General features: G+C 63.8%; 43 protein-coding genes and 1 tRNA gene (2 of these 44 cut by a window edge). 14 read left to right on the forward strand and 30 right to left on the reverse strand.

The window, feature by feature from the left end; translation table 11 throughout:
• The 6 genes from F4036_03850 to F4036_03875 all read right to left on the reverse strand — a co-directional run.
• Positions 1 to 187, reverse strand: partial view of a flavin reductase gene (locus F4036_03850; protein MYK36876.1) — the 5' end (the start) only. 821 nt of this gene lie to the left of the window's left edge; the window shows 187 of its 1,008 coding nt (coding positions 1–187); it begins with the start codon at positions 185 to 187; its stop codon lies off the left edge, out of view.
• Positions 188 to 190: 3 nt separating this feature from the next.
• Complete coding sequence (locus F4036_03855) at positions 191 to 1,222, reverse strand: hypothetical protein (protein MYK36877.1); 1,032 nt, start codon at positions 1,220 to 1,222, stop codon at positions 191 to 193.
• A 7-nt stretch (positions 1,223 to 1,229) separates the two neighbouring features.
• Positions 1,230 to 2,009 carry an SDR family oxidoreductase gene (locus F4036_03860; protein ID MYK36878.1) on the reverse strand — a complete coding sequence of 260 codons (780 nt, stop codon included), beginning with the start codon at positions 2,007 to 2,009 and terminating at the stop codon, positions 1,230 to 1,232.
• A 33-nt stretch (positions 2,010 to 2,042) separates the two neighbouring features.
• Positions 2,043 to 2,822: an SDR family oxidoreductase gene (locus tag F4036_03865; protein ID MYK36879.1), complete on the reverse strand. Its 780-nt coding sequence runs from the start codon at positions 2,820 to 2,822 to the stop codon at positions 2,043 to 2,045.
• Between the two features lie 133 nt (positions 2,823 to 2,955).
• On the reverse strand, positions 2,956 to 3,840 hold the full coding sequence (locus F4036_03870; GenBank protein MYK36880.1) for a carbohydrate ABC transporter permease: 885 nt from the start codon (positions 3,838 to 3,840) through the stop codon (positions 2,956 to 2,958).
• On the reverse strand, positions 3,833 to 4,732 hold the full coding sequence (locus F4036_03875) for a sugar ABC transporter permease (GenBank protein MYK36881.1): 900 nt from the start codon (positions 4,730 to 4,732) through the stop codon (positions 3,833 to 3,835). Before F4036_03875 ends, F4036_03870 begins: the two co-directional genes overlap by 8 nt.
• Positions 4,733 to 5,049: 317 nt before the next feature.
• On the opposite strand from F4036_03875, the gene F4036_03880 reads away from it, so the two are divergent.
• Entirely contained in the window at positions 5,050 to 7,731 is a 2,682-nt protein-coding gene (locus F4036_03880) for a TonB-dependent receptor (GenBank protein MYK36882.1), read from the forward strand.
• Between the two features lie 66 nt (positions 7,732 to 7,797).
• Here the strand turns inward: F4036_03880 and F4036_03885 are convergent, their stop codons facing one another.
• Entirely contained in the window at positions 7,798 to 9,126 is a 1,329-nt protein-coding gene (locus tag F4036_03885; GenBank protein MYK36883.1) for an alpha-L-fucosidase, read from the reverse strand.
• A 262-nt stretch (positions 9,127 to 9,388) separates the two neighbouring features.
• Between F4036_03885 and F4036_03890 the strand changes: the two genes are divergently transcribed.
• Genes F4036_03890 through F4036_03915 form a run of 6 tightly spaced genes read left to right on the forward strand, consistent with a single transcriptional unit; the run spans position 9,389 to position 18,398 of the window.
• Positions 9,389 to 12,172, forward strand: coding sequence for a hypothetical protein (locus F4036_03890; GenBank protein MYK36884.1), 2,784 nt, complete (start codon positions 9,389 to 9,391; stop codon positions 12,170 to 12,172).
• A gap of 55 nt (positions 12,173 to 12,227) precedes the next feature.
• Positions 12,228 to 13,658, forward strand: a complete 1,431-nt coding sequence (locus F4036_03895) for a sulfatase (protein MYK36885.1) — start codon at positions 12,228 to 12,230, stop codon at positions 13,656 to 13,658.
• Between the two features lie 12 nt (positions 13,659 to 13,670).
• Positions 13,671 to 15,380: a carboxylesterase/lipase family protein gene (locus tag F4036_03900; protein ID MYK36886.1), complete on the forward strand. Its 1,710-nt coding sequence runs from the start codon at positions 13,671 to 13,673 to the stop codon at positions 15,378 to 15,380.
• 23 nt (positions 15,381 to 15,403) lie between these two features.
• Positions 15,404 to 16,237 (forward strand): phosphoenolpyruvate hydrolase family protein, encoded by an 834-nt coding sequence (locus F4036_03905; GenBank protein ID MYK36887.1) that lies wholly within the window; start codon positions 15,404 to 15,406, stop codon positions 16,235 to 16,237.
• Between the two features lie 32 nt (positions 16,238 to 16,269).
• Positions 16,270 to 17,511, forward strand: coding sequence for a cupin domain-containing protein (locus F4036_03910; protein ID MYK36888.1), 1,242 nt, complete (start codon positions 16,270 to 16,272; stop codon positions 17,509 to 17,511).
• On the forward strand, positions 17,487 to 18,398 hold the full coding sequence (locus F4036_03915; GenBank protein ID MYK36889.1) for a DUF1080 domain-containing protein: 912 nt from the start codon (positions 17,487 to 17,489) through the stop codon (positions 18,396 to 18,398). Before F4036_03910 ends, F4036_03915 begins: the two co-directional genes overlap by 25 nt.
• Before the next feature lie 41 nt (positions 18,399 to 18,439).
• On the opposite strand, the gene F4036_03920 is transcribed toward F4036_03915, so the two are convergent.
• Both F4036_03920 and F4036_03925 read right to left on the reverse strand, forming a co-directional pair.
• A complete protein-coding gene (locus tag F4036_03920) occupies positions 18,440 to 19,306 on the reverse strand; it encodes a hypothetical protein (GenBank protein MYK36890.1) in 867 nt (288 codons plus the stop codon).
• 41 nt (positions 19,307 to 19,347) lie between these two features.
• Positions 19,348 to 20,541, reverse strand: a complete 1,194-nt coding sequence (locus tag F4036_03925) for a UPF0261 family protein (GenBank protein MYK36891.1) — start codon at positions 20,539 to 20,541, stop codon at positions 19,348 to 19,350.
• Positions 20,542 to 20,737: 196 nt separating this feature from the next.
• On the opposite strand from F4036_03925, the gene F4036_03930 reads away from it, so the two are divergent.
• Entirely contained in the window at positions 20,738 to 21,025 is a 288-nt protein-coding gene (locus tag F4036_03930; protein ID MYK36892.1) for a HigA family addiction module antidote protein, read from the forward strand.
• A 40-nt stretch (positions 21,026 to 21,065) separates the two neighbouring features.
• On the opposite strand, the gene F4036_03935 is transcribed toward F4036_03930, so the two are convergent.
• The 5 genes from F4036_03935 to F4036_03955 all read right to left on the reverse strand — a co-directional run bounded on the left by F4036_03935 (position 21,066) and on the right by F4036_03955 (position 26,842).
• Positions 21,066 to 21,878 (reverse strand): alpha/beta hydrolase, encoded by an 813-nt coding sequence (locus F4036_03935; protein ID MYK36893.1) that lies wholly within the window; start codon positions 21,876 to 21,878, stop codon positions 21,066 to 21,068.
• A gap of 2 nt (positions 21,879 to 21,880) precedes the next feature.
• Positions 21,881 to 22,483, reverse strand: coding sequence for an OsmC family protein (locus tag F4036_03940; protein MYK36894.1), 603 nt, complete (start codon positions 22,481 to 22,483; stop codon positions 21,881 to 21,883).
• 12 nt (positions 22,484 to 22,495) lie between these two features.
• Positions 22,496 to 23,308 (reverse strand): alpha/beta hydrolase, encoded by an 813-nt coding sequence (locus F4036_03945; GenBank protein ID MYK36895.1) that lies wholly within the window; start codon positions 23,306 to 23,308, stop codon positions 22,496 to 22,498.
• A 58-nt stretch (positions 23,309 to 23,366) separates the two neighbouring features.
• Complete coding sequence (locus F4036_03950; protein MYK36896.1) at positions 23,367 to 25,625, reverse strand: TonB-dependent receptor; 2,259 nt, start codon at positions 25,623 to 25,625, stop codon at positions 23,367 to 23,369.
• Between the two features lie 119 nt (positions 25,626 to 25,744).
• A complete protein-coding gene (locus F4036_03955) occupies positions 25,745 to 26,842 on the reverse strand; it encodes a helix-turn-helix transcriptional regulator (GenBank protein ID MYK36897.1) in 1,098 nt (365 codons plus the stop codon).
• Positions 26,843 to 26,901: 59 nt separating this feature from the next.
• On the opposite strand from F4036_03955, the gene F4036_03960 reads away from it, so the two are divergent.
• Entirely contained in the window at positions 26,902 to 28,932 is a 2,031-nt protein-coding gene (locus tag F4036_03960) for a DUF3604 domain-containing protein (GenBank protein MYK36898.1), read from the forward strand.
• On the opposite strand, the gene F4036_03965 is transcribed toward F4036_03960, so the two are convergent.
• The 12 genes from F4036_03965 to katG all read right to left on the reverse strand — a co-directional run bounded on the left by F4036_03965 (position 28,929) and on the right by katG (position 47,100).
• The gene (locus tag F4036_03965; protein ID MYK36899.1) at positions 28,929 to 30,833 is read right to left on the reverse strand and encodes a serine hydrolase; all 1,905 of its coding nucleotides are present in this window, start codon (positions 30,831 to 30,833) and stop codon (positions 28,929 to 28,931) included. The genes F4036_03960 and F4036_03965 overlap by 4 nt on opposite strands.
• A gap of 20 nt (positions 30,834 to 30,853) precedes the next feature.
• Complete coding sequence (locus F4036_03970) at positions 30,854 to 32,248, reverse strand: hypothetical protein (GenBank protein MYK36900.1); 1,395 nt, start codon at positions 32,246 to 32,248, stop codon at positions 30,854 to 30,856.
• A 194-nt stretch (positions 32,249 to 32,442) separates the two neighbouring features.
• On the reverse strand, positions 32,443 to 34,863 hold the full coding sequence (locus tag F4036_03975) for a TonB-dependent receptor (GenBank protein ID MYK36901.1): 2,421 nt from the start codon (positions 34,861 to 34,863) through the stop codon (positions 32,443 to 32,445).
• Positions 34,864 to 34,894: 31 nt separating this feature from the next.
• On the reverse strand, positions 34,895 to 36,070 hold the full coding sequence (locus F4036_03980) for a class I SAM-dependent methyltransferase (GenBank protein MYK36902.1): 1,176 nt from the start codon (positions 36,068 to 36,070) through the stop codon (positions 34,895 to 34,897).
• Positions 36,067 to 36,453 carry a hypothetical protein gene (locus F4036_03985; protein MYK36903.1) on the reverse strand — a complete coding sequence of 129 codons (387 nt, stop codon included), beginning with the start codon at positions 36,451 to 36,453 and terminating at the stop codon, positions 36,067 to 36,069. The genes F4036_03980 and F4036_03985 overlap by 4 nt, the downstream gene beginning before the upstream one ends.
• A 174-nt stretch (positions 36,454 to 36,627) precedes the next feature.
• Positions 36,628 to 36,924 carry a hypothetical protein gene (locus F4036_03990; protein ID MYK36904.1) on the reverse strand — a complete coding sequence of 99 codons (297 nt, stop codon included), beginning with the start codon at positions 36,922 to 36,924 and terminating at the stop codon, positions 36,628 to 36,630.
• A gap of 89 nt (positions 36,925 to 37,013) precedes the next feature.
• Positions 37,014 to 37,091 (reverse strand) — tRNA-Arg (locus F4036_03995).
• A gap of 62 nt (positions 37,092 to 37,153) precedes the next feature.
• A complete protein-coding gene (locus tag F4036_04000; protein ID MYK36905.1) occupies positions 37,154 to 39,166 on the reverse strand; it encodes a hypothetical protein in 2,013 nt (670 codons plus the stop codon).
• 27 nt (positions 39,167 to 39,193) lie between these two features.
• Positions 39,194 to 40,672, reverse strand: coding sequence for a 5-carboxymethyl-2-hydroxymuconate semialdehyde dehydrogenase (hpaE, locus tag F4036_04005; GenBank protein MYK36906.1), 1,479 nt, complete (start codon positions 40,670 to 40,672; stop codon positions 39,194 to 39,196).
• Between the two features lie 79 nt (positions 40,673 to 40,751).
• Positions 40,752 to 43,007, reverse strand: a complete 2,256-nt coding sequence (gene parC, locus F4036_04010) for a DNA topoisomerase IV subunit A (protein MYK36907.1) — start codon at positions 43,005 to 43,007, stop codon at positions 40,752 to 40,754.
• On the reverse strand, positions 43,007 to 44,890 hold the full coding sequence (parE, locus tag F4036_04015; protein ID MYK36908.1) for a DNA topoisomerase IV subunit B: 1,884 nt from the start codon (positions 44,888 to 44,890) through the stop codon (positions 43,007 to 43,009). The genes parC and parE overlap by 1 nt, the downstream gene beginning before the upstream one ends.
• Before the next feature lie 77 nt (positions 44,891 to 44,967).
• On the reverse strand, positions 44,968 to 47,100 hold the full coding sequence (katG, locus tag F4036_04020; protein ID MYK36909.1) for a catalase/peroxidase HPI: 2,133 nt from the start codon (positions 47,098 to 47,100) through the stop codon (positions 44,968 to 44,970).
• A gap of 197 nt (positions 47,101 to 47,297) precedes the next feature.
• Between katG and F4036_04025 the strand changes: the two genes are divergently transcribed.
• Both F4036_04025 and F4036_04030 read left to right on the forward strand, forming a co-directional pair.
• Entirely contained in the window at positions 47,298 to 47,732 is a 435-nt protein-coding gene (locus F4036_04025) for a VOC family protein (GenBank protein MYK36910.1), read from the forward strand.
• Between the two features lie 172 nt (positions 47,733 to 47,904).
• A complete protein-coding gene (locus F4036_04030) occupies positions 47,905 to 48,186 on the forward strand; it encodes an exodeoxyribonuclease VII small subunit (protein MYK36911.1) in 282 nt (93 codons plus the stop codon).
• Positions 48,187 to 48,192: 6 nt separating this feature from the next.
• Here the strand turns inward: F4036_04030 and F4036_04035 are convergent, their stop codons facing one another.
• Positions 48,193 to 49,443: a membrane dipeptidase gene (locus F4036_04035; GenBank protein ID MYK36912.1), complete on the reverse strand. Its 1,251-nt coding sequence runs from the start codon at positions 49,441 to 49,443 to the stop codon at positions 48,193 to 48,195.
• A 120-nt stretch (positions 49,444 to 49,563) separates the two neighbouring features.
• Between F4036_04035 and F4036_04040 the strand changes: the two genes are divergently transcribed.
• Positions 49,564 to 52,179, forward strand: coding sequence for a TonB-dependent receptor (locus tag F4036_04040; GenBank protein MYK36913.1), 2,616 nt, complete (start codon positions 49,564 to 49,566; stop codon positions 52,177 to 52,179).
• Between the two features lie 61 nt (positions 52,180 to 52,240).
• On the opposite strand, the gene F4036_04045 is transcribed toward F4036_04040, so the two are convergent.
• Positions 52,241 to 53,686 (reverse strand): M24 family metallopeptidase, encoded by a 1,446-nt coding sequence (locus F4036_04045; protein ID MYK36914.1) that lies wholly within the window; start codon positions 53,684 to 53,686, stop codon positions 52,241 to 52,243.
• A 147-nt stretch (positions 53,687 to 53,833) separates the two neighbouring features.
• On the opposite strand from F4036_04045, the gene F4036_04050 reads away from it, so the two are divergent.
• Together F4036_04050 and yaaA are read left to right on the forward strand one after the other, a co-directional pair.
• Positions 53,834 to 55,144 (forward strand): DUF21 domain-containing protein, encoded by a 1,311-nt coding sequence (locus F4036_04050; protein ID MYK36915.1) that lies wholly within the window; start codon positions 53,834 to 53,836, stop codon positions 55,142 to 55,144.
• Between the two features lie 2 nt (positions 55,145 to 55,146).
• Positions 55,147 to 55,920, forward strand: coding sequence for a peroxide stress protein YaaA (yaaA, locus tag F4036_04055; GenBank protein MYK36916.1), 774 nt, complete (start codon positions 55,147 to 55,149; stop codon positions 55,918 to 55,920).
• Here the strand turns inward: yaaA and F4036_04060 are convergent.
• Positions 55,901 to 56,791, reverse strand: a complete 891-nt coding sequence (locus F4036_04060) for a hypothetical protein (protein MYK36917.1) — start codon at positions 56,789 to 56,791, stop codon at positions 55,901 to 55,903. The genes yaaA and F4036_04060 overlap by 20 nt on opposite strands.
• A 42-nt stretch (positions 56,792 to 56,833) precedes the next feature.
• Positions 56,834 to 57,671, reverse strand: the 3' portion of a protein-coding gene (locus F4036_04065; GenBank protein MYK36918.1) for a DUF222 domain-containing protein. 659 nt of this gene lie beyond the right edge of the window; the window shows 838 of its 1,497 coding nt (coding positions 660–1,497); the start codon falls outside the window, past its right edge; it ends in the stop codon at positions 56,834 to 56,836.

Genomic DNA, 57,671 nt, shown 5'->3' on the forward strand with positions numbered 1-57,671 from the left:
CCAGCACCAGCGGCGGCGCCAGCGATACCGAGGTGAAGCTGTTGGCCGTCAGGCCGTGCAGACACCCTTGCGAATCCAGGGTCGTGACAATCGTGACGCCCGTGGCGAAACTGCCGACGACTCTGCGGAAGAACGCGGGATCGACCGATGCGTGACCGGCGGCCCCCGTCAACGCCCGGTCCCCCATATTTCAGGCGCCCGGCCCGATGGCATTGCGCAGGTCCACCGTGCGCGCGGGCGTCTTTCCGGCAAGAAATTCGCGCACGTTTTCAATGGCGAATTCAATCATGCGCTCGCGCATTCCCAGCACGTTCGAGGCCATGTCGGGGGTGCCCACCACGCGCGGCAGCCGGTGCACCGCCAGCCGCGAAGGAACGTTGTAGTGATAGCCCGCGGGAGACGCGTCGGCATAGTCCCACCACACGTCGGCGGCAAAACCGCCCAGGTCGCCCCGGGTCAGGGCCTGGTGGACCGCCGACTCGTTGACCACCATGCCGCGGCCCACGTTCACCAGCAGGGCGCCGGGCTTCAGGACCGCAAACTGCTCATGCCCCATCAACCCGCGGGTCCGGGGAGTGAGGGGCAGAGCCAGGATTACGGCATCGGCCGCTTCCAGTACGGAATTGAGCCTGTCGGCGCCCACGAGTTCGTCCACGGCGTCCACCTGCCGGGAAACATCGCGCCTGACGCCGACGGTCTTCATCCCGAAGGCGCGGCACCTTGCGGCAATAAGTGTCCCGATACGCCCCAAACCGACGATCGCGGCGACCTTCCCGGCAAGCTGAACGCTGGCCGTATCCGGCGTCAGATCGATCCAGTCGACGCGCCGCACCGACCGGTCGTGCTCCGCGATTCGTTTGGCGAGCGCCAGCAGCAGCGCCATGGCATGCTCGGCAACCGCCACGGAATTGACGCCGCCGGCGTTGGCGAGCGTCACTCCGCGCTTGAGAAAAAGCGCGAGGTCGTAGCGGTCGTAACCGGTATGGGCGGACGAGACCAGCTTCAGCTTGCGGGCCTCGACGAAGACCTGGCGGGGAAAGTTCCAGCCGACGATGATTTCAGCCTCGCGCCCCAGGCGGACCAGTTCCGCCGGGTCCGCGTCGTAGTCGCCCTGGTCCGGCGAATGTTCGGGCACCAGGAATTCACAGCCGGACGGAGCCAGCGTGCGGATCCACTCCAGCTGCTCCGCGGCCTTCTGCCAACCCAGCAGGATCGCTGTCATCCTGTTCCTACCACGCAAGCGCTCCGCCGTCCACTGGAATCACCGCTCCAGTCACGTAGCTTCCCGCATCCGAAGCGAGAAACAGCGCCGCGCCCACGATCTCGTGCAATTCGCCCGCGCGTCCCCGGGGCAGCATCTTCATGAAGTCCGCGTTCACGTCCGGCTCCTTCTCGGTCTCGGCCCGAATGGTCTCCGTCATGAACAGCCCGGGCGCGATGGAATTGACCCGCACGCCGTGCGGCCCCCACTCCACGCCCAGGCTCTTGGCGATCTGAATTTCCATGGCCTTGCTCACCTGGTAGCCGACGCTGCCCGGCTTGCCCACCATACCCCCGATCGACGAAAGATTGACGATGGCGCCGCCGTTGTCCTGCTCCAGCATCACCCGCCCCACCGCCTGGGTGCAGAGAAAGGTTCCGCCGGCGTTCACGCTGATCACCTCGTCCCAAAGCTCCATCGGATAGCTCACGGCGGGCGACCGTCCGCCTATCCCCGCGCAGTGAATCAGCGCGTCGATGCGCCCCGACACGCTTAGCGCGGCGCTTACCAGGGCATCCACCTGCCCGGGAACGGACACGTCCGTGGGACAGGGCAGAACGCTGGCGGCCGCTGGACTGAGCTCCTCGGCAACCTTGCGCAGGCCGGGGGCGTTCTTGTCCGCGATGACCACATTGGCGCCGAAGTCCGCCAGGGCCAGGGAAATTTCCCTGCCTAGCCCGCTCGCCGCGCCAGTCACGACGACCGTCTTGCCGCCAAAGTCGAAAAGCGTCCTGTACCTGCCGTTCATGCCTCTTTCCCCTGCACCCTCGCCACGACTCCCTCAACTGGCGATGTAGCCGCCATCCGTCGCGATCAGGTTGCCCGTCACCATGCTGCTGGCGTCCGAGGCAAGAAAGAGTATCGCGCCCACGACCTCCTCCGGCTGCGCCCTGCGGCCCATCGGCACTCGCCGCAGGCGTTCCGCGAAATACTCCGGCTCCCGAGCTTCTTCCTGCTGGTTTTGCGGCGTATCCACGGATCCGGGTGCAATCGAATTGACCCGCACGTTGTACGGCGCCCACTCGACCCCCAGGCTGCGGGACATCTGACCCAGTCCCGCCTTGCTGACCTGGTAACCCACGCTGCCCGGCCATCCGACGGCAGCGGCGCAGGAAGCGATATTGATGATCGAACCCTTTCTCCGCGCAATCATCCCGGGCGCCACCGCCCTGGCGCACAGAAAGCTGCCGCGCGTATTGATGTGTATGACCTTCCGCCACAGTTCCAGCGGATAGTCCCTGGCCACGCCGCGTGCGCCTATACCGGCGCAATTGACGAGCACATCCACGTGGCCGGACACGCTTTCGGCTGTTTCCGCCATCTGAGCAACCTGCTCCTGGTCCGAAATGTCGGCCACTGCGCCGGTCACGCGGTAACCCTCGGCCCGCATTGCGGCCACGGCCTCGTCCAGGCCGCCGGAATTCACGTCCGCGGCCACGACCTGGGCGCCGGCGTCGGCAAGCCCGTAGGCGGCGCGCAGGCCCATGCCGCTGGCTGCGCCGGTCACCAGCGCCACCCGGTCATCGAGCCTGAAAAGATCAGTGGAGTATTGGCCCGCCATGCGTCAGAAACTGCTCCTTACAGCGCCAACTTTTACAGTATATCTGTTCACTTGCAGCAACTTAAGAGTATGGCCGACTCCTGTCAAGCAGGACGGCCGCCCACGGTTGAGACGATCAGTTGCACCGAACGCCTCACGATTTCACGGCGCCTGAGGTGAGGCCCGAGATGACGTGCCGCTGCGCGGCCAGGAACACAACGATCATCGGCAGCATGGTGAGCGTCACGAAGGCGCAGATCATCTGCCAGTCCGATCCCCGCTCATCGGTATAGTCCATCAGGCCCAGCGGCCATGTAAAGAGTTCGGGAGTGCTCAGAAGGACCATCGGCAAAAAGTAGGTGTTCCAGCTTGCCACGAAGTTTATGATCGCAACGGTTGCGATGATCGGCCCCGACAGCGGCAATACGATCTCCCAGTAGAACCGGAAGTAGCCGCAACCGTCCACGAAGGCCGCGTCGAACAGCTCCCCGGGCAGGTTTCTGAAGTAATTGGCGAACAGGACCACGGCCACCGAAATGCCGCCGGCAACCTTGGGCAGCACCAGACCGATATGGCTGTCCATGAGCCCCAGGTCGCGAACGAGGATGAAGAGCGGAAGAATGGCCGTTGCGGTGGGAAACATCAGGCCCATGACCACGTACCCGAGCAGGAACTTCGAGCCGAAGAAGCGCAGTTGCGAAAACGCGAACGCGGCCATGGACGCGACCAGGATCGTGAACACGACCGCAAGGAAGGCCACCACCAGCGAATTCCTGAGCATGACCCAGTAATCCGCGCTCAGCAGGATGTCTCCGTAATTGCTCCAGACCCAGGTGCTGGGCAGGCCCAGCGGATTGACCCTTAAGTCCCCCAGCGTCTTGAAGCCTCCGAGCACGGTCGCCACCAGCGGCACCAGCACGACCAGCGCGAACACGGAGAGCACCGCATAGACCAGCACGCGGCCCACATCGACGCGGCGGTCCGGTGCGCGCCCTGCCGCTGCGGGATCCCGGACGGTAATCGGATTCCCTTCAGGCATATCGGCCGCTCAACTTCCGGTAGGTCGCAGAGAACGCCAGGGTGATGAAGAAGATGACCACGCCGATGGCGGAGCCGAATCCGATCCGCATGCTCGCGATGCCGTCGGCGTACAGGTAGTGCACCATGGTTGAGGTGGACCGGGAGGGTCCGCCTGTGGTCATGGCCATGATCATGTCGAAGGCCTGGATGGAACTGATCACCACGAAGAACCCGGAAAGCGCGATGGTGGGGGCCAGCAACGGGATGGTGATTCTCGTCAGCTTCTGGAACGGGCCCGCGCCGTCGATCTCGGCGGCCTCATAGAGCGAATGGTCGATCTGCTGCAGTCCGGCCACGAACAGGATGAGGTGGAAGCCGAAGCTCTTCCACACCATCACCACCGCCACCGCCGTAAGCGCCAGTTGCGGATTGGCCAGCACATAGGCTTCGTCCAGTCCGAACAGGCTGATTTCCGAAAGCACTCCGTAGTCTCCGTCGAGCAGGTAGCGCCAGATCAGACCGGCGGTCAGGTCGGCGAGCACGTACGGCAGGAAGAAAATCAGCCGGAACGTGATCGCGAACGGGATCCTGCGGGCGATCACCACCGACAGCCCGAGCGCGACGGGCACCACCGTGGCCATCATGAAGACAATCAGGTAGAGATTGTTGCCGAAGGCCTTCCAGAACAGGGGATCGTTCAGAACGCTGACGAAATTGCGAAATCCGGTGAAATCGGTGGGCCAGCCGAATCCGTTCCAGTCAAAGAAACTGAACATCGCGGCCTGCGCCACGGGCCAGACCATGAAAACGGTGTAGATGAGCAGGCCGGGGCAAAGAAACAGCGTGACCAGCGCGGCGGTCGACCGCTGCGGAATCCCCGGCGCGAACGGGCCTGTAACTGCTGTTTTCATTTGAATTGCATCAAGACGGTAGTGTCTCCTGCGCTTGAAGACAAGATTCCCAGACTTCAGAACCGCTTTCGCGCCGGGAAAGGGAAAATCCCGCCCGTGTTTGAATACTACTGCAATCGAACATCTTTCTTGGAACAGAGCGGCTCGTCGCGGACCGTGATAATTCTAGTAAATCGATACTATTGCAAAAAGTTTGCATTCCTGATATAAGAGGGTATCGCGGATACGGGGACGATCAGGATGAATCTGCCGCGGACTCCGCTCGGGGCCGGTTGACAGCGAGCCGGCGAGGCGATTTTCAGGGAGTTCAGACAACCATGAGCACACCATATGTAGCGAACAAATTGCAATCTGTTTGGATGATTGCCATTGCAGCGGGACTTGCATTCGGCGCGGGAACCGCAGCGGCCCAGTCCGATTCCGACGACGAGGCCATCGAAGAGATCGTGGTGACCGGCATCCGCGGATCACTGCAGCGGTCGCTCGAGGCAAAGCGAAACGCAGACCAGGTCATCGACAGCATTTCCGCGGAAGACATCGGCAAGTTCCCGGACGAAAACGTGGCCGAATCACTGCAGCGGGTGACCGGCGTGCAGATCGATCGAAGCGGCCGCGCTTTCGGTGAAGGCAGTTTCATCAGTATCCGCGGTCTGGGACCGGACACCAGCCGGACGTTTGTCAACGGTCGGGCAGTCCTTGCTACCGGCTTCGGCGAGCGCGGCGTGGACTTTCGCAATCTGCCCTCCGAATTCGTCTCCTCCCTGAGTGTCGTCAAGTCTTCGGCCGCCAGCGATATCGACGGCTCGCTGAGCGGTCATGTCGACGTGACAACCGCCATGCCCTTCGACAACGGCGGTGGATTTCGCGCCGCGGCGAGCGCTCAACTGGTCTATGCCGACCTGCTTGACGAGAACCTGCCCAGGATTACGGGATCGATCAGCAATACCTCAGCGGACGGAACCATGGGCATCATGCTGACCGCACACTACGAGGAACGCGACAACCGGCAGGACGGCTTCACCACGGACGGGTTCGACTGCGTGGACGCCACCTACAACGCACGCTGTTCCGGAGGCCAGCAATTCTGGCGCCCGCGGGCATCCCGATATGAACTCTGGGTGGTGCCCTCGGAAAGGACGGGCGCCACCGCAGCAGTTCAGTGGCGGCCTAACGACAACTTTGAATTGAAGGGCGACCTGCTCTACAACAGTCGCAAGGAAGTTTCAACGCAGGTGTCCATGGTCGGACTGACCCGCCTCGGCGGTGGCCGGACACTGGACGCCTCGACGGTCCAGACCACCTCCAGCGGAACCATTATCGGGGCGAGTATTGTTCCGGGCACCAGCTTCATGAACATATTCAACCTCTTCCTCTCCACCGACGCGCACGTGATGATGGGCGGCCTGAACGGCACATGGACCTCGGGTCCCTGGACTTTCGAAGGCGACCTGGGGTATTCCGAATCCGAATCGGGCGGAGATTTCGACCATACCGGAATCCGCCACCGCGGTCTGGTGATCGGCACCGACCTTGCGTCCGGGGTGCCGTCTTCCATGCCGCTGGGCGATTTCGTAGCCAATCCCACTTCAACCGACGGCTGGCAGGCGTGGCGCGTGCGCCGATCGAAGACCTCCAACGAGCAGGACGACACGCAATACCGGTTCAGCGCCTCCTTCGAATTCGACGACAACGACTTTATCGATGACGTGGAAGCGGGCATTCGTTACGCGGACGCCGAGTACTTTGCCGGAGTTTTCGGCGCCAGGGCGCGCAGCAATTTCATCAATTTCTCGCTCACCCCGCTGGACCAGCATTTCACCGATCCGAACAGCGCGGTTCACACGACCGCCGCCCACCTCGGCGTCAGCGACTACGGTGACCAGATGCCGGGACAGCAGGTCGGTAACCTCATTTTCCCGAACAAGGACGTTCTCAATCGCGAGTTCCTGCCGCCCCAGCACGATTTCCTGCCCAACGCGCCGGACACCGCGCTGATCGGAGAATCAACGACGGCGTTGTATGTGCAGATGAATTTCTCCAACGGACCCTTGTCCGGCAACGTCGGTGTTCGCTGGGTGGAGACCGAAATTATCGCCGACGCGGAAGGCGTGACGCCCGATCCCGCGGCTACGGTGCGGGATGCCTTTACCGGGCAGGGCTATCTGCTGCCCCAGATCCACCTGGAGAATTCCTATAGCGACGTCCTGCCCAGCCTGAACGTGCGCTGGGAGGTCCGGGACGACCTGATTGTCCGATTCGGCGCGTCGAAGACCCTGTTCCGCGCGGAGGCGGATGAACTTGCGCCTCGCGGAACGGTCAATCCAAGCCAGCTTACGGTCAGGGGAGGCAACGCATTCCTTGATCCGTTCCGCTCCACCAATATCAACCTGGCGCTGGAATACTACTTCGGCGACAACAGCGGGGTCTCCGCCACGGTGTTCCATATGGACATCGAATCGTTCTTCAGTTCCGGCCTGACAGGTGAAAAAGCCATGGTGCCGGGATTTCCCGAGGAATTCGATATCGTCGGGCCGATAAACGGTTCGGGCGGAAAGCTCCGGGGGCTTGAACTGGGCTTCCAGCAGGCCTGGGACAATGGATTCGGCGTTGTCGCCAACCTTACCCTGATCGATGACGACACGGAAAATACCAACTCGTTCACGGGGGATCGCGTCGGTCTGGAGCGTATTTCCGAGAGTTCCTACAACCTGATCGGGTTCTACGAAGCCAATCGCATCAGCGCCCGGCTCGCCTACAACTACCGCGACGACTTCCTGCAGCGCACCAACGGGAACGGAGGGCTGCCGCGGTATGTCGAAGGCTACGGACAACTGGACGGACGTATCGCCTACGACCTCTTTGACAACTGGCAGGTGTCGTTCGAGGCAAAGAACATCACCGGCGAGGATGTGCAGAGTTACCTTGGAATACCGGAAAGAATCCGCGACTATTTCAATTTCGGGCGCCGCTACTTCTTCGGTGTCCGCACCACTTTCTAGCCCATATCCCGTCCCCTTGGGCTGACGGCCTCGCAGCAACGCGAGGCCGTCCTTTATTTCGGTCGCCTACTTGAGAACGAGTTCGATGACCGGCACTTCAACCGGCGGTTTTGCGGGCGGGAGCTGCAGGACAAGAATGTCGTGCGGCAAGTCGTCCTGGTCCAGGCCCTGCAGCCCTTCGCCTTCTCCGAGCACGCGCCTGCCGGGCGGCAGCCAGGTGATTTCGCTGGCGTCGTTCAGCAGTTGCGCATAGGCGACCTTGCCTCCCAGGCCCTCAATGTAAAGGTGCTTGTAGGGCCAGCTGAACAGATGCACATAAACCCGATTGCCGTTCTGCGTAAGCCGGCAGTCCTTCGGCGCCTGGAAGGGGGACCTCCCGCATCCGTATATGGAACGCGCGTGCAGTTCCATCCAGTCGGCATACGTGTCAAGCGCCGCCATGGTCCGTTGGTCCAGGATGCCCCGTCCCGTCGGGCCGACGTTCATCATCAAATTGCCGCCCATGGAGACCATGTCGACCAGAACCCGAATCAGTTGATGCGGACTCTTCCAGTTTTGCTCGTCGCGGTTGTAGCTCCACCGCTCGGACATGGTGAAAGCCGACTCGAAATCGACCGGCCGGCCCTTTCGCAGGGGCGCTTCATGAGGCACGAAACACTCGGGCGTGTAGAAGTCGGCTTCAATATCCAGCAGATCCAGCCGGTTGTTCACAATCGCGTTCGGCTGCAGCTCCCGCACGAGCGCGAGCAGCCCTTCGCTGTCCCAGTAATCGCGCCCCTTGCCGGACACGCCCCGATGCGTCGCCCGCGGATAGCTGAAATCCGGGAAGAAATGGCTGATTTCGCCGTACTGAGTCAGCAGTTCCGTGACCTGGGCCTTCATGAACGCCTGGTAGCGCGCAACGTCGCACTTCGCGTTGTAGCCTTCAAGGTCTTCGATGTTGCGCAGGGGATGAAAGGGGTCGATCGCGAAATCCCTGTGGCTCCAGTCGATCAGGGAGTAGTAGAGGCCCACCTTCAGGCCCTCCGTGCGGCAGGCTTCGACAAATGGACCGATGAGGTCCCTGCCGTAGGGTGTGTTGCTTACGTTGAAATCGGTTTCCCCGGTCGGCCAGAGGCAAAAGCCATCGTGGTGCTTGGAGGTCAGTGTCATGTGGGTCATGCCGGCGCGCCGGGCGCGCCGGGCCCAGTCCCCAGGGGCATAGAGGTCGGGGTTGAACTGATTGAAGTACTTCAGAATGTGCTCGTGGGGCAATTCCTGCCGGCTCCGGTGCCAGGCGCCTTGCGTGTGGAGCGAGTAGAGACCGAAATGAATGATCATTCCGAAACGGTCATGAATGAACCAGTTCTTCCTCTCGGAATCCGGCTTCAGTAAGGATAGATTTGTGGCGGACATGAGTGATCTCCGGAATATCCTGCGTAGCGATGGTGCCGTCGGGCGCTCGGCAAAGAAACGGCAGGCCCGGTTCCCCGGTCGATGCCGGTGCGGGCCATTCTATAGAAATGCCCGTGAAGAGCCGCCGCCTTCCATTTTTCGACCGGAGACGCGCTGGCATTACGCGTCCGGACGGTCGCGCTTGCCCGCGCCTTCCAAACTTATTAGAGTAAAGTAAGTTTAGCGCAATTTTGCTGATTGGTTCGAGGACCCGCGGTTGCCCATGATTACCCGGCGCACCATGCTGAAGGCAGGAATCGGCGCTGCGCTGCCGGCCCTTTCACTGACGCGGCCCGCCGCGGTACTCGCAGGTCCCTTCCCCGCGGAGCTGCGAAGTGTGCCGCTGGACAAGAAACTCAGCCGGGAATGGCTTGACCGCCTTTCCGAACGGGGAACGGCGCGAGTCTATCGGACCTGGGACGAACAGCGGTACGTCGGCATGCCGATCGGCGGAATCGGCGCCGGCACGGTGTACCTGGGAGGCGACGGGAAGCTATGGTGCTGGGATATTTTCAATCAGGCCCATGAAGGCGTGGTGCCCTCCACCCTGAAGCCGGGCAAGCATACGAATCTGCGCGGCGGCCGGCTAAGGGAGAGAGACGGGGCCAATTTCCTCGAACCTCCCACACAGGCGGACAGCCCCTGGCGTTTTGAACAGGGATTCGCGCTGGTTATCCGCCGGAACGGCTCGGAGGCAAGATTTCCGCTGGACCATACCGGTTTCAGCGATATCGCCTTCACCGCTACCGCCCCCACGGCGCATGTTCGCTACCGATCCGGCCCGGACAGCATCCAGGTCGATCTTGAGGCCATGACGCCCTTTGTTCCGCTGGAGGCCGATCACTCCTCGTGGCCAGCGGTCCTGCTTCGCTATCGCATCCGCAATACCGGCTCCGAAAGTCTCGAGGGCCGGATCGAAGGATGGTTCGAGAACCCGGCGCTTCGCTACAACGCCCATCGAAATGACGCTCCGCTGGAAAACCGTGTCTTCCGCCTGGAAAACGGTATCGGCGTGCTGGGCCGCGTTCTCACCGGAAGCCAGCTAACGGAGCGAGATCAGCCCCCGATCGAGGACCTCACGGACTTCGGGTCCTTTGCGCTTGCCTGCAGCGATCCTCAGGCCCGCGCCGCCACGTATGCGTTCCTGCAACGCGACGGCGGCGAAGGATCCAAAGCCGAGCCCTATCAGTCGCACCCCTGGTCCCCGGCGATAGCGGGCCTGTCCAGCCGGTTCAACCTGACCGTGGGAGATTCTCACGACTGCGATTTCGTCGTCGCCTGGCATTTCCCCAACCTCCGTCTTCAGGCCAGGACCTGGGACAGCAATCAGCGCGCCTTCCCGCAGGCCAGGGCCAGGCGCTGGTATGTGAACCGTTTCGGCAATGCGGCGGACGCCGCCCGGAGCCTGGCCGAGGACAGACTCCAACTCCGCCAGGCTACCGTGCGCTGGCGGGATACCTGGTACGACAGCACCCTGCCCCACTGGCTTCTGGAACGTTGCTTCAACTCGGTCAACGCGTTGCAGACAAACACCTCGATCCGATTCGAGGACGGCCGGTTCTGGGGCTGGGAGGGCGTGGGATGCTGCCCCGGCACCTGCACGCATGTCTGGCACTATGCGCAGGCGGTCGCCCGGCTGTTCCCTTCACTAGAGCGCGATTTGAGGGAACGCACCGATTACGGCATCGCTTTCCGCGCCGACGGCGGGGTCCGTTCGCGCGCCGAATTCGAAGATTCGATCGCCATTGACGGACAAGCCGGTGTGGTCCTGCGCACCTTGCGCGAGCACCAGATGAGCGCGGACGACGGTTTCCTGAACCGCGTCTGGCCGAATACCCGAAAGGCGATCGAATTCCTGATCGCCGCGGATGCCCGCGACGGACGGGTGGACGGAATCCCGGGCGGTGAACAGTCCAACACGTTGGATGCGAGCTGGTACGGAAAGGTGCCGGCCTTCGCGTCGCTGTACGTTGCGGCGCTGGCGGCCGGCGAGCGCATGGCCGAAACCGTGGGCGACGATGATTTCGCCCGCAGCTGCCGCGCCATCGCCGATCAGGGACGCAGAGGCATCGCCGCTCTTTTTCGCACCGAATTCGGCTATTTCGTCCAGGAGGAAGATCCTTCACTACCCGGCGAGATCGGGATCGGCGATGGCTGCCATATCGACCAGGTGATCGGCCAGTGGTGGGCGTTTCAGTTGCGACTGGGCCGCCTTTTCGACGGCGGCATAATTCGCCGGGCCCTGGCCCGCATCTGGGACCATAACTTCTGCCCGGACGTGGGCCGCTACCAGGCCTCGATCAAAGACCCGCGTCACCGCGGCAACCCCTATGCGCTGGTGGGCGATGCGGGCGTGCTCACATGCACCTGGCCCAATGGCGGCCCGCCCGAGACGTGGAAGGACAACTGGCAGTTCGCTTATTTCAATACCTGCTTTCAGGGCCTCGAATACCAGCTCGCAGGGCACATGATCTGGGAGAGCGACGCGCAGCCGGACCTTCTGGAGAAGGGTCTGGCGATAACGCGGGCCGTGCATGATCGCTATCGGCCAAAGGCAAGAAATCCCTACAACGAGATCGAGTGCTCGGACCACTACTCCCGCGCCATGTCGGCGTACGGGATATTCCTGGCCTTGTGCGGATACGAGATTGACGGCCCCCGGCAGCATATCGGCTTCAAGCCCCGCCTTGCGCAGGACGGCAATTTCAAGGCGGCGTTCACGGCGCCCGAGGGTTGGGGCAGCTTCGAACAACGGCGCGCCGGAGCCGCGCTGGCCGTGCGGCTGACTGTCAACCACGGCACGCTCAAGCTGCGAACCATGGCGCTGCGCACACGTTCCAATGAGACTGTCGCTAGCGTAGTCACATCAATGGGCCATGCAACGGTAAGCAGCAATGGCCAGGATTGCCTGGTGCGCTTCGACATGCCCATTCGATTGTCGGCCGGCGATACCCTGGAATTGCGCATCCAGTCGTCCGCGCTTGTCGGCGCCTCCCAAACTTATTAGAGTAGTGCAGGTTTAGCGCAATTGTGCTGATCGGTTCGAGGACCCGCGGTTGCCCATGATTACCCGGCGCACAATGCTGAAAGCAGGAATCGGCGCTGCGCTGCCGGCCCTGGCGGCGCCTCGCGCGTGGTCCGGACCGCCGCCGAACATCGTTCTGATACTCGCCGACGACCTGGGTTACGGCGATGTCGGCACGTTCGGCTCGCCGAACATCCGAACGCCCCGCATAGACGCACTCGCCGCCGAGGGGCTGAAGCTGACCTGCATGTATGCGGAGCCGTTCTGCGGCCCCGCGCGCGCGGCGATGATGACCGGCTGCTACCCGATACGCGTGGCCGAACCCGGCAATACGAAGAGCCGCCACACGGTGCTTCACGACCGTGAGATCACGCTTGCCGAGGTCCTGCGGCCGGCCGGGTATACCAGCGCAATGATCGGCAAATGGGGGCTGGGCGGCCACTCGAACAACCGCTGGAAAGCCGAACTTCTGCCGCCGTCGCAGGGATTCGACGTTCACTTCGGCACGCCCGCGAGCAACGACTGGCCCGAGGATATCGTCCTGCTGCGCGACGGGCGGATGATCGAAAAGGCGCCCGATCAGGCGGCGCTGCCGAAGCGTTATGCCGACGAAACCATCGAATTCATCAGGAGCAGCGCGGACAAGCCGTTCTTCGTGTACTTCTGCCCGAACATGCCCCATGTCGCGCTGGATGCATCCGCAGAATTCCGCGGAGGATCGCCCCGCGGACTCTACGGCGACACCATCGAGGAACTGGATTTCCATGTCGGCCGGATCGTCGACGAGGTCGCGCGGCTGGGCCTGGCGGACAACACCTACGTCGTGTTTACCAGCGACAATGGCCCCTGGATCGTCAAGCGCGAAGACGGCGGTTCGGCGGGCCCATTCCGCAGCGGCAAGGCGTCCGCCTGGGAAGGAGGGTTCCGCGTACCCTGCGTAATCTGGGCCCCCGGCAGGATCGCACCCGGTCGAACCAGTTCCGAGATCATGGGGTTGCAGGATTTCTTCCCCACTTTCGCCGCCTTGGCGAACGCGGCGATTCCCTCGGACCGGGTCATTGACGGGCTGGACAGCAGCGGTTTCATCAACGGCGATTCCGAGCGCAGCCTGCGCAATGACTTTGCCTACTTCCTGTGGACCCATCTCCAGGCCGTGCGGCAGGGCAGGTGGAAGCTCCATCTTCCGCGCCCCCGGGACCCCGATTGGGTGGCGCCGCTGACGCCGTCGGATCATATAGACCCCGAAGACGCGGCGGCGATCGAAAGTCCCATGCTTTTTGATCTCAGGAGCGACTTCGGCGAACGCTACGACCTGTCCCGGGAGCATCCGGACATCGTGGCCAATCTGCTCGGTTTCGCCGAGTCCGTTCGCGCGGACATGGGCGATTACGATCGCCTGGGACGCAATGTCCGCCTCTTCGATCCTCTCGATAAGCGCCCGGACGCACCGATGCGCGTTCCCTACTGATCCCCCATTGCGATGCCCCCCAGGCAGGCTCATCAGCAAAGCAAAGGCGCAGGTTTCAGCCGCCGGGAAGTCGTTGCGGCCGCCGTCGCGGCGCCGCTGGCCGCGACGGCCGCACCAGGTGGCGCCGATGCCGCCTTCGATCCACCGAATCGCGCCGCCGGGCAGCTCCGCACCAATCCCGCCGCGGTCGAGACGACCGCCGGAAAGCTCCGGGGATACGAGAGCGGCGGCGTGGCCATCTACAAGGGCGTGCCCTACGCGGACCCGCCGGTGGGCAATTTCCGCTTTGCCCGGGCCCCGGCCCTGACACCCTGGACCGGGATCCGCCGGGCATTGAACTACGGCCCGGTATGCCCCGTGATCCCGGAGGACAGCCGCGACCGCGCCCACGACGTGTTCCGGTTTCTCGCACCGAACGGACAGCCCAGCGATGCGATGGAAGACTGTTTGCGCCTGAACATCTGGACCCCGGTCGCCCGCGAAACCAGGAGGCCCGTGATGGTGTGGCTGCACCCCGGGGGCTTTCGCAGGGGCAGCAGCCAGGAATTCCTGAGTTGCGACGGGGAAAACCTCGCCCGGCGCCGGAACGTGGTGGTGGTGAGCCTCAATCACCGCATCGACGCGCTGGGATACACGGATTTCTATACCGATATGGGTGAATCGTTCTCCGAGTCGCCGGCCGCCGGAATCCTGGACCTGGTCGACGCGCTGAAATGGCTGCGCGCCAACATCGAGAGATTTGGCGGTGACGCCGACAACATCACCCTCTTCGGCCAGTCCGGAGGCGGTTACAAGATCAGCGTCCTGCTGGCCATGCCCGAGGCGTCCGGATTGTTTCACCGGGCGGTCATTCAAAGCGGTGCACGTCTTGAGGTGCACGACCAGGAAACCGCATCCAGGCTCACCCGGGAAATCCTGCGCGTCCTCGATCTGCCGCCCGGCGCGGGATCGGTGCGCAGGCTCAGGGAACTGTCGGTCGGAGAGTTCCTGCGGGCCGCGAAGGCGGCAAGCGACGCGGTCCGGGTGCAAGGGATCGAGACGTCCCGCTGGGCGGGGCGCTCCTGGCGCTACCAGCCCACCGCGGGGACGCCGTTTCTTCCTCACCAGCCCGGCTCGACCGCGGCCATGTCCGAAGCCGCGAACATTCCGCTCATCTGCGGCAGCACGCGCAACGAAATCTCGCCCAGCGGAAACAATCCGCATCTTGAGGGATTGTCCTGGTCGGGACTGAAGGAAGAGCTGGAACCGGAACTGCACGGCCGGACGGATGCCGCCATCGAGGCGGCGCGAAAGACCGATGCCGAATGGCGGCCGGTCGATGTGCTGTCGGTGCTTTTGACCCGCAGGTTCCGGCTGTCCGCCGTCGAGTATTGCAACCGCGCCAGCGCCGTACAGGACCGCAGGGTATTCAACTACCTGTTCGACTGGCGCACCGACCTGTTCGACGGGCGCCCGCGCGCCTACCACACCAGCGATATCGCCTTCGTGTTCGCCAACACGGAGAGGGTTGCCGAACAGACCGGCGGCGGGGAGCGGCCACGCGCACTGTCCGAGTTGATGACCCGTTACTGGTCGCAGTTCGCTGCGGGGGGCGACCCGAATGCTCCGGGATTGCCAGATTGGCCACAGTACGGCGCCGCTACCAGACCCACCATGATTTTCGACGATGTCAGCGGGGTCCGTAACAATCCGGATGCGGAAATCGTCGACCTGTTTCTGTAGGCGGCAGCGAAGGAGGATTGCATATGTCGATTGCGCGAAAAGAAATTGTCGCAAGGCTGCAAGGGCAGATCAGCGCCGGCAGGCCGATTGTCGGCTGCGGCGCCGGAACGGGGATCTCGGCAAAGTTTGCGGAGGCCGGCGGCGCCGATCTGATCATCATCTACAACTCCGGGCGCTACCGCATGGCCGGCCGGGGTTCGCTGGCGGGCCTGATGCCGTATGGGGATGCCAACGCGATCGTGGTCGAAATGGCGGCCGAAGTGCTTACCGTGGTGCGGGACACGCCCGTGCTGGCCGGCGTCTGCGGCACGGACCCGTTCAGGAACATGCCGCTGTTCCTGCGCCAGCTCAAGGACATGGGGTTTGCCGGCGTTCAGAACTTCCCCACGGTGGGGCTGATAGACGGCAACTTCCGGGCCAACCTGGAAGGCACCGGAATGGGGTATGACAAGGAAGTGGAAATGATCTCGCAGGCCCATGACCTGGACCTGTTCACTTCGCCGTACGTTTTCAATGCCGATGAAGCCCGGGCGATGACCGAAGCGGGCGCCGACCAGCTGGTGGCGCATCTCGGCCTCACCACGGCGGGAAGCATCGGCGCCACTGTGGCGAGCACGCTGGAAGATTCCGTACGCAAAGTCATGGAAATCGCGGTAGCCGGCCGAAGCGTGCGAGAAGACGTCATTGTGATCGCGCACGGAGGACCGCTGGACGAGCCTGACGCCGTCGGCGCCGCCCTGCGCATGCTTCCCGGAATCAATGGGTTTTTCGGCGCTTCCAGCATCGAAAGGCTGCCTACCGAGCGGGCCATCTCCGGCCAGGTCGAGGCCTTCAAGAATCTCCCTCTGGCCGATTGACCCCCCAACCCTACAAAACAAAGGAAACAACTATGTCATTCATCAAGCACTTCAGGATCGCGCTATCCCTCGTGTTGCTGGTCCCGTTCGCGCCCGGGTTTGCCGAAGACAATCAAACCAGGATCGTAATCCTTGGCGCAAGAACCAGTCAGGGGCATGGCGTACATGAGTTCTTCTCGGGCGTACGCGCGCTGGAAACCATGATCACGGAATCCGGCTCGTTTGAAAAAGGGACGGAACTCCACGTCGAGGCCTTTCCGTTCGGATGGACCGAAGAAACGTCTCTGGACGGGGCGACAACGCTGGTGATGTACTTCGACGGCCGGCGGGAAAACCCTCTTCAGGACGCTGCCGTACGCTCCGCGGTCAGCCGCTTCGTGTCCGATGGGGGGTCGCTGGTGTCGGTCCATCATGCGGCCTTCACCGATGACGAGGCGCTGCGCCCCTCGCTCAAGAGCTGGTTCGGCGGCACCCTCCCCGCCGACGGCGGGCTGGCGCATGCGTTTTTCTCGGTAAGCGCCACGGAAAACGATCATCCCGCAGGCCGGGGCGTCGGGAAAATCGCTTACGTTGACGAAGCCTATCCGCCGCTGGACTTCGACAATGAATCCGGCCGGGTACGGCCAGTTGTAACCGGAAAGATCGTGCCCCTCTCAGGCGCGGCGAATGCAAAAGCGCCGGAGCCGCGCCAGGGAGTGGCCGCCTGGGCCTACGAACGGGCCGATGGCGGACGCTCGTTTACCTTTACGGGCGGCAACGAACTGTCCGCTTTCGACGTGCCGAGGGTACGCACCCTGCTGCTGAATGGAATCGCCTGGGCAAGCCGCGTCGAGATTCCGGAAACAGGCGTACCAACGCGCGCCGACCCGGCGCTCGCGGCGAAATTGCTCAATCCACGGCATGGAAAAGACCCGTTCACGGTGTCCGCAATGATGACGGCCGAGGAATACTCCGTGATGCAACTCGATTGGGGGCGAATCGACTGGCACGTCACGGGGCCCATGGGCAATACGGATGTTCTTACTACCGGAATCGCTATCGTCGACGTCGGCAAATCCAACCCCAGGCACTACCATCCCAATTGCGATGAAGTGCTGCATGTGGTCGAGGGCCATATCCTGCACACGATGGACGACGTCACGGTGGAGATGAAGGCCGGAGATACGGTCAGCATTCCCAAGGGCGTCTATCACAACGCAACGAACATCGGCGATACCAAGGCTGTGCTCGCCATCAGCTTCGACTCGGCGTGGCGGGAAGTCATCGGCGAATAGCCGTGCACGACGACCGCCGGCGTGTCCGCTCCCGTTCCGGCCGCCTGCCGGGGCCATCCGGTTTCTTCCTTTTTCCGGGCGCGCTATTGCTGGCCTTCCTCCTGGCCTGGCCGGCGGCGGGCCGGCCGGAGCCGAAATCTGCTACGAAGGAACCCGCGGACCCCGGAGAAATCTCTCTGTTCGACGGCAAGTCCCTCGATGGCTGGTCGGGCGACAGCCGGTACTGGTCCGTGATCGACGGCGCGATCACGGGCCGCACGGACATCCCGCTCGAGGAAAACACCTACCTGATTCGGGAAGGGACGTTTTCCGATTTCGAAGCCCGGCTCAAGTACCGCTTTCTTACCGAAATCGGCAATTCCGGCCTGCAATACCGGGGCCGCGGGATAGAAGGAAAACCGTTTGTCGTTCGCGGCTACCAGGCAAACATCGTGACCACGCACGCAGACCGGACCTTTGCCATGCTGTGGGAGGACGAGGCGCGTGAACTGCTTGCGCTGTACGGGGAAACGGTCGAAATCTTCGCCGCCGCGAACCCGTCAGGGGAAACCTTCGAGCGACGGGTCACCGGCACAGTGAACTCAAAGGCCGAAATCATGGCCGCTGCAAGACACTATCCCGAGTGGAACGAACACATCGTGATCGCCTACGGCAACCGCCTCATTCACGCGCTCAATGGCATGGTGACGCTGGAGGCAATCGACAACGACGAGGCCAGCCGCTCGCTGGCGGGCGCTTTTGCGCTGCAGATACACCGGGACATGGCCATGGCAGTGCAATTCAAGGACATCACGGTCCGGGAACTCAAGACGGAGCCGGACATTGCGCAGCGGTTCGTCCGCCGGCACACGACACGGCACGCGAATTCATCCGACGCATCTCCCTGAAGGCGTGGGCATCCTGCCGCTGAGCATTCAGGAGGTCCCGGTCAGTCCCCGACACCGTACGTGGACTTGAGATGCCGAATGACGGATGCCAGCTCCGCATCGGACAAGGGTCTTTCCCAGAACAGCATGCGCGCGATTTCGCCGTTGAACGCTTCCTTGCCTGGATGATCCAGAGCCTCCCGTTCCTGTCCGATCGCCAGTTTTGACGGGTCGGCTTCCGGGACGACCACAAACGTGTCCCTGTCCACCGCCGTGGGCTGATCGACGAACAGTTCCGCCATCACGGCGCCCCTGCCCGCCCCCAGGCGGCCCGCCACGACGTGGAAACGGCCTTCCTCGAGCCTCGGCCCCGTGAGCTTGGGGTTGTCCCGGTTCCACGTTCCGAACGACCTGGAATTGCGGGGGTTCATGCTCACCGCATTGTCGTCGTCGAATCCCGCCCATACGCCCTCGAACTCGGGGCCGTTCTTGAGATTTCCGAAGAAAGCGTTGACGTCCTTGTAGGGGGCGCGCGTGGGAACCTGCCGGTGGCCGGCGATCACCGCCGCCCAGGTAAACCCGCTGCCCGTGGTCAGATGATCCAGCGCATCCTCGGCGCTGTTGACCAGTTCGTCCTCGTCGAAGACGATGGCGTGATGCCCGTTGAGTTCCGCCACGGGCCCGCGAAGAGCGGGCCTGCCGCCGGGACGGAAGTTGCGGAAATAAATGATCTTCCCGCCCTTCACCTGGTTGCCCCATGCGGACACTTCGCCCATCCTGTGGCCCTCGCCGGCCAGGTCGGGGCGGGTTTCCAGCGTCACGTCCCGGTCCGCGTCCAGGTCCACCAGCAGTCCCGCTGCCGGGATGGCGCCGTTACCGGCTTCCCGCAGCGACGGCTCCTGGCCGCCCGTAACGGTGCAGGCCGTCAACAGCAGGGCCAGCAGGCAGGCGCAGGCGCGGGCGAGGGTTCTTATCCCAGGGACCGAAATTGGCGCAGCGCCTCCCGGGTAAACACGTCGTCGTTGATGTGTGCGTCCACCTCGACCAGTTTGCGGTTCGGCGCGTTTGTCCAGCCGGTGCGTATCGAGTCGAACAAAGCCTCGTCGGCCTCCGGGTCATGGAACGGCTGATCCTCCTTGTCTATCGCGGAAACCCCCTTGAGCGGGAGCAGAAAACGCACGGGCCCTGTCATCCGATTGACTCTTCCCACGATCCATGCGCCGATGGCCTCGTTCTCCTCGGCAGTCGTGCGCATCAGGGTGATCTGCGGGTTGTGAACATGAAGCCGCCTCGATTGAAATTTCTCCGGTACCGTCTCGCGGGCGCCGAAATTGACCATATCGACAGCGCCCACCGACCCCACGTACGGGACCCCGGTGCGGATCACCGCGCCGAAGCGGTCCGGCGTGCAGGGAAGAACGCCGCCCACCAGGTAATCGCACACCTCGGTCGTTGTGATGTCGAAGACGCCCCCCAGCAAGCCCGAATCGACGAGTTTTTCCATCGACTGGCCGCCGGTCCCCGTAGCATGGAAGACGAAGCACTCGAAATCCGCCTCCAGCGCCGAGCGTATGGCCGTGATGCACGGCGTCGTCACCCCGAACATCGTAAAACCGAGTGCGGGTCGCGCGGATTCGCCAGATTCCACACTGTTGAGCGCCATCCCGGCCGCTGCGTACGCCGCGTTGGCGATGACCTGCCGGGATATGGCGTTCAGGCCTGCAATATCCACGACCGAGTACATCATCGCGATATCGTTGGGACCCACGTAAGCCGATACATCGCCGGAAGCCATGGTCGAGACCATGATCTTCGGCACCCCCACGGGAAGCGCGCGCATGGCCGCCGTTACGATGGCGGTGTTGCCCGACCCGCCGAGCCCGAGCACGGCGCCGATGTCGTCGCGGGACACCAGGTAGTTGGACAATGCCTCGCCCATCGCCGCGACGGCTGTGCCCCGATCTGACTGGCCCAGCACCGCGGATTCGCCGCCCGGGTGACATCGGGCGACGTCCCCGGCGGGAACGTCCGCGGCATCCGATGGGGACCCTGTCGAAACGTCCACCAGAAGTGCGGCTGCTCCGGCTGACTGCAGGCATTCGCCCGCGTACGTAAGTTCCGCTTCCTTAGTGTCAAAGGTGCCAATTACATAGACTTTGGCCATGGTTCACTGCGTTCCGGCTGAAGGATTCCGGCACCCGAAATTCCAAACGCTCCCCGCCCACAAATTATATCGTTCCGGCCACAGGCTGCTACTGCCAGACATTGCGGCCATTAACCCAATGCGTTAATTTCCGGGCGCGCGGCGATTCGGGGCGCAATGGAAATTGAAGTGACGGACTATTAGTGAGGGACGGATCATGAACGGCGTAGACGCGATTCATCCAGGTGAACACCTGGCCGAGATTCTTGGCGAACTCGGAATCAGCCAGTATCGCCTGGCAAAAGCCATTGCTGCGCCCCCGCGGCGGATCAATGAAATTGTGCACGGGCGACGGTCCATTACGGCGGACACTGCCCTGCGTATCGGACGGGCGCTGAACATGACGCCGGAATACTGGCTCAACCTGCAGAAGATCTACGATCTCGACCGGGCCCGCGCAGGCAGCAATCTGGACCAGATCGAACCACTGGCGGCGGCCGGCTGAAGGGCGAACCTCGCTGCCTTGCAGCGAAGCGCTTTGCGGTTCAGGCGGGCAGGCGTGAGTCGAGGAAGCGGGTGACGGCGGCGTTGAACTGCGCCGGGAACTCCAGGAACATCATGTGGGCGCCGAGCACACACAATTCGATCTGCGGCGCGTTGGTTTCGATCCAGCGCCGGGCGGCTTGCCCATGCTCTTCCTTGACGACGTGCAGCACCGGCAGGCGGGCCGCTGCCTCCCTGGCAACCTCCGAGTAGTCGCTGCGATTCACTTCCCGCAGCAACAGCGAGGCGGCGGGTTGCGGGGTGCTCATGGAGCTGGCGACGAATTCCTCGACAAACGCCGCGTCGGCGGGCGGGTTGAGAAACATGGTCGGCGCGGCCATTCTTGCGAACTCCTCCCTTTGCGGCGAGGCCATGAACTGCTCGAATTGCGCCAGTTGCTCGCGGGAGTTGATACCCCACTCGGAGGGCGTTTCCCAGGCCGCTTTGGGTGGTTGGTCGATATTGACAAACGCGCTGACGTTCCCGTATCCGAACTGCTCGAAATAGGAGTAGGCGGTGCAGGCGCCGGCCGACCAGCCGAGCAGCACGACATCCTTGAGTTCCAGCTCGTCCAGGAACGCCGCCAAGTCCGCCCCGTGCTGCCGGTAATCGTGTCCGGTTTCAGTCCGGGTCGACTTTCCGTGGCTGCGCGGGTCGTACGCAATCGCCCGAAAATCCACCGACAGCGGCCCGAGGTTCTCCCTGAAAGCTCCCGTATCCATGGTCCAGCCCGGAATGAACACCAGGGGCCGGCCCTGCCCCTGGGACACATAGTGAATCGTCAGTTCGTCGGAAATCCTGGCAAAGCCATGCATGTCTACTCGGCGCTGTCCCGGGCATCGATCTCGACGCCGTTATACACGAGTCGCGTTGACCAGGGGATGGGATTGCGCAGCGCATGGTGGGCCATGCACGAGCTCTCGGCTTCCTCCAGCAGGGCCTGGATCCTTTCCGGCGGCTCGGGGCTGTCGATGATCACGTGCGTCTCAACCTTTTCGGTCTCGCCCGTGGTGCGGTGGCCGAGTTCGCGCATGGTCCCCAGCGTGGTCATGAACCGCACCCGCTGCTCCAGGCGCATCGACGTGACCTCGATCTTGCGCGTGTTGAGGATGTCGGTCATGTGCGTCATCAGGCAGAAGCCGATGCCGGCGGTGAAGAACGCCAGCGGCGGCGGAGCCTGGTCGTCGCCGACCGGGGGCTGCTCGTCGCAATACAGCGTGACCGGGCTGAAGCCGGGAATGTTCACCTGCACGGTGCCGGTCTTCTGCTGCTTGCCGTGCGCTTCGGCCACCATGTTGACCTCGAACCGCAGCGGCTCCGGAGGGCGGGACTTTCTGAAGGGCCCGGCCTCGAACTGTTCGGGAACCGGGGTCTGATCGGCCTGTTCGCCGACGAAATAGTGCTGGGAGTGAAATTTCATAACGCGGCAAGTCTAAGCGGGCAAGTGGGTATTCAGAAAACCGGAGACCACGGCATTGAACTCCTCCGGGTACTCCCAGAACATCATGTGCGCACCCAGTGCGTGAAGTTCGGCTGTCGGCGTGTTGGATTCGATCCAGTTCGCCGCGGATGCGGACGCGCGCTCGCTGACAATCTGCAGCACGGGCACTTGTTCGGCCACGTCCCGGGCGACCTGGGAATAATCGCAAAGATTGCCGTCGGCGAGCAGCAGCGCGGCGATGTGCGGCGCCGTGGCGAGCGAGCGGGATACGACCTCCGCGACGAACTCCTCGGCCGCGGGCTCGATGAGGAAGCCATGCGATGCCATCATTCGCACCATGGCCGAATGGTCCGGCGCGGTGACGCCGGCCTGCATTCGCCGCACATTCTCGCGCAGGTCGATGCCCCAGTCGGATTCGCTGTCCTTTACCGGCCGGGGCGACATGTCGATGCCGACAAAGGCGCTCACGTTGTCGCATCCGAACTGCTCGAAATAGGCATAGGCGGCCAGGGCGCCGGTTGACCAGCCGAGCAGCACCACCTCCTCAAGGCCGAGTTCGCGGATGAAGTCGGCCAAATCCTGCCCATGCTGGGTGTAGTGGTTGCCGCATTCAAGCCGGGATGACCGGCCCTGGCTGCGTGGGTCGTAGGCAATGGCCCGGAACCGTTGCGACAGGGGCGACAGGTTCCTGCTGAACGCTTCCAGCGTCATGGTCCAGCCGGGGATGAAGATGAGCGGTCGGCCCCGGCCCAGCGCTGCGTAATGAATTCTCAACTCGTCGGAGAGCTGCGCGTATCCGTGCATACGTGACCCCCTCGGCTTGAGACAGACGTCGCGAGAAGATGTTCGCCGCCGCCGGCCCTCAGAACCTCAGTCCCACGCGCACGCCCCAGGTTCTGGGCGGCGCATACGCGCGTTCGCACTGCTGGACCGGCACGCCCATCTGGCGAAAATCGAAGCACTCCATGTAGGTGGCCACGTCTTCGTCCTCGACATTGCGCACATAGGCCTCGGCGTACCAGTTCCGGCCCGCGGATTCGTAATAGAGGCTGAGGTCCGTCTTTGTGAACGACTCGCGCTTCTCGAAGTCCCGGTTCAGCACCGCCAGATAGGCTTCGGATTCGGCGTGGAACTGCAAGCGAGGGGTCAGGGTTCCGCCGTTGAACTGCCAGACCACCGGTTCCAGCATGATGGAGGCCGTGAATTCCGGCGCGCGGGTCAGTTGGTTGCCGCTGGCGTTCAGCGACTGGGAGCCCACGATCAGCGGGTCGTCGACGCCGGTGAAGTCGTCGAATTCGGTGCTGAGATAGCCGAAGGAGAACACGCCGCGCCCCGATTCTCCGAACAGCGCTTCGGCCTCCACCTCCAGGCCCCATACGGACGCATCCGATGCATTGACGGTCTGGTTGGTGATCGTTCCGGCTTCATTCGTGAATGTCTGGCCGAGCTGCAGGTCCTTGTAGTCGTAGGCGAAAGCGGCGATGTTGAACCGCGCCCGGCCGTTTTCGGTCGTCATCTTCCAGCCGCCCTCGATGGCCGTTACCGTCTCCGGGTTATAGACAACCAGCGGCGCGCCGGGCCGCGCCTGACTGCCGCGGTTGTAACCGCCCGCCTTGAAGCCCGTGCTTGCATAGGCATAAAGCATGGAATTCTCGGTCACGTCATAGTCGAACCCGAGTTTCCAGGTCGTTTCTTTCCACTCGGGGTTGGCGATCTGCGGGGCGAGGAAGAACGTGGGCCCGTTGGCGATCCCCACGGTCTGGAAGCTGCCGGTCGCCGTATCGGCAGTCATCCCCAGATCGCCCGCATGCCCGCCCTTGTCCTTCTCGTCACTGGTGTAGCGCAGTCCAGCGGTCCAGCGCAGCCGGTCGTTGACCTGGTAGGTGGTGTGGAGAAAGGCCGCGGCGCTCTCATTGGTGAGGCCCTGGTCGACAAAGCGCACCCGGAAGGTCGGCCCGAAAATGAAGTGCGTCAATCCCACCACGAAATCGCCGTCAATCTCCTCGTCCAGCAGATAGACCCCGGCGATGTACTGAAAGGCTCCGTCGCCGGTCGATGTCACCCGCGCTTCGTGGGTCCAGGTGGTCGATTCCGTCGTTTCCTGGACAAAGGACTGGATCGATGGCTCCGCCGTGAAATCGGCATCGGCCAGAAAGTCCCGCTCGTGATTGCGGTAGGCGGCCAGGTAGGTGAAATCCATGGCCGCTAAGCTGTGATTGAGTTCGAGACGGAAATTGCTGTCGCTGCTGTCGCGGTAGCCCTGCGTATCGATGGGGTTCACTCCTGCCGGATCGGATGACAAAAGGCCGGTGCTGTCGTTCGGAAACGTGGCGAACGAAGCCACGCCTCCCACTCCGCCGCGCTCGTAGGACTCGCCCGTGAGCAGAACCGACGTGTTCTCCCCGGCCTGGAAGGCTAGATGCACGCGCACGCCCAGCTCATCGGCGTCATCGCCGTCTTCCGAAGGCGCGTTCTCCCGGTAACCGTCGCGGTCGTTCGACATCACGGCGATGCGCGCCGCCGCCCGATCGGACAACGGCACATTGAGCACGCCGTTGAACCGGACCAGGCCGTAATCGCCGGCCGTGACCTCGGCCAGCCCGGCGAAAGCGTCGTAATCCGGCTTGCGCGTAACGACGTTCACGACCCCGGCGGTGCTGTTGCGCCCGTACAGCGTTCCCTGCGGTCCGCGCAGGACCTCGATCCGCTCAACGTCGTAGAAATACGCCTGCGGCCCGGAAAGCCGGGGCACGTAGCTGCCGTCCACGTGAAACGCGGTGGTCGGATCCGCCGCGTTGCGCACATCGGTACCGGAAACGCCGCGGATGGTAATGGACAGGCCGTCCCGATTGGTTTCCTCGCCAACATGCAGGTTGGGAACCACGTAGCCCAGCACGTTGGCGTCCTCACCGCCGGCCCGGGCAATCTCCTCGCCGGAAAATGCCGATACCGCCAGTGGCTCGCTTTGCAGCGTGGTTTCCCGCTTTTGCGCGGTAACCACGATTTCTTCGAGAACCTCCTGCGAAAGCGCGGTGGCCGACAGCAGCAATCCGCAGGCCAGCAGAATTGAGGTTGAGCGCACTGTCGGCGCTATCGTCACTATCGCACCCATTGCTTGCATACCTTCAGGAAAACGACTTCGTGATTCACTCCGGTGGAGGGATCCCACGAATACGCTATGACCTGGGCGGAGAGGTTCCTAGAGGGGAATCCCCCTAGTGGGCGTAAATCCGGTGTGGATCAGTTCGAGAGCACCGCAACCAGCTCGGTGCGGTTGGAAGTGCCGGTCTTCTGGTAGATCGCGGTCAGATAGTTCTCGACGGTCTTTGTTTTAATGCCCAGCGATGCGGAAATCTCGGCATTGGTCATTCCCAGCGCCACGAGTTTCACGACCTGCGCCTGCCGCGGCGACAATGACCTTTCCCGGACGCGGCGCTCGGAAATCAGCGAGTGACTCCGGTCCAGCGCAACCAGAACGAAGTGTCGGGAACCGTCCGAGTGCTGCACCACCTCGACCCGATACGGGTCCCGCCGGTGTGTAATTTCTACGGCGGGCGCAGCAGCGGTCGTGCGCCTGCGCAGCAGACTTTCCTTCACCGACGGCGAGAGCCACTGGAACACGGAACACCCGCGCATGCGCTGCAAATCGGCTCCCTTCACAACTAGGTCCGGGCTCTCAAACTCCCCTACGACGTCCCGTAGGACGAAGTTCTGATCCAGCATCAGATACCCGCGTATGCCCCGAACACGCAAGAGGTTGGTGACGACATCGTCCCGCCTTTGCTGCTGACGTTGGCTGTATCGGAAGCGAAGCGCCATGCTCAGGTATGGAATCAGAAGCTGAGTCAGCTTGTGATCGACTTCGCTGAAGTGTCCCATGGGCTTGGTACGGTGCAACCCCACCAGGCCAAATTGCCGACCGTCGATATTGACGCCGAAAATCATCGCCGCATGCACGCGGGTCGGCCGCAGGAAGTCCTGGTAGAACTCGCATTCCTCATAGCTCGAGTTCGACTCTATGACCTGGTCCGTGGAAACGCTTGCAGACTCGTGCGAGCGCGACATGAGCCTGAAGCGCGGCAACGTGGGATCAAGGAACTGGTAGTAGTCCAGGTACTTCTTCATATTGCTGTGATCGACCTGGTATGAAGTGCCACACAAGAGCTCGTTGGTCGGAGATCCCGGGTCGTACTCGATAAACACCCCGGAGCAGGCGTGCAGAAGACCCATCAACTCGCGGGCCATGATGCGCGCGAAGTCCTTTTCCGCCACGCACTCCTGCGCCAGATGGCCAATGTGAACCACCTGGTTCAACTGGAAATCGCTAACGCGCGCCATGTCCCGATATTACATGCCCCGATGACCTCATACAGTGGCCGGGGCCGCCGCCTTGTGAAATGTGCGAAACTTCCGCAGCAACGACCTGCCTGATCCAAATGTCGGGAGGAGGATGTATGTCGCTCAAGCCGCTCGGCCTTTCGATTCTCGCGTTTCTGGTTTGCGGGTGCGCTCAACAAGCGAAGCAGGAGTCGTCGAGTGCAAACCTGGTGACATACACCGAGGACAGGGAGGCGTGCATCGACCGAAACGCCAGTCGCAATGCGTACTTCGGCGACCTGCACATCCATACGGCCTACTCCTACGATGCCCGCCCGCTCGGCACCCAAACCACACCGGCCGACGCGTATCGTTTCGCCAAAGGCGAAGCCATCCCGATTCCGCCCTACGCCGAGGACGGCAGCGTGCTGATGACCCAGCAGCTCGAGCGGCCGCTGGACTTCGCGGCGGTCACCGACCACTCCGAGTTCTTCGGCGAAATGAAGCTCTGCTTCGATGAGGAGAGCGAGGCGTACGACGCCAACTCCTGCAGGTTCCTGCGCGGCGAAACCGGCGAGGGGCTGTCGCCCTTCATTCAAATAGTCATCAGCGAGGACCCCGAACGCGTGGCGGACGTTTGCGGTGAAGACGGGTCCGATTGCCTTGAGGCCTCTATTTCCCTGTGGCAGAGCACCCGGGACATGGCCGAAGAGGCCTACGACCGGACCTCGGCCTGCCGCTTCACCACGTTCGTGGGTTACGAATACACGGGCACGCCCAGGAGCAACAACTACCACCGCAACGTCATCTTCCGCAATGACCGGGTGCCCGAGTACGCGATTTCCTATATCGAATCGCCCACGGACGTCGATTTGTGGGAGCAGTTGACCGAGCAGTGCCTGGAAGGCGTCGAAGGATGCGACGTGCTGTCGATCCCGCATAACTCGAACCTGAGTTCGGGGGCCATGTTTCCGTCCTACATTTCCCGTTTCGAATCCGGCGAAACGGCCCGCGGGATCGCCGAACTGCGCAACGCCATGGAGCCGATCATGGAGATCTTCCAGCACAAGGGCAATTCCGAGTGCTTCAACGGGCTGCCGAACATTCTCGGCGCCGAGGACGAACTGTGCGAGCAGGAGCAGGTGCGCAGCGTCGGCCGGGACGCGGTGTCGTTCTTCGGCGAGCCGACTGTTGTGCGGTTTTGCGAAGAAGGGGAAGTCGGCATACGCGGTTTTGCGCGCTTCGGCTGCATTTCGAAGAACGACTTTTTCCGCAGCGTTCTGCTGACCGGCTTGCAGGACCAGGCCGTGATCGGCGTCAATTCCTACAAGATGGGTGTGATCGCCTCCACCGACGGACACATAACTACGGCCGGCGACACGCACGAGCACGGCTGGCCGGGGCACCTCGCGCCGGAGACCGACTTCGAGACCCGGCTGTCCGACCGCGGAAGCTCGCCTTTCGGGCTGACTTCCAATCCGGGCGGTCTGGCCGGCGTGTGGGCCGTGGAGAATTCACGCGATGCGATCTTCGAGTCCCTGCGCCGCAAGGAGGTATTCGGCACCACCGGAACGCGGATCAGGCCCAGGCTGTTCGCCGGCTGGGACTTCGCGAACAACGCCTGCGAAATGGACGACAGGGCGGCCCATGGCTTTGCGCGGGGCATCCCGATGGGCGGCGATCTGAGCGTTGGGCCTGCCGGCGCCGCGCCGCAACTCTTCGTGAGCGCCCTGCAGGATACGCACGCTGCGCAATTGCAGAAGCTCCAGGTGATCAAGGGATGGATCGACGACGACGGCCAGGCGCACTACAAGGTCTTCGACGTGGCCGGCCGGGAGAACCAGGAAGGCGAGGTGGACCTGCAAACGGGCGCATGGAGCGGCACGGGGTCGGCGGACCTGTGCGCCGTGTTCGAGGACCCGGAATTCGACCCCGCCGAGGCTTCGTACTACTACCTGCGCGCGGTGGAAGTGCCCACGTTGCGCTGGAGCTGGGCGCAATGCGTCGCCCTGCCGGCCGAAGAGCGCCCGGACGCCTGCGATAACGACGCGCCGAAGACCATCCAGGAAATGGCCTGGACCTCGCCCATCTGGTACCTGCCGGCGGACTAGCGGCGTTGCGGCGCCGATGCGCGCCGGTCCTTCACGATGCCGCGCAGGACGGTGTTGGGCAGAACGCTGTTGTCCCACTCGGTGGTCTCGTCGCGCGGCGGCGCCAGGCCGGTTCGCAGGATGATCAGGTCCTGGGAGGGAACGACGTAAACAACCTGGTTGGCGTTGCCGTCGAACAGGTAGAGGTCGGCGGCGAGATAGGGTTCGCCGTGCAGGATTTCCGCCATGCCGCGGTCCGGGTTGGCGAAGCCGCGCCGCCCGGTATAGCGCCCGGCGACCCAGATGCTCAAGCCGAAGTACGGGTTTTCGCGGGTGGGCGTGATCATTTCCCTGACGTAACCCTCCGGCAACAACCGCTCGCCCCCCCAAACGCCGTCCTGGAGCATTGCGATCGCCAGCCTCAGGAAATTATCGGCGGGCGCCAGCATGCAGCAGCCCGAGTGCGCCGTTCCTCCGGGCCGGTTCACCCAGACCGCACCGCCCATCGCGCCGATCTTCCGCCAGATTTCCGTGCCCACGAACTCCGCATACCGGCGTGAGGTGGCGCGCTCGATCAGCACCGCGACCATGTCGCCCGCGGCGTTGTTGTACTCGTAACGGGTACCGGGCTCGTCGATGACCGGGTACTCCGCCACGATGATCTCGTCGTGCCGCGGATGCAGGAAGGTGCGGGAAATCAGGTCCGTGGGGCCCTGGGGCGGTACCTGCGGGAAAAAGCCCGCGCGCATGTCCAGCAGGTGCCGGACCCGAATCTGTTCGCGCCGGGGATCGCCGTGCCATTCGTTCACGAAATCGGCCACCGGCTGATCGAGCGATGCAATGTCACCCAGCATCAGCGCGCGGCCGATGGCGAACGCCGTGACCTGCTTCGCCAGTGAGAACGAGTTGATCGGCGAAGTGCGCGTGTGGCCGCCGAAATAGGTTTCCCGCTCGATCTTCCCGTTGCGCCAGACGATGAATGCATTGGAATTGTTGATCTCCGCATAGCGTTCCGCGTCGTCCAGGGCCCGCTCCGAAATCGTTCGCTCCGTGGCAGACGCGTGCGGAATCGGGGTCCAGTCGGAGGCACCTGTCATCACTTCCTGATCGATATAAATCTCTTCCGCGGTCGCGCGCACCTGCGCCTTCTCGTAGCGCTGCATGTACTGTTCCTCCTCCTCCGGTGAGAACATCAGTCCGCCGGGAAAGAACTCCTCAGGCATCTGCGCCTGCGCCAGACCGGCGAACACGGCCGTGCAACAAACCAGGGCAAATGCGCCGAGAAGCCGCGACAGGATGGCCTTTCCGCGCCGGAAGTCGGGGTATCGGGCGGGGTGCTGCACCTTGTCGCCGATGGCGATGAAGTCGTAGCCCAGTTCCTCGCTGGCCCGTTTGTCCCAGACTCCGTCGCCGAAGTAGGTCCGCCGGCTCGGCTTTCGGCCGCCAAGCGCGCGTTTTTCGGCGATTTGCATGATTTCGACGCGGGTGAAGGCGTCGGAACCCGATGCCAGGGGGAGGGAGTAGCGATCCAGGCCGGCGGCGCGGAGCTTCATCCGTGCCGTTTCCTCCCAGCCTCCCGTGGCCAGCGCCATCGAGACTTCCGGAACTGACTCGAGTTCGGCCAGAAAGGCCCCGGCGCCTTCAATTTCGGGCAATCGGCCTTCCCTTTCGTGCAAATATTCCGAGACCAATTCGACAAATACGGCTTTGACTTCCGTGTGCACGCGAAGCCGGTCAACCTTCAGTCCCGCGTTGTCCATGATCTCATCCAGTATGCCGCCATCGGTGACGTTGCGGAATGCGGACCAGTCATTGTTGATCTCCATGCCCAGAACTTCACGAACGGCCTGCACGTAAAGCTCCGAGTCGAACTCGTCCGAATCGACCAGCGTGCCGTCGATATCGAACAGGACGAGATGCATCCAAGGCCCGCCTTGCGGCCTTACCAGACTTCAAGCCAGTCGGCCAGCTCGTCCGGCTCGATGCCGTACAGCGCGCAGTTGCCCGGGTGCAGACTCAGCAACTCTCGCTCGCTCAGGTCGCGAAGCTGCGTGCGCTCCGCGGCGTCGACCTGTTGTTCCACCCGGTCCCGGATATGGGCGGCGGCCTTTTTCCTGCTCATTCCGGCCCCGACGACCTCCCTAATCATCTCGCGCAAGACCCTTCCATGCTTGAGGCGGAACGGATCCGGCTCGCCGAGCATGTGGCGTACGGCGGCGTAATGGCTGGCGGAATGACGGTAGCCGTGGACAAAAACCTCCGCCAGCAATTGCCGGCGGCGCAGCTCGTAAACGCCCAGCATGGCCTGATCGTACACGTCGCGCGAAACTTTCTCGAACGTCAGCGGCGAGAGATTCGACCGGATCAGCGGAATGTTCGCCGCCAGGCGGGCGACGCGCCGGTTGGCGTGGTCGAAGGGCTGCCAGTACGGCAACTGCGTCAGCAGGAAGAAGGACTGCTCGAACGGATCCTCAATGGCGCGCGCGGTGGCGAGGACCCGGTCAAAGTACTCTTCGATTTGCCCGCATGACGCAGGAGGACGAAATGTCGACCCGGCAACGCGGGCGGTAGTTTTCCGCAATCGGCCCGCGGCCCCGGAATTACCCAGGAGGTTAGCCGTCAGCAGGGCATGCAGGCCGAACAGCGTGGAACGATCGATGTCCGTCAACCCTGGTCCGGCAACCAGAAACTCGATGGCGGCCTTGTGGTTTAGGATCATCTGGGTCTCGCCCAGATCCCTCCCGGGCGCCGCTTCGCCCCGGGTGATCAGCAATCCGGCTTCCAGCAACGAATAGCGGTTGCCCTCCAGCCGGCTGGAATTCCATGACAGATCCACCAGCAGCTTGGCCGTCAGGTCGGCGGGATAGCCGCTTTCGCTCCCGCTCGTGCCGCCAAGCCTTCCTATGTCCCGAAGACCGGCGCGTTCCGCCGGAGACAGACAGTAGGTCTCGTTGGGAGAATAGGATTCCAGGAAACCGGGGTGGTAGCCGGCCGGGCGCCGTTGCTCCAGCGGCAGCGCGGCGTACCTCCGGATCCCTCGGGCCGCTGCGGATTCCGGCGGCCCGCCGACGGCCCGGATTTCGTTTTGCGGAGGTGCGGTGTCATCCAACGAATCGTCCGCCGCCTGAACCGGCGGAAGATAATGGGCCCAGCGCCCGGAACCCTCACGTCGCAAGCGCCTGTGATCCACCAGGTATTTCAGGCGGTATTGCAGCGTTCTGCGGGGCGGAGGCGCCGCAAGCGCTTCGTGAACCTGCTGCGCGGTCAGGCCGGCGGCCTGCTTTCCGACGGCGGACTCGATGGCCTTCAGCTCGTTTGCGTCAATCCGGCGCGGCATCCCACGATTATATTGCGCATAATTCTATTACGCAATTAAAAGTCTATATACGCAATATATATTCAAGATATCTGATTATTTATTGCGTATAGAAATCGAATACGCAGGCGCCCAGCCTGAGCGGAGGGCGAGACGCCCTCCCACCCAGGAGGCAAAGAGGGGCACCGTGGGGGGCAATGCCCCCCACTCTCGGGTCAGTCCGTGAAGTTGTCGAAGTTCGCGATAAATGTCAGGCCGAAAGTCCGGCGCTCGCCCAGGTATGCGTTGTACTGCCTGTTGGGCACGCCCACGGTCGCGCCGGACACATACAGTTCATCGAACAGGTTGCGGGCCCAGAGCCGCGCCTCGTACCAGCGCCCGATCACGCCGATGCTGGCGTTCGCGATGTTGCGCTCGGGCACCCAGGCCAGGTTCATCGCGTCGGCGTACTGTTTCGACTGGTATGCGACATCGATGCGGATGAAGTACTCCTCGGCAAAGGCCAACGCCAGCTCGTCACGCCACTCGGCCCCGAATGTCGCCTGCACCTTCGACTGGCGCTGCATCTGATTGCCGCCCACGTGACCGTCGATCGGGCACACGACATCGTCGCAAACCGAGGGCAGCCCGCCCCAACGCTTGTCGAAAGTGCCTTCCTCGTACTTGGCATCACCGTAATAGGCGGACCCACTGACGGTCAGATTTTCGGAGATCGCATAGGCGGCCTCCACCTCAAAACCCTTGGAGCTCACGTCCCCAAGATTGGCGGTAAGCGAAAGCGACAGGTCGGCGGGGTTGCCCGGGTCCTGCGCCCTGATCTGCACGTCCGACCAATCGATCCAGAACAGCGATCCGTTCAGGCGCAGCCGCCCGTCCAGCAGGATGTTCTTGGAGCCGATTTCATAGGTCCAGTTCTGGTCCTCGTCGAAGGTGCGGTCCTCGACCCGAACGGAGGAGGCATTGAAACCGCCCAGCTTGACTCCCTTGGCGATCGAAACGAACAGCAGCCGGTCGTCGCTGAGATCGTACTCCAGCGTGACCCGCGGCGTGAACGAGGAGAACTCGTCTTCCAGTACTACGCCCGAGAACACCAGATTTCCGTCTAATCCCTCGGATGGCTGATTGCCTTCGAACTTGTCGGTATTCGAGTAGCGCACCTCCGCGCCGATGCGCGCGCGCCCGTCCATGAACGCGTAGCTGATCTCGGCAAACGGCGAGGTTGTCTTGTTCCTGTTCAGAAGATTCCTCAAGGGCACATAGACGACGAATGCCGACCGGTCCAGAATATCGACCGGCTCTGTGGGAGCCGCACTCAAGGGCCACATGGTGCTGAAGTTGGCGATATAGGCATCCCGACTTTTTGTGTAGAAGTATCCGGCGGCGGCCCGCAATGGCCCGCCGGTGTCCCAGGACACCCTGATCTCGTGGGAATCCACTTCGAAGTCGCCTATGGGGCCGCTTTCAAAAACGCAGCCGGGCAACGGCGGGGTGGCGAACGGGCAACCCGGCAGGAGGTCCTTGTAACCCAGCGTTTTCGAATCCGCCTCCAATGTGCCGTATATGTATTCCACGGCGATCGAATCATTGACGGCCCAGTTGACCGAGCCCCGCGTGAACTGCGCGTTCAGTTGCCGGGCGTATCCTCTCGGGTCGCTGGGGATGACGTCCACCCAGAGTTCGCCGCAGTACAGGCGGTACCACTGGCCGCCATAGCCGAAGCCGGGCCGCCCCGCCGGCCGGACATCCGGATTCCACTGGCCGCAGTTCAGGAAGTGGCTGTCCGCACCCAGTTCGGCGAAGAAGTTCTGGGCCCGGTGTTCCCGGTCGAAGTCGTAGTCGTAATAGGCAAGGTCGATGGTCAGTGCATCACCGGGCGTAATGCGCAAGGCCAGGCTGGCCACCGCGCGCTCGTGCCCGCCCAGCCGGTCATTGGAGCCTTGCTTGAAATCGATGTCCGCGTAGGGGTGCGTATTCTTCCAGGTGCCGTCGAACTCCGAGTAGTCGTAACCCGCAAGTACCGAAACCAGGCCGGGCACAATCGGGCCGGACACCGTGCCGGCGTAGTCATAACGCGAATGATTGCCGGCGACGACCTGCCCCTGCAGGTCCCACTCATCGCCGGGTCTCCTGGGGATGTAGTTGATCGCGCCCATGAAGGCGTTGCGGCCGTAGCGGGCGCTTTGCGGGCCCTTGACCACTTCGACGCGCTCCATGTTGGCGAAGCCGAGGTCGGTCACATAGCTGCGCGGCAGGTATACGCCGTCGAAGAAAACCGACACGTTCTGTTCGCCGGACTGCAATATCGACACCTGGGTGGTGCCGCGCACGACCGGCGTGGTCCCTCCGGAGCCGCCGAAGTCCTCGAAGTTGAATCCGGGCGTGAACAGCGCGATGTCGCGCATGTCCTGGATGCTGCGCTTTTGCAACTCCTCCGCGGTGAACGCGGTGATGGACAGCGGAATATCCTGGATCGCCTCTTCGCGCTTGCGCGCTGTGACCACGATCTCCTCGAGCAGGGCCTCTTGGCCGACGGCGATGTTGACCTGGGCCGGTCCGAACAGGATGGCCGCGGCCATAGCCAGGCAAATCGGAAGTGCTTTGGGAAGTTTGTGCATGAGATTTTCTCCCATTCTCATGAGATTGAACGGTTTGCGGCCGCGATGGTGTTCAGGCGTTGCGCGTTGCGCGCAGGGACCCGAGAAATCCAAGGCCTTTTTTGGAATCGCGCACGGTAAATCCGGCCCTGGCGATTTCTTTACCGAAATGCAAGTCCTGGAATTCGTTGCGCCAGACCTCGTTGTTCCAGCGGTAGTCCCACCAGCGGCGGAAACTGCGATAGGGCGTGGGCGGACGCTGATCGGCCCGAAAATCGCCGGACTGAAACACACCGCCCGGGCGGGTAATCCGGTGCACCTCCTTCACGATCGCCCGTGTGACGGAAGCAGGCACTTCGTGAAACAGGATGTAGGAATACACCAGGTCGAAATGGCCGTCCGGAAAACCGGTGTCTTCGGCCAGGCCCTGGACGAAGTGCACTTCCTTGCCGAGGTCGGCCGCGCGCATGTGCGCGTAGCGGACCATCGGCCCGGAAACGTCAATGCCCCAGACTTCCGCGTCCGGGAACCGGTCCTTGAGCGCAACGGTCAGCCGACCCGGACCGCAGCCCAGGTCGAGAATGCGTTTGAAGCGGCCATCTTCCGGTGGCTCCGCCGTGGAGGCGACCAGCTTCTGCCGCTGGTCCTGTTCGTTGCCCATCCGGAAGTGATTGGTGCCGTAGTGATAAATGTAGCCGGCGAAGGGATCACCCACATATCCGCCCGGCTGGATGTGAATTTCGTGGGAAGCGTATTCCGGAACCTTGAAATCGGGATCCAGCGTCACCGAGCCCGGACCTGCCTTTTCGGCGGCGTCCAGCTCGGCCATGTAGGCCTCGGAGTTGGCGTGGAATTCGTCGGCAACCAGCTTCCAGCAATGCTGCTGACCGGTGATCCAGTAGCGAACGCTGGCGCCCACGATCGGGTCGCCCTCAAGGGCCGCCTGGACCTGCTCCAGCGGAACGTCGCCCTCGGGATCAATGCCCTTCGCCTTGAAAATGGCGTTGGCCCGTTCCTCGGCGGCCCTGCCCAGCGGTCCCTGCGCCCAGGCCCTGAAACCGGTCAGGAACTCGTGCCGGCTCTCCAGGTCCAGGCTGGGCATGCGCTCCTGTATGCCCACGGTGCCGCGCGGCTCGATGTCGAGCGGCAAGGAAGACGGTGCGGCCGTGGACGCGCTCGCCTTGCGCGTGGCCGCCGTGGCCGAAAAGGCCGCGGCCAGGGAACCCAATATCGTGCGTCGATTCATCATGACGGGTCACCTCCCATGCCGGAGCGATTCATCGGACCCTCGGCGCCCGGCCGATCATGGAACCCCCTCGTCGGTTGGCCTTCGAACGAATGGCCCACCGTGATCGAACCGAAAGTCCGCTCGATAAAGCGGTCGCGCTCGGCCCGCCAGGACGCCTCCTCCTCCGCGCTCGGCATGTAACCCTCGATCAGCTCGCGGGTCACCTTCCCATGGTCCTCCAGCAATCGCTCCATGATCTTCACGCGACGGGCCTGCGCCCAGATCTCCGTACTCACCGACACCAGCGCCGTCATCAAATGATCCATCGCCGGATCCTTCATGAACGTCGCACGGTCCGTGTCGGACTTGATGAAATCGGCCGTGTAGCCGGGATTGTCGGTCATTTGAACCCCTCCCATTGCGTCATTCGATTATAGGCCCACTCCATTGCGCGTCCGCGTTCTGCTGTCCCCCTTCCTTCCGGGAGACGCATAAACCCATCCATGGGGCTTGGTTCCGCCATCCATGGCTCACATACTCCCGGAAGGAAGGGGGACAGCAGAACGCTACCGTTGGTGCTAGTCGCAGCGCTGAGCGTATTCCTGTTCGCTCAGTCGCCAGGTGATTTCACCCTCCGGGCCCCGCGCCGAGGCGGACGTGACGCTGCCTGCGCCCTCCAGGTGGGAGAGCAAGCCCTCGACGACGCCGTGGGGCGGGTTTCCGAAGTCTTCGCCCAGTCCCATCCGTTCGTGAATTTGCGCGGCCGTAAGCCCGGCCGGCTTCCCGTAGGCATGAAACAACACGTCCAGGACCGCTTCATTCATGTGCGAAAGGCCGATCCGCGTCAGGTGTCTGATTCTTCCCGCGATGGTCAAGACAATCCTCCTTGGTGGACTGAAGTCGCAAGCTGCGTGCGAGGCCGTTCAGCCGACCCTCGTCGATCGGAGCCGGCCCCTTGAGGGTTTGGCGCGCCCGGAGAGATTCGAACTCCCGACCTTCTGGTTCGTAGCCAGATGCTCTATCCAGGCTAAGCTACGGGCGCGCAGCCGCGGATTATATTAGGCACGCGTGCATGGAGGGCGGGACGCCCTCCCACCCGGGGGCCTATATCAGGCTGCGGGCGTCGGTTTCGGCGCCGGTTCGCGATGTTCCGGGGCGCAGGTAGATTCCTTCCTTGTAGAAGCGCTCCAGCGAGTCCTTCATCGCCGCGAAGTTCGCGTACGGGTTCTCCTGCGGATCGCCGGCCCACAAGTCGCCGGGCAGGCCGTGGCCCTGTTCGTACCAGTCCACGTAGCTGCGCGGCTCGTCCCAGACCAGCATGTTGGCGGACGCGTTGGCGCGATAGCGGCGCAGTTCGGCCAGGTCCAGGTTGGCCTGGAAGCTCACCTTGCCCGAAGTGTCGGCCTCGCCAAGCAGGCGGCCGTCGTAGCCGATGATGCGCGTGTAGCCGCGCAGGAAAGTACCCGGATGCACGGCGTGCGGATCGAAGTACTCGCCGCCCGGGCGCGGCGCGAGGATATAGGCGCCGTTGTCGTGGGCCCGGGTCATGCGGCACTCCTCCCACGGCCGGCGGCCGGCGCCATGCGGATCGGAGGTGCAGTGAATGATCACTTCCGCGCCGCGTTTCGCCAGCATATGCGCCGTTTCCGGCACGGTGTGGTCGAAACACACCATGGCGGCGAGCTTGCCCAGCGGCGTGTCCACCACCGGGAACAGCGCGTCGTAGCCCAGTTCCTCGACCAGCCGCGAGTAGATGCTGCCGGGCGTCGTGTCGGGCAACTGCCCCCAGATGTCGGCGCAATGCAGCTTTCGGTAGTGCAGGATCAGGTCGCCGGAATCGTTGAGGATGAAGGCGGAATTGAACACCCGTTCGGGGAAGCGCGGGTCCTTCTCGAACGTCGAACCGGCCACGTAAACGTGGTTCTTCTGCGCGAATTCGCTCAGGATGTCCGTTTCCGGCCCCGGATAGGTGATCGCGATGCGCTCCAGGGTCTTCGGCGTGCGTTTGCCGAACCCGCCGGAGCCGGTCATGAAGAACTCCGGAAAGCACACCAGCCGGACGTTCGGAACAAATGCGCTGCGGGCGGCCAGGCCGATGGCCTCGTCGAGGTTCTGCCGGAGAATTTCCTCGGGATTGGGCGTGTCCATGTGGATCACGCGAAACTCGTTCTGAACCAGCAGCGCCGAGTACTGGTCCTCGGTCTGCCCGTCGATTCGGTTGGCTTCCGCCTGCGCCGCGATCCGCCGGCCGGCTTCCTCGCGCCATCCGTCGCGGGTCGCCGGCATCTCGCGGGCGGCGGCCTGGTCGGCAGCGGCGGCCTGAACATAGCCCGGCGCGTAGAGCATGCTGCGCATGTACACGGGCTGGTTCATGAACAGCGTGGAGCGCTTGCGGCGCAGGAATTCGATGCTGAAGTCGGGCCTTAGGAAACTCTCGCCCTGGCCGGCTTCCTCCACCGTCTGCTGGTCGTGCAGGTACAGCGCGGAGGCACACGGCAGGCGCACGCTCACGTCGCCGGACAGCTGCGAGTGCGGGGTGGCGACCGCCACGTAGGCGGAACTTTCGTAAGCGCGGGTGCGGCGGGCGCGCAGGCGACTTTCGAAGCCGGCATCGCGACGCTCTCGGCAGGGATTCAGGATCACTTCGGCGCCGTTGTAGGTCAGCACCCGTGCGTAATGCGAATACAGGACGTCCTCGCCGGTGAGAATGCCAAGCCGGCCCAGCGGCGTATCCAGGATCGGCAGTTCGGCAGGCCTGCCCAGCTCGCAGGCGCTGTCGGTGAACCCTTCGATGAAGTCGGGTGTGATCTTCGGAACGCGCAGGGCCGTGTTGCCGTCGGGGTCCACGACGAAACCCACCGTTTGGGGCTCGTCCGAATGGGCCGCCAGCACCGGCACGGCGCCGGCGATGTGGATTCCATGGAAATTCGAAGCCGCGCCTGCCTCGGCGAGCAACTCCCTTTCGGGCCGAAGCTGCTCCCAGTCGGCCTCCCCCAGCGGCAAGAGCAGCAGCGAGCCGCGGATGTCGCCGAATTGCAGGGCGGCAGCCTCGGCCAGGCTGAGCAGCCGAGCGCCGGTGGCATCCGCATGCCACGGTTCCTGGGTAATGATCAACATTTGCTATGCCCCCCGAATGTTGGTGCGTCAGCCGGTCCCCAATCCGGGAATCCGGTGCTCGCCGGTGGCGATGCTGACGTTCTTGGTTTCCATGTAGAAGTCGAAGCTGTAGTCGCCGCCGTCGCGGCCGATCCCGCTGGCCTTCATGCCTCCGAACGGAGAAGGCAGATGGCGCACGTTGTGGGAATTCACCCAAATCATACCGACTTCCAGCGCCTCGGACAGGCGCCGCGCGCGATCCGGATCGGCGGTCCACAGGTACGCGGCCAGCCCGTAGCGGGAATCGTTGGCCTGCGACAGGGCGTCGGCTTCGTCGGCAAACGGGATGGCGGTCAGTACGGGGCCGAAAATCTCTTCCTGCGCGATCCGCATGTCGTTGCGCGCGCCGGTAAACAGTGTGGGCTGCACGTAGTGACCCGGCCAGGGCAGATCCGCACGCTCGCCTCCGGCGGAAATGGACGCGCCCTCGTCCCGGGCGATCTCGAAGTACGAACTGACCTTCTGTAGGTGATCCGGGTGGATCAGAGGGCCGACCTCGGTATCCGGGTCCAGCGGGTGGCCGACCCGGATGGCCCGCGCCCTCCCGGCGACGCGCTCCACGAACTCGTCGTGAATCGACTGCTGCACAAGGAGGCGGCTGGAGGACGTGCAGCGCTCGCCGTTGAGGCTGTAGATCATGAAAACCACGGCATCCAGCGCCCGATCCAGGTTGGCGTCGTCGAACACGATGACGGGGTTCTTGCCGCCCAGCTCGAAATGCACCCGCTTCAGGGTGGGCGCGCCCTGGGCCATGATGCGCGCGCCGGTAGCCGACTCGCCCACAAAGGCGATGGCCCGGATGGCATCATGCTGGGTCAGGGCCCTGCCCGCTTCCTCTCCGATGCCCTGCACCGTATTGAGGACGCCCGGTGGCAGTCCCGCCTCGTTGCATATTTCCGCGAGCAGTTGCGCGCTGAGCGGGCTCCATTCGGCCGGCTTGTGCACGACCGTGCAACCGGCCGCCAGGGCCGGCGCGATCTTCCAGGTGGACAGCATGAAGGGCGTGTTCCAGGGCGTGATCACGCCCACCGGACCGATCGGCTGGCGCATCGTGTAGTTGTCGTGTTCGGCGGCCGGCAGCGACGCACCGCGGCGCGCGTCCGGGGCCCGGTCCGCGAAAAACCGGAAATTGACGGCTGCGCGCGCCGCGGCCTTCGCGGTGAAGCGCAGCGCCTGGCCGGTGTCCATGGACTCGACCAGTGCGATCTCGTCGGCGCGCGCTTCGATCGCGTCGGCAATTCCGTGCAGCAACCCGGCGCGGCGTTCGCCGGACACGGCGGACCAGCCGGGGAACGCATCGCGGGCGGCGGCGCAGGCCGCGTCGATGTCCGCCGCGCTCCCGGCGGCGACGCGATTGATCAGCGCGCCGTCGGCGGGGCAATGATTGGAGAACGTCTCACCGGATTCGCCCACGCAAACCCGGCCGCCGATGAAATGACCCTGTACGCCGGCGGCGAATCGCTCCATGTACGGGCGGGCGTGTCTCAGGTTTTCTTCCAGTGTCGGGGGCACTTGCCACTTTCCCTGTTCAGCCGTGGGCCGGATATTATCCGCCCCGGAAAGGATCGCGCGCCAGCATGGTCACGTTTTTCTGCCAGCCGCGCGGCAGCATGCGGCCCCTGAGCGCGCGCTTGCCCAGGTAGCTCTCCAGCGTTTTCCCGCGCAGCGTCATCCTGCGTTCCCCGCAGTGCACGATCAGACGGTCGCGCGGGCCGACAATCGTCACCGCGGCCAGCCGTTCACCGTTCTTGAGTCCGATCAGCAACACCCCGCGGCCGGACGCCGACTCCGGCAGTTCGTCAACGCCGAACAGCAGCAAGCGCCCGTCGCCGGACACCGCGGCAACGCGGCACGGTGAATCGGGCACCGGAACCGGCAGCAGCGGCTCGGACTCCTCGGCCAGGTTCAGAAACGCCTTGCCGGCGCGCGAACGCGAAAACAGCTTCACGGTCGATGCGACGAACCCGTGTCCGCGGGTCCCGCATACCAGCCATCGCGACCCCGGATCGCCGCCCAGCAAACCTCTCCAGCGCTCTCCGTCCGCCACGTTGAAGCGGCTGGACAGCGGTTCGCCGTGCGTGCGCGCCGAGGGCAGGCTGTGCGCCGGTAGCGTGTAGACGCGCCCTTCGCTGCTGAGAAACACGACCTGCTGATTCGACTTGCACTGCAGATCGCAGAGCAGTTCGTCTCCGGGACGGAAACTCAGGGCCGCGCTGTCCAGTTCATGTCCCTTGCCGGCGCGGGCGAAGCCGTGGCGCGACAGCACGACGGTCAGCGGCTCGGCCGGCGTCACGTCCTCCTCCTGGTATGCCGCCGCCGGCGCGGCGTCGTCCACGATCCGCGTCCGGCGGTCGTCGCCATGCTCCTCGGCCAGTTCGCGGAATTCCGCGATCATGAGCCTGTCGAACTTCGTCTTTTCCGCCAGCGTCGCTCGCAGCACCTCGCGCTCGGCCTCCAGTTCGTCCTGCTCCGCCAGCAGCTTCTCTTCTTCGATGCGGGCCAGGTTGCGCAGCCGGATGTTGAGGATGCCCTCGGCCTGCTCGCCGCTCAGCTTGAACCGTTCCATTAGCCGCGCCCTGGGATCCTCCTCGTTACGCACGATGGCGATGACCTCGTCCAGGTTGAGGTAGGCGATCATCAGGCCTTCCAGGACGTGCAGGCGCATCGACACCCGGTCTTCGCGATGCTTCAATCGGCGGCGAAGCGTGGCGCGGCGGAACCTCAGCCATTCCACCAGCATGCCGCGCAGGTCGCGGACCCGCGGGCGGCCGTCCTCGCCGATGACGTTCAGGTTCACCCGCAGTGACCGCTCCAGGTCGGTGGTGGCGAACAGGTGCGCCATCAGCGCGTTGACGTCCACGCGCGCCGAACGGGGCACCAGCACCAGGCGCACCGGGTTCTCATGGTCGCTCTCGTCGCGCAGGTTCTCGAGCGTGGGCAGGCGCTTGGCCTGCATCTGTCTGGCAATCTGTTCCAGCACGCGGCTTCCGGATACCTGCCACGGCAATTCGTGGATCACGACGGCGTCCTGTTCGCGCTTCCACGATGCGCGAACCCGGAACACGCCCTGCCCCTTCCTGTAGATTTCACGAATCTCGGCCGCCGGCGTGATCAGTTCCCCTCCGGTCGGGAAATCGGGCCCCGGGATCAGGCCGGCGAGCGTGTCGTAATGCAAATTCGGCCGCGCGGCGATGCTCTCCAGAGCCGCGGCCAGTTCGCGAAGGTTGTGTGGAGGAATATCCGTTGACATGCCGACCGCAATGCCGGTCGACCCGTTGATCAGCACATTGGGCAGTTGCGCAGGCAGGAGTTCGGGCTCCTTGAGCGTGCCGTCGAAGTTGTCGGTCCAGTCCACCGTGCCCTGCCCCAGCTCCGCCAGCAGCGTTTGCGCGTAGGCGGTGAGGCGCGCCTCGGTGTAGCGCATGGCCGCGAAGGACTTGGGATCGTCAACCGCGCCGAAATTGCCGTGACCGTCCACCAGCGGATGGCGATAGGCGAACGGCTGTGCCAGGTGCACCATCGCTTCGTAGCAGGCCGAATCGCCGTGCGGATGAAACTTGCCGATCACGTCGCCGATCGTGCGGGCGCTCTTGCGCGGCTTGGCGGTGGCCGCCAGCCCCAGTTCGCTCATCGCATAGACGATGCGCCGCTGCACCGGCTTGAGGCCGTCGGCCAGGTGCGGCAGCGCCCGGTCCAGGATCACGTACATGGAGTAGTCCAGGTACGCCTGCTCCGCGTATTCCGCCAGCGGCCGCGTTTCCGCGTTGTCGCGCGGCACCAGCGTCAGTTGCGGCCCGGCCATCAGTTCGCGGCGAGGTCGCCCTTGTCTTCCAGCCAGGCCCGGCGGTCCGCGGCGCGCTTCTTCGCCAGCAGCATGTCGAGCACCCTGAACGCATCGTCGGCTTCGTCCATTTCGAGCCGGATCAGTCGGCGGGTGTCCGGCTCCATGGCGGTCTCGCGCAACTGCTTCGCGCTCATCTCGCCCAAGCCCTTGAAGCGGGTCACGGAAACCTTGCGTTTGGCAAAGCGGCGCGCCAATGATTCGCGCTCCTCTTCGGTGAGCGCATAGTGAGTTTCCTTGCCCACGTCCAGCCGGTAGAGCGGCGGCATGACCACGTGCACGTGACCTCCGCGCACCAGCGCAGGAAAATGCCGGGCGAACAGGGCGCAGATCAGCGTGGCGATGTGCCGTCCGTCCGAGTCGGCGTCGGCCAGTATGCATACCCGGTGGTAACGCAGATTGCTCAGGTCCGTATCGCCCGCCTGTATCCCCAGCGCAAGGGCGATATCATGCACCTCCTGGGACGAGTCGAGGTCCGCCGAATCCACTTCCCAGGTGTTCAGGATCTTGCCGCGAAGAGGCAGAATGGCCTGATATTCACGGCGACGCGCCTGGCGGGCCGAGCCCCCGGCCGAATCGCCCTCGACCAGGAAAATCTCGCACTCGTCCGGCGCCGTGCTGGTGCAGTCGGCCAGCTTGCCCGGCAGCGCCGGTCCCGACACCGGGGTGCGCCGCGGGGTCTTGCGGGCGGCCCTGAGCCGCCGCTGGGCGGCCGCGATCGCCTGTTTCGCGATCCGCTCGCCCAGTTCGGAGTGCTGGTTGAGCCACAGCGCCATGCCGCCGCGCACCGCCTCGGCCACGAAACCGGCGCAGTCCCGCGACGCCAGCGACTCCTTCATCTGCCCGGAGAACTGCGGCTCCGCGAGCTTCACCGAGAGCACGAAGTTCACCCCGTCCCAAACGTCCGGCGGCGAAATCTTCACGTCGCGCGGCAACAGCTTGTGAAATTCGCAGAATTCGCGCAAGCCCTCGGTCAGACCGGTTCGAAGCCCGTTGACATGCGTGCCGTGGCGCGGCGTCGGCACCAGGTTGACGTAGCTCTCCTCGACCCGCTTGGAGCCGTCTTCGGCCCACTGCACGACGCAATCGAGCGTTCGCTCCTCGTCATCGAGCTGGGAAAACCGCAACGGCTCGTCCGGCAGCCGTTCGCCTTCGCCATGTTCTTCCTGGAGATACTGGACCAGACCGTCCTCGTAGCGCCACTTCTCCTCCGCGCCATCCGACTCCGTGGTCAGCGATACGGTCAGCCCCGGACACAGCAGCGCCTTGGCGCGCAATACCCGTTTGAGCGACGGCAGGTGAAAACTGGCTTTCGAGAAGTACTGGGGATCCGGCCAGAACCGGATCCAGGTGCCGGTATTCGCTTTCGCGACGGTGCCCACGGCCTCCAGCGCGCGCTGGGGCTCCCCGCCGGCGAATTCCATGTGCCACTCGCTACCGTCGCGCCGCACACGCACCTTGAGACGCGTGGACAGGGCGTTGACCACCGATACGCCCACGCCGTGCAGCCCGCCGGAATAGCGGTACTGACGGCGCGAGAACTTTGCCCCGGCGTGCAGGCGCGTCAGGATCAGCTCCACGCCCGTCAGGCCGGTTTCCTCGTGGACGTCCACCGGCATTCCGCGGCCGTTGTCCTCCACGGCCAGCGAACCGTCGCCGTACAGCGTCACATCGATGCGATCGCATTTTTTGCGGTCGGCCAGCGCCTCGTCGACGCTGTTGTCGATCACCTCGTGGGCCAGGTAGTTGGGGCGCGCCGTATCGGTGAACATCCCCGGCCGGCGGCGGACAGGGTCAAGGCCGCTGAGGACTTCAATGTCGTCAGCGCGATAGGCGGCCTTCATGTCAGTGCCGTAACCCGGGAACTATCCGCTAATTCAGGCCCTATCGTCTCCGGTGTGCTATCCCGACGCCGCCCGGATCATGCAAGATCGTAGCGATCGAGATTCATCACCTTGCCCCAGGCAGCCACGAAGTCGCTTACGAACTTCTCCTCGGCGTCATCGCAGCCATAGACTTCCGCGATGGCCCGGAGCTCCGAGTTCGAACCGAAGACGAGATCCACCCGGGTGCCGGTCCACCTGACGTCCCCGGTCGTGCGGTCGCGTGCCTCGAAAACGTCTTCCGATGCGGAGGACGCCTGCCACTCGGTGCTCATGTCGAGCAGATTCACGAAGAAGTCGTTGGACAGGGTCCCGGGACGGTCCGTGAGCACGCCATGCGCCGACTGCCCGGCATTCGCATTCAATGCGCGCATGCCGCCGACCAGCGCCGTCATCTCGGGAGCGGTCAGCGTCAGCATGTAGGCCCGTTCCACCAGCAGCTCTTCCGCCGATGCCTGATGGTCGCCCTGAAGATAGTTGCGGAATCCGTCCGCGGTGGGTTCGAGTACGGCGAAGGACTCCGCGTCGGTCCACTCCTCGGACGCGTCCGTACGCCCGGGTGAGAACGGAACATCAACATCGTGTCCGGCGTTCCTCGCCGCCTGTTCGACAGCGGCACACCCCGCCAGCACGATCAGGTCGGCAATTGAGACCCGTTTCCCGCCGCCTTGCGAGTCGTTGAACTCCGCCTGGACCTGCTCCAGGATCTGCAACACGCTCGCCAGCGCGGCCGGGTCGTTCACTTCCCAGTCCCTTTGCGGCGCAAGGCGCACGCGCGCTCCGTTCGCGCCTCCACGCTTGTCGGTGCCGCGGAACGTTGCCGCGGAGGCCCAGGCCGTCGAGACCAGCTGGGAAACGGACAAGCCCGTGGCCAGAACCCTGGCTTTCAGGTCGGCAACGTCCTGCTCCCCGATCAACTCATGATCGACTTCGGGCACCGGGTCCTGCCACAACTGCGGCTCGGTGGGCGCCAGCGGTCCTAGATACCGGCTGACGGGCCCCATGTCGCGGTGCAGCAACTTGAACCAGGCCTTGGCGAAGGCGTCCGCAAGATCATCCGGGTTCTCGAGGAAGCGCTTTGAAATCGGCGCGTAGTCCGGGTCCATCCTCAGCGAGAGATCCGTCGTGAGCATCATCGGAGCGTGCTTTTTCGAAGGATCGTGCGCATCCGGCACGGTGGCCACCTCGGAAGCGTTCTCGGGCTCGTACTGCGACGCGCCGGCCGGGCTCTTCGTCAACTGCCACTCGTGCTGGTGCAGGTTCTCCATGAAGTTGTTGTCCCACTTCACGGGATTCTCGGTCCACGCGCCTTCCAGGCCGCTGGTGATCGTGTCGCTGCCCTTCCCGCTGCCGAAGCTGCTCGTCCAGCCGAGGCCCTGCTCGTCGATGCCGGCGCCTTCCGGTTCGGCGCCCACGTGGCTGTCGGGGGCCGCGCCATGCGCTTTTCCGAAGGTGTGTCCGCCCGCGATCAGCGCGATCGTCTCCTCGTCGTTCATCGCCATGCGCTTGAACGTCGTTCGAATGTACCGGGCGGCCTCGCGCGGGTCCGGGTTTCCGCCGGGCCCTTCCGGGTTCACGTAGATCAGGCCCATGTGGTCGGCGCCCAGGCGCTCCTCGAGCTCCCCGTCTTCGCTGTGGCGTTCGTCGGCAAGCCAATCCTTCTCGGCGCCCCAGTCGGTCTCGTCGGCCTCCCAGACGTCCGGGCGCCCGAAGGCGAAACCAAAGGTCTTGAAGCCCATCGACTCCAGTGCGCAGTTGCCGGCGAACAGCAGCAGGTCGGCCCACGAGATCCTGTTGCCGTACTTCTGCTTGACCGGCCACAGCAGGCGGCGGGCCTTGTCCAGGTTCGCGTTGTCGGGCCAGCTGCCCAGCGGCGCGAAGCGCTGGTGTCCGTCGCCTCCGCCACCCCGGCCGTCGCTGATGCGGTAGGTGCCGGCGGCATGCCAGGTCATCCGGATGAAGAGCGGTCCATAGTGGCCGTAGTCCGCCGGCCACCAGTCCTGCGAGGTGGTCATCACTTCCTCGATGTCCTGCTTCAGCGCATCCACGTCAAGGGTCTTGACCGCCTCGGCGTAACTGAACCCCGCGTCCATCGGATCCGACGCGGCAGAGTTTTCTCGAAGTACCTTCAGGTTTAGCTGATTCGGCCACCAGTCCTGGTTCGTTGTCATCTCATCTTTCCTGTAACAGTTTTTCGGGGTTGGCGCGTCCTTCCGAAAGCGTGACGCGCACTCGATATTCTAGCCTCAATCGTGCGCCTTTTGCTCCGGGTGCGCCCCTGCCCGGGCACTTGTTGATGTTCGTGCGAAGAAGTACCCTCGCCGGCTCGCATCCGAACGATTTCAGACGAGAAGAGGAGAAGATTTTCATGGCTGTGCATTACATTCCGGAGGGTTACGGTTCGGTAACGCCGTACATGGTCGTCGAAGACGTTGACCGACTCGTGGACTTCCTCACGGCGGCATTCGGCGCCGAAGAAAAGGAGCGGGTCCCAAACCAGGACGGCAAGACGGGGCACGCGGAGGTCCTCATCGGCGACTCCTACGTCATGATGGGCCGCGCCCAGGACGAATTCCCGCCCCTGCCGTGCATGCTCTACATTTATGTGCCGGACACCGACACCGGCTACGCTCAGGCGCTGGCCGCCGGCGCAACTTCGGTACAGGAGCCGCAGGACATGTTCTACGGCGACCGCAACGCCATCGTTACGGACCCGACCGGCAACACCTGGTGCATCGCAACGCACCAGGAAACCCTGTCCCCGGAAGAACTGGCCAAGCGGGCCGAGGAAAACATGCGCTAAAGCCGCCGCCTTAGCCCCTTTGTGTGCCTTCCTCTCGAGGGAGCGTTGGAGCAGGGACAGCGAGAATCGAGCCAGGATGGCGACTCCCACGAGAGGAAGGCACACACAGGGGCGAAATCGAAGTGCAGTCGCCCCCGCGAGGCTACAATGCGGCCATGGAGGACTTGCCTGAATGACTGACGAGAAAGCGAACGATGGCGTTGAAGGCCTCGAGCAGGCGCTCAAGGATCTGGAGCAGATCGTCGTCAACCTGGAAAAGGGCGACCTGCCGCTGGCCGAGGCGATCAGGCAGTTCGAGCGCGGCGTGGAGCTGACGCGCCGTTGCCAGGCCGTGCTCAAGGAGGCGGAACAGAAGGTCCAGGTGCTGAGCGATGGGATGCTGGAGGACGTCGACCCGCTGACGCTCAGGAAATCGGATGGCGAAAACGGCAGCGGCGGATCACTCCCCCTTTAGGGCCTGTCAGCCCTGATCCGCCGCGACCGACTCGACCGCTTCCATCACCCTGAGCAGGTTGCCGCCCCAGAGTTTGGCGATCTGCTCCTCGGAGTAACCGCGCCGCACCAGTTCCACCGTAACGTTCAGGGTTTCGCCGGCGTTGTCCCAGCCCTCGATGCCCCCGCCGCCGTTGAAGTCGGACGAAATCCCCACGTGGTCGATCCCGATCAGCCCGACCGCGTAGTCGATGTGATCGGCCAGGTGCTTCACCGACGCCCGGGGCGGCATGCGGGTAATCTCACTCAGGCGTGAGTAGTAGTTCTCTCGCTGTTCGGGGGACATGCGGGCGAAATCGCCGGCATTCCTCAGACTCATGTCCCGGTACAGCGCGCCCATGGCGGCGATTTTTTCCGGCGGAGTCTCGCGCAGATAGGAATCGAATGCCACGATCTGCACCACGCCGCCGTTGTCCCGCATCGCCAGAAGCGCTTCGTCGCTCAGGTTGCGCGCATGCGCGAAGGCGCCCTTGGTAGCCGAGTGCGAGGCGATCACCGGCGCCCCGGACGCTTCGATCGCATCCATGGTCGTGGCTTCCGAGGCATGGGATATGTCCACCATGATCCCCAATTCGTTGGCGCGACGGATCACCGCGCGGCCGAACTCGCTCAGCCCGCCATGTTCCGCCCTGGGCTCGCCCAGCGCCACGTTGGGGACGGCGGAATCGCCGATGTCGTTGTGGCCGTTGTGCACCAGTCCCAGGTAGCGGGCGCCGGCCGCGAAATGGACGTCGAGCAGGTTCACGTGGCGGCCTATGGAAAAGCCGTTCTCGATACCGATCAGCGCCACGCGCCGGCCTTCAGCGTGTATGCGGCGCACATCGGCGGCGGTAAGCGCCAGTCCGATCCGGTCGGAATAGTCGACGTCCGTCATCTTGCGGATGGCCGCGTACTTGACGAAGGCGTCGGCGATCGCGCGCGCATAGCCGGACTCGCTGCGTTCGCGCTGCATCACGAAAACGATGAAGAACGCCGCATCCAGTCCGCCCTGCTCCATGCCCGGCAGGTCCACCTGCTGGCCGGGAGGCTTCGCCCGCACCGGATCGTACGCCTCCGTGCCGAAGTCCGGCGGGATGTCCACGTGGGTATCGATGGCGATCACCCGATCGTGGATGGCCCGAGAGCGTTCCAGAAGGTCCGCCTCGGTGTCCGCGCCGGCTGCGCCTGCAAATAATCCTGCCATCAATATCGCTCCGGTCCACCCGCCTCTTTGCTTCATGGCCTGCGCCCCTTTCCCGCGCCGGAAACGGCCAAAAGAATACAGCAATGAGGGCGCAAAGCCTTGGTGTACTATTACTCGCTGTTCTGATGCATTGTTTTCTACTCGGGGGAACAAACAATGAAACGCATTTCAGTCCTCTCCTTTGCCCTTTCCCTGCCGCTGGTCGGCATACTTGCAACGGCTCCGGCCACCGCCCAGGAGGACGCAGCGGAGGCTGCCTCCGGCGCGATTGACGAAATCGTGGTGCTGGGAACGCGCCGCCGCGAAGGCAGGTCGGCGACAGCTTCGCTGGTGCCGGTCGATTACATCGGCGGAGACGATCTCGGCAGTCAGGGACCGACCGACATGGACGCTCTGCTCGCGGCCGTCGTGCCTTCCTACAACGTTGATCAGCAGGCCATTAACGACGCGGCCACGCTGATCCGGCCGGCGCGGCTTCGCGGGCTGCCTCCGGATTCAACCCTCGCGCTGGTCAATCGCAAGCGACGCCATCGCGCCGCGGTCATCACCTTTCTCGGCAACGGCGTGGCCGACGGCTCGCAGGGTCCCGATCTTTCCTCCATCCCGGCCATCGCGGTCAAGAGCGTTGAAGTCCTGCGCGACGGAGCGGCCTCGCAATACGGTTCGGACGCCATCGCGGGCGTGATCAACTTCACGCTCAGGGACGAGGCCGAGGGAAGCACGATCACCGCCAAATACGGCACCTATTTTGAAGGCGATGGCGACGCCCTGAACGTCGCGGCCAACTTCGGCCTTCCGCTCACCTCCAACGGATTCGCAAATTTCAGCTTCGAGTACAAGCAGTCCGACCCCACCGATCGCTCGGTGCAGCGCAGCGACGCCCAGGGCCTGGTGGACGCGGGCAACCCGTACATCCCGGACCCGAACTATCCGCACGTGTTCCACCCCAACGTCATGGTGTGGGGCGCGCCGGAATTCGAGTACGACTACAAGATGTTCGCCAATCTCGGGCTCGATCTCGGTGGCGGGCGCGAAGCCTACGCATTCGGAAACTTCGCCAAGCGCAAGATGGAAGGCGGGTTCTACTTCCGTAATCCGCACACCCGCAGCGGCGTCTTCGCCGGTCCCGATGTCACGATTGACGGCGTAGAGTACAAGACCGTGAAGGTCGCCGACCTGTCCCCCGGAGGGATTCTGGACGACCACGCATGCCCGCCCATTCGCATAATGAACAATGTGGCCAATCCCGACGACATTGCCGCGGTTGAGGCCGACCCCAATTGCTTCTCCTTCATTTCGGCGTTTCCCGGCGGCTTCGTTCCGAGGTTCGGTGGCATTCTGACCGACTATTCCGCGGCGTTCGGGGTTCGCGGCGACTTGATCGGCGACTGGTCGTTCGACGCCAGCGCCGTGTTCGGCGTGAACGATGTCGATTTCACGATGCGCCACACCATCAACCCGCAACTGCTGGCCAAGCTGCCGCACGGCCAGCGAACGGAAATCCCGATCAATTACTTCCCCGGCTCCTATACGCAAACCGACTACACGGTGAACTTCGACGTGACCAGGGACATGACGATCGGCGATCTGCCCGCGCATATCGCGATGGGCGTCGAACACCGCCGGGAGAAATTCAAGGTGGAAAGCGGCGATGAGAACTCCTGGTTCCTCGATGACAGTCCCGGGGGGCTGGCCCAGCAGGGCTTCGGAATCGGCTCCAACGGATTCACCGGGTTCGGGCCGAGGCTGGCAGGAGAGTTCGGCCGCAACAGCTACGCAGCCTACGGGGACGTGGAAATCGAAGTAACCGACACCTTCACCTTCCAGGTGGCCGGCCGCTACGAGGACCATGCCGATATCGGCAACACCTTCGACGGCAAGGTGGCGGGGCGTTTCGATATCAGCGAAACCGTGGCTCTGCGCGCTGCGGCCAGCACCGGGTTCCGCGCGCCGACGGTGGGCCAGGCGAACATCCTGAACGTGACCACGGCATTCACCGGCGGCATGCTCGCCGATGAGGCCACGTTGCCGCCCACCCACCCGGCGGCCGCCATCGTGGGCGCCCAGCCGCTCACGCCGGAAGAAGCCGTGAACCTCACCGTGGGCGCGGTCATCCAGTTGGACGCGCTCGACATCACGGTGGACTATTTCAACATCGAGGTCCAGGACAGGATCGCAAGAAGCTCCGAGAAAAACCTCTCGCGGGAAAACATTCAACAGCTGCTGGCCGCAGGCGTGGCCGATGCCCAAGCCTTTACCGCGGTGCGGTTCTACACCAACAACTTCACCACCACCACCCAGGGCATCGACCTGGTCGCCACCTATCCGCTGGACTTCGGCATGGGCGAGACCAATCTGAGCCTGGCGGCCAACTGGACCGACACCAAGGTGGACGAGCGCGACCCGGACGTGATCAACGACAAGCGGGTCACCCAGCTGGAGGGGAACACGCCCTCCAATCGCTTTACGCTTTCCTTCAGTCATTCACAGGACCGCTGGGACCTGCTGGCCCGCGTGCGCTACTACGGCGGCTACGAAGAGTTCACGCTCGATGACGGCAGCAACTACTTCGACGTGGACGCGAGCACCGTCGTGGACGTCGAGGTCGGCTACCAGTTCAATGACGCCGTGCGTTTGATCGTTGGCGCCGAAAACATACTCGACGAGTATCCCGAGGAACGGTCCAATACTTCCGGACTCATCTGGCCGGACACCTCGCCCTTCGGGTACAACGGCGGTTACTACTACCTGAGAGCCGTCTGGGACTTCTAGGCCCCGGGGCGGTCCGTAACGCTCACGGGCGCGCGTGAAATCGCGCCCGTGAGCGTTACATCTATACGACGATCACGCGGTCGCCAATATCGTTGATCTGAACGCCGCCGTCGGCGGTGATCAGCGTCAGGTCCTCCAGGTGGGCGGAACCGCCCAGGCCCACGTTGCGCACCGGGCAGTCCACGCTGATGATCATGTTTTCGGCCAGCACCACGTCCTCCTTGACGTAGAAGGGGCTGTCGGCGCGCCCCGGATCGTCGGTGTGCATCAGGCCCACGCTGTGCGGCGTGAACGCCACGTCGAGGTCGTAGCCGGCCTTCCTGATCGCCTCCATCCCGATGGGGCGGATCTCCGAATAGCGCAGACCGGGCCGCAGCGCTTCCATGATCGCGTCCCAGCCGAGCGCGATGGCGTCGGTGGCGCGCTTCATCGAGCGCGCAGGTTCGCCAAGGAACACCGTTCGGCCGTAGTCCCCGTGATAGTGAAAGCCGTGGCTGACGCAGTCGATCTGAAACGCCTGCCCTTCCCGGAACTCGCCGTCGCCGGTCTCCGCTCCGATCGTGTCCACCTGCATGAAAACGCCGAGATTGCCGCGCCTTGCCGCCTCGGAAAAGAACGCGGCCCGAAGTTCCTGGTAGGTGGCGCCGGCGCGCGCGGCGCGGGCCGCCACAAGAGCGGCCTCGGCGTTCGCCTGGGCCGAGAAGGTCATCAATTCGATCTCGCCCGGCGACTTGATCGCGCGGATCCGGCGCAAGGCCCGGTCGGCATACACAGGAACGGCGTCCAGGCCCGCGGTTTCGAATATCGCGTTCACGACCAGGTGGTCCACGCCGATCCGGCCGCGGTCCAGGCCCATGCCCTTTACGGCATTGACCAGCGCCCACCGCGCATCCGCGCTTAGCTTCTGTTCCGACAAGGCAGCGTGCAATGTGCCGCGGCGGTGCACTTCAATCTCCCGCAGATCCACCTCGCCCTTGTCCTCGAAGATGTAGGCCGGATTGGCCGGCGGCTCACCGTCCCTGGCGGCGGCATTGCCGTCGTCCTGCAGGCGCCTGTCCCACCCGGAAAAAAGCCAGGTCTGCAGCGGAAAGTCGAAATAACCGTCCGCATAGGTGTAGTAGTAGATGAACTGGGCCATCACGAGGCCGGGGGCCTGGCGCTGGTCCTTCGAAAGCAGCGCGTACGCGGGCGCCGGGTAGCCCATTTTGGCCAACGACCCCCAGTGGCCCGTCAGATGGAAGACATTGATCGGTTCCGCCAGCACCAGGCCGTCCAGCTGCTCTTCCTCCATGACCCGGTAGGCCTGTTCCAGGTTCATCAGCGGCCCGACGCGGACACGCTTTACGCGCTCTGCAAGATTGTTTGGCGTAAGTTCCGTCGCTCCAGTTGGGGCTGGAACCGCGAGCGCCGCAGCAGCACCGGCAGCTCCCGCCGCCCCGATCCCTGTCTTCAGCACATCGCGCCGCGTAATCATGATCTTCCCCAATCGCCCCCGGTCGACAGACATCAGAGTGTCATTTCTTCGCTGAACATATCACAGCCGCCGAGGCGCTCGCGACGAGGGCGGGACGTCCTCTCTCCCGGCGCGAATACTTGACATCGGCTGCCTGCTCATGTTCTCCTTTCGCCGTGTTTGGCTACCGCACGACTCGTTTTGAGTAGCGACGACATCCCACTACCCGCCCTTCTGGGCATCTTCTTTCTGTTGCTGGCCCTGTCGGCCTTTTTCTCCGGCACCGAGACCGCGCTCATGCGGGTCAATCGGTACAAGCTCAGGCATCGCGCGCGCGAGGGGCATCGCGGCGCGCAACTCGCGGAACGGCTGTTGAGCCGGCCCGACCGGCTGCTCGGGCTGATCCTGTTCGGCAACAACCTCGTGAACTTCTTTGCCGCGTTCATCTGGACGGTGCTCGCACTGCGAGTGGGCGGCATGATGGGCGCGGTGGCGGGCACCATACTGCTGACGTTGATCGTCCTGATCGTCGCCGAGATCACGCCCAAGACATGGGCGGCGGCGCGCCCGGAAAAACTGGCGCTCATCGCCAGCCGCATCTACTACCCGTTGCAGCGGCTGTTGGGGCCGGTCGTCTGGTCCGTCAACCTGATCGCAGGGTTCCTGGTGCGCCTGACCGGCGTGCGTCCGGACAGGGACGAAGGGCAGGACCTCACCGTGGCGGAACTCCGCACGCTGGTCACCGAGTCGGGAGGCCGCATTCCCAACCGGCGCCGGCAGATGCTGCTGGCGGTGCTGGAACTCGAAGCGCTGACCATCGAGGACATCATGACGCCGCGCGGCGAGATCGAGGGCATCGACCTGAAGGAGGAATGGCCGGAGGTCGTGCGACAGCTTCGGGCCAGCAGCCACTCCGTGCTCCCCTGCTACCGCGGGCACCTCGACAGCGTGGCGGGCATGCTGCATGTGCGCAAGCTGTTTCAGGCCAACGGCTCCAATGGCCTGAATCGACGCCGTCTCGAAGAGTTCCTCGAAACGCCGCACTACGTGTTCGAGCACACCTCGCTTACCCGCATGTTCTCCGACTTTCGCCGCGGCGGCGGCGCAACCTCCCTTGTCGTCGACGAGTATGGCGACATCCAGGGCCTGGTAAGCGTGCAGGACCTGCTGCACGAGATTTCCGGCGGCCTTATCGGCGACAGTTCGCAGGAAGCGGAGGAGGACGAGGTCCAGCCCGACGGCAACGGTGGCTGGCTGGTGGACGCCGCCGCCAACATACGGCTGCTGAACCGCCGCATGAGCTGGCGCCTGCCGACCTACGGCCCGAAGACACTCAACGGCCTGATACTGGACAAATTGGGTAATATTCCGCAACAGGGACAGTGTCTGGAACTGGGCGGTTTCCCGATGGAAGTGCTGGAAACGTCCGAGAACGCCGTGGACCGCGTGCGCGTCATGCAGGCCAAGGCGCCGGCCGAACCCCCGACATCCGCAACCCAAACCGGAATCTAGAAATGCTCGCCATCCTGTCTCCCGCCAAGTCACTGGATTTTGAGTCGCGTCTCCCCCGCGGCCGACACACCGTCCCCGATTTTCTCGAAGATTCCGCGAACCTGGTGGAGCGCCTGCGCGAGTTCGAGGCGCCCGAGCTCTCGCGGATGATGGGCATCAGCGACAATCTGGCGAAATTGAACGTGGACCGCTACTCGGCCTGGAAAGAGCCCTTCAGCCGCAGGAACGCCCGCCCGGCGGTCCTGGCCTTCAACGGCGACGCCTATCAGGGCCTGCGCGCCTGGGAGTTTTCGGGGCGCGACCTTGGCTGGGCGCAGCGGCACCTGCGCATTCTTTCCGGGTTGCACGGGGTCCTGCGGCCGCTGGACCTGATTCAGCCGTACCGCCTCGAGATGTCCACGCCGTTGAGTACGGCGTCCGGGTCCAGCCTCTACGACTTCTGGGGCGACCGCCTGACCGAATCCGTCCGCGAGGCGGTGGAGGCCAGCGGCACGCCGGTGCTGGTCAACCTGGCGTCCAAGGAGTACTTCAGCGCGCTGGACCTTTCGAACGTGGGCAGACGGGTCATCACTCCGCGCTTTCTGGACTTCCGCGGCGGCAAGTACCGATTCGTGAGTTTCCTCGGAAAACGCGCGCGCGGCATGATGGCGCGCTTCATCATCGAACGTCGCATGCGCTTCGCCAAGGGCCTGCTGGAATTCTCCGAGGCTGGCTACCGCTACGATCCCGAGCGCTCCACTCGCGATCAGCCCACCTTCATCCGCGACCCTCTCTAGAACCCGTCATCCGGTGGTTTGCGTCGATGTCGATCACGACATCCGCATAGGCCGGCATCGTCTCCAGCATGTGGCGCGTCAGGCGCTCGTAGTGCCGAATGAAGCGCGGTAGCCCTGACGCCGACAGGCCCGACGACCCTTCGGACTCCGCGGGGGCATCCTGCAGGCGCTCGCGCAGCTTGCGCTCCTGCAGAGCGCGCCACTCGAAGACGCTGTCGAACGACGGAACACGCAACATGATCAGCATGTCCAGGCGCGCGAACAGTTCCGCGTAGTCCGTGCGCAGGCGCTCGTTGACCCCCGTCCTCCAGACCGCATCACCGTCCTCCGCCGCTTCCACCTCGTTGACGGGATCGCCAAGCGCTTCCGATGATTGCGGCCGCGCCCCCACGCACCAGCCCTCGAACAGCACGACATCCACCGGCGCATCCACTCTCCGCCAGTCCCGCTCGGGCGACCGGTCGTCGGTCGCCTTGTCGAATGCCGGCACGTCGATCTTCCGGGCAGCGCCGGGATGCGTCAGCGCATCCAGGACCCGGTGCGCCAGCGCAACGTCGTGCGTGCCGGGAACGCCTCTCGTTTCCAGCAGCGGGTGCACGCGGCGGGCAAGCTCCTCGCGCTCAGATTTCGTGAGGTAGACATCGTCGAGGGAAAAACACACCGCATAAACCCCGTCTTCACGACCGAGCCACTCAGCGAAGAAATGCGCAAACGTGGTCTTGCCCGACCCCTGCGCCCCGCTCATCCCCACAATCACGGGCCGCCGCGCAACACCGCGCGTAGTCAGAACCCGCTCCGCAAGCCTCCGAGCGTAAGGTCCGGCATTTTCCGCATAGCCCCCCGGCAACTTCACATTCTCATTGCGTCCCATACTTCAGATTTCCCTACGCGGACTGTCCCCCGTGAGTTCCGTTCAACTTTTTGCGAGGCCGCCTTGCAACTCCCAGCGCCGACACAGCGCATCGATGGCGATGTCATAGTCCATACGCTCCCCACGCCAGCGACAACGGGCGGTTTGGGCGTCGATGGTATGACCGCGTGCCCTATTGAACGCCTTGAGCTGCTCCGCGCCCGTGACTGCGCAGGTGTTTCCGGGCTTGGCGCAAGTGTTTCCGCGGAAACACCCCCTGTGCAACTTGCCCGCCGGCGGGATCACATCACCATCCGGGCGCGTGAACCGGATCTCGCCCTCGTCCACATGAACCGCATAACCTCCTTCATGCACCTGCCGGTGATGAAACGAACACAAGGTCACGAGGTTGTTAAGGGCAGTCTCTCCCCCATCGGCCCAATGCTTGATATGGTGCGCGTGCACGAAGCGGGAACGATCACATCCCGGAAAGCGGCAGCCGCCGTCGCGAACGCGCAGTGCGCGCCGGATCGCCGGCGGGACGGCGCGTGTCCTGCGACCGACCGCCAGCGGTTCGCCCTTGGCGCCTTCCACCACGCCGACCAGGGCGCCGTCGCAACCCAGCCGCCTTGCCGTCTCCACCACCACGGGACGGCCGTTGTCAAACGACGCACCGCTGCTTTCCGGCACGTCACACAAGGCGTCGTGGGCGATATGCACCACGACCTCGTGAGCGCCGGCAGTGGAACGTGAACCGCCACCGGCCAGAAACCGCTGGACCATGTGCTCGAAGGCATCCACGCGCCGCTGACCGACGCTTGGAGAAGGTGTATCCGCGGAAACATCTCCATCGACCGGAATCGGAGGCTCGGTCTTCAGCGACTCCTCACTCCGCTCTTCC

Source organism: Gammaproteobacteria bacterium, assembly GCA_009845905.1.
Taxonomy (GTDB): domain Bacteria; phylum Pseudomonadota; class Gammaproteobacteria; order Steroidobacterales; family Foliamicaceae; genus Foliamicus.

Bases quoted from the DNA above. Each gene is read 5' to 3' on its own strand.
- F4036_03855 (MYK36877.1), bottom strand. From the start codon at position 1,222: ATGACAGCGATCCTGCTGGGTTGGCAGAAGGCCGCGGAGCAGCTGGAG.
- F4036_03860 (MYK36878.1), bottom strand. From the start codon at position 2,009: ATGAACGGCAGGTACAGGACGCTTTTCGACTTTGGCGGCAAGACGGTC.
- F4036_03865 (MYK36879.1), bottom strand. From the start codon at position 2,822: ATGGCGGGCCAATACTCCACTGATCTTTTCAGGCTCGATGACCGGGTG.
- F4036_03870 (MYK36880.1), bottom strand. From the start codon at position 3,840: ATGCCTGAAGGGAATCCGATTACCGTCCGGGATCCCGCAGCGGCAGGG.
- F4036_03875 (MYK36881.1), bottom strand. From the start codon at position 4,732: ATGAAAACAGCAGTTACAGGCCCGTTCGCGCCGGGGATTCCGCAGCGG.
- F4036_03880 (MYK36882.1), top strand. From the start codon at position 5,050: ATGAGCACACCATATGTAGCGAACAAATTGCAATCTGTTTGGATGATT.
- F4036_03885 (MYK36883.1), bottom strand. From the start codon at position 9,126: ATGTCCGCCACAAATCTATCCTTACTGAAGCCGGATTCCGAGAGGAAG.
- F4036_03890 (MYK36884.1), top strand. From the start codon at position 9,389: ATGATTACCCGGCGCACCATGCTGAAGGCAGGAATCGGCGCTGCGCTG.
- F4036_03895 (MYK36885.1), top strand. From the start codon at position 12,228: ATGATTACCCGGCGCACAATGCTGAAAGCAGGAATCGGCGCTGCGCTG.
- F4036_03900 (MYK36886.1), top strand. From the start codon at position 13,671: ATGCCCCCCAGGCAGGCTCATCAGCAAAGCAAAGGCGCAGGTTTCAGC.
- F4036_03905 (MYK36887.1), top strand. From the start codon at position 15,404: ATGTCGATTGCGCGAAAAGAAATTGTCGCAAGGCTGCAAGGGCAGATC.
- F4036_03910 (MYK36888.1), top strand. From the start codon at position 16,270: ATGTCATTCATCAAGCACTTCAGGATCGCGCTATCCCTCGTGTTGCTG.
- F4036_03925 (MYK36891.1), bottom strand. From the start codon at position 20,541: ATGGCCAAAGTCTATGTAATTGGCACCTTTGACACTAAGGAAGCGGAA.
- F4036_03930 (MYK36892.1), top strand. From the start codon at position 20,738: ATGAACGGCGTAGACGCGATTCATCCAGGTGAACACCTGGCCGAGATT.
- F4036_03935 (MYK36893.1), bottom strand. From the start codon at position 21,878: ATGCATGGCTTTGCCAGGATTTCCGACGAACTGACGATTCACTATGTG.
- F4036_03940 (MYK36894.1), bottom strand. From the start codon at position 22,483: ATGAAATTTCACTCCCAGCACTATTTCGTCGGCGAACAGGCCGATCAG.
- F4036_03945 (MYK36895.1), bottom strand. From the start codon at position 23,308: ATGCACGGATACGCGCAGCTCTCCGACGAGTTGAGAATTCATTACGCA.
- F4036_03950 (MYK36896.1), bottom strand. From the start codon at position 25,625: ATGCAAGCAATGGGTGCGATAGTGACGATAGCGCCGACAGTGCGCTCA.
- F4036_03955 (MYK36897.1), bottom strand. From the start codon at position 26,842: ATGGCGCGCGTTAGCGATTTCCAGTTGAACCAGGTGGTTCACATTGGC.
- F4036_03960 (MYK36898.1), top strand. From the start codon at position 26,902: ATGTGCGAAACTTCCGCAGCAACGACCTGCCTGATCCAAATGTCGGGA.
- F4036_03965 (MYK36899.1), bottom strand. From the start codon at position 30,833: ATGCATCTCGTCCTGTTCGATATCGACGGCACGCTGGTCGATTCGGAC.
- F4036_03970 (MYK36900.1), bottom strand. From the start codon at position 32,248: ATGCCGCGCCGGATTGACGCAAACGAGCTGAAGGCCATCGAGTCCGCC.
- F4036_03975 (MYK36901.1), bottom strand. From the start codon at position 34,863: ATGAGAATGGGAGAAAATCTCATGCACAAACTTCCCAAAGCACTTCCG.
- F4036_03980 (MYK36902.1), bottom strand. From the start codon at position 36,070: ATGATGAATCGACGCACGATATTGGGTTCCCTGGCCGCGGCCTTTTCG.
- F4036_03985 (MYK36903.1), bottom strand. From the start codon at position 36,453: ATGACCGACAATCCCGGCTACACGGCCGATTTCATCAAGTCCGACACG.
- F4036_04000 (MYK36905.1), bottom strand. From the start codon at position 39,166: ATGTTGATCATTACCCAGGAACCGTGGCATGCGGATGCCACCGGCGCT.
- hpaE (MYK36906.1), bottom strand. From the start codon at position 40,672: ATGGAGCGATTCGCCGCCGGCGTACAGGGTCATTTCATCGGCGGCCGG.
- parC (MYK36907.1), bottom strand. From the start codon at position 43,007: ATGGCCGGGCCGCAACTGACGCTGGTGCCGCGCGACAACGCGGAAACG.
- parE (MYK36908.1), bottom strand. From the start codon at position 44,890: ATGAAGGCCGCCTATCGCGCTGACGACATTGAAGTCCTCAGCGGCCTT.
- katG (MYK36909.1), bottom strand. From the start codon at position 47,100: ATGACAACGAACCAGGACTGGTGGCCGAATCAGCTAAACCTGAAGGTA.
- F4036_04025 (MYK36910.1), top strand. From the start codon at position 47,298: ATGGCTGTGCATTACATTCCGGAGGGTTACGGTTCGGTAACGCCGTAC.
- F4036_04030 (MYK36911.1), top strand. From the start codon at position 47,905: ATGACTGACGAGAAAGCGAACGATGGCGTTGAAGGCCTCGAGCAGGCG.
- F4036_04035 (MYK36912.1), bottom strand. From the start codon at position 49,443: ATGAAGCAAAGAGGCGGGTGGACCGGAGCGATATTGATGGCAGGATTA.
- F4036_04040 (MYK36913.1), top strand. From the start codon at position 49,564: ATGAAACGCATTTCAGTCCTCTCCTTTGCCCTTTCCCTGCCGCTGGTC.
- F4036_04045 (MYK36914.1), bottom strand. From the start codon at position 53,686: ATGTCTGTCGACCGGGGGCGATTGGGGAAGATCATGATTACGCGGCGC.
- yaaA (MYK36916.1), top strand. From the start codon at position 55,147: ATGCTCGCCATCCTGTCTCCCGCCAAGTCACTGGATTTTGAGTCGCGT.
- F4036_04060 (MYK36917.1), bottom strand. From the start codon at position 56,791: ATGGGACGCAATGAGAATGTGAAGTTGCCGGGGGGCTATGCGGAAAAT.